The 46,216-nt window shown below is 70.9% G+C and carries 42 protein-coding genes; 29 read left to right on the top strand and 13 right to left on the bottom strand.

The window, feature by feature from the left end:
• Window positions 1-3: 3 nt before the first annotated feature.
• Window positions 4-837, bottom strand: coding sequence for a BPL-N domain-containing protein (locus tag N5D62_RS23710; RefSeq protein ID WP_279760418.1), 834 nt, complete (start codon window positions 835-837; stop codon window positions 4-6).
• Between the two features lie 145 nt (window positions 838-982).
• Between N5D62_RS23710 and N5D62_RS23705 the strand changes: the two genes are divergently transcribed.
• Complete coding sequence (locus N5D62_RS23705; RefSeq protein ID WP_279760417.1) at window positions 983-1,603, top strand: PEP-CTERM sorting domain-containing protein; 621 nt, start codon at window positions 983-985, stop codon at window positions 1,601-1,603.
• A gap of 136 nt (window positions 1,604-1,739) precedes the next feature.
• Here N5D62_RS23705 and N5D62_RS23700 read toward each other — a convergent pair whose 3' ends face one another.
• From N5D62_RS23700 to N5D62_RS23690, 3 genes are all read right to left on the bottom strand, one after another.
• On the bottom strand, window positions 1,740-2,663 hold the full coding sequence (locus N5D62_RS23700) for a peptidoglycan-binding protein (protein WP_279760416.1): 924 nt from the start codon (window positions 2,661-2,663) through the stop codon (window positions 1,740-1,742).
• A gap of 165 nt (window positions 2,664-2,828) precedes the next feature.
• On the bottom strand, window positions 2,829-4,067 hold the full coding sequence (locus tag N5D62_RS23695) for a protein kinase (RefSeq protein WP_279760415.1): 1,239 nt from the start codon (window positions 4,065-4,067) through the stop codon (window positions 2,829-2,831).
• Between the two features lie 160 nt (window positions 4,068-4,227).
• Window positions 4,228-5,865 (bottom strand): hypothetical protein, encoded by a 1,638-nt coding sequence (locus N5D62_RS23690; RefSeq protein ID WP_279760414.1) that lies wholly within the window; start codon window positions 5,863-5,865, stop codon window positions 4,228-4,230.
• A gap of 520 nt (window positions 5,866-6,385) precedes the next feature.
• On the opposite strand from N5D62_RS23690, the gene N5D62_RS23685 reads away from it, so the two are divergent.
• From N5D62_RS23685 to N5D62_RS23670, 4 genes are read left to right on the top strand one after another with little or no spacing between them, the layout of a single operon-like run.
• Entirely contained in the window at window positions 6,386-6,646 is a 261-nt protein-coding gene (locus N5D62_RS23685; RefSeq protein WP_279760413.1) for a hypothetical protein, read from the top strand.
• A 51-nt stretch (window positions 6,647-6,697) separates the two neighbouring features.
• Window positions 6,698-7,090 carry a hypothetical protein gene (locus N5D62_RS23680; RefSeq protein WP_279760412.1) on the top strand — a complete coding sequence of 131 codons (393 nt, stop codon included), beginning with the start codon at window positions 6,698-6,700 and terminating at the stop codon, window positions 7,088-7,090.
• On the top strand, window positions 7,087-7,761 hold the full coding sequence (locus N5D62_RS23675) for a hypothetical protein (RefSeq protein ID WP_279760411.1): 675 nt from the start codon (window positions 7,087-7,089) through the stop codon (window positions 7,759-7,761). The genes N5D62_RS23680 and N5D62_RS23675 overlap by 4 nt, the downstream gene beginning before the upstream one ends.
• A gap of 28 nt (window positions 7,762-7,789) precedes the next feature.
• Window positions 7,790-8,998: a hypothetical protein gene (locus N5D62_RS23670; RefSeq protein ID WP_279760410.1), complete on the top strand. Its 1,209-nt coding sequence runs from the start codon at window positions 7,790-7,792 to the stop codon at window positions 8,996-8,998.
• A 28-nt stretch (window positions 8,999-9,026) separates the two neighbouring features.
• On the opposite strand, the gene N5D62_RS23665 is transcribed toward N5D62_RS23670, so the two are convergent.
• The 4 genes from N5D62_RS23665 to N5D62_RS23650 form a co-directional block, all read right to left on the bottom strand.
• A complete protein-coding gene (locus tag N5D62_RS23665; RefSeq protein WP_279760409.1) occupies window positions 9,027-9,605 on the bottom strand; it encodes a DUF4337 domain-containing protein in 579 nt (192 codons plus the stop codon).
• 58 nt (window positions 9,606-9,663) lie between these two features.
• Window positions 9,664-10,170 carry a dihydrofolate reductase gene (locus tag N5D62_RS23660; protein ID WP_279760408.1) on the bottom strand — a complete coding sequence of 169 codons (507 nt, stop codon included), beginning with the start codon at window positions 10,168-10,170 and terminating at the stop codon, window positions 9,664-9,666.
• Window positions 10,171-10,209: 39 nt separating this feature from the next.
• Window positions 10,210-10,512 (bottom strand): antibiotic biosynthesis monooxygenase, encoded by a 303-nt coding sequence (locus N5D62_RS23655; RefSeq protein ID WP_279760407.1) that lies wholly within the window; start codon window positions 10,510-10,512, stop codon window positions 10,210-10,212.
• Window positions 10,513-10,595: 83 nt separating this feature from the next.
• Complete coding sequence (locus N5D62_RS23650) at window positions 10,596-12,302, bottom strand: FAD-dependent oxidoreductase (protein WP_279760406.1); 1,707 nt, start codon at window positions 12,300-12,302, stop codon at window positions 10,596-10,598.
• 201 nt (window positions 12,303-12,503) lie between these two features.
• On the opposite strand from N5D62_RS23650, the gene N5D62_RS23645 reads away from it, so the two are divergent.
• Window positions 12,504-13,220 carry a response regulator transcription factor gene (locus tag N5D62_RS23645; protein WP_279760405.1) on the top strand — a complete coding sequence of 239 codons (717 nt, stop codon included), beginning with the start codon at window positions 12,504-12,506 and terminating at the stop codon, window positions 13,218-13,220.
• On the opposite strand, the gene N5D62_RS23640 is transcribed toward N5D62_RS23645, so the two are convergent.
• Genes N5D62_RS23640 through N5D62_RS23630 form a run of 3 tightly spaced genes read right to left on the bottom strand, consistent with a single transcriptional unit; the run spans window position 13,163 to window position 16,404 of the window.
• Complete coding sequence (locus N5D62_RS23640) at window positions 13,163-13,792, bottom strand: Isoquinoline 1-oxidoreductase subunit (protein WP_279760404.1); 630 nt, start codon at window positions 13,790-13,792, stop codon at window positions 13,163-13,165. The genes N5D62_RS23645 and N5D62_RS23640 overlap by 58 nt on opposite strands.
• Window positions 13,789-15,930 (bottom strand): molybdopterin cofactor-binding domain-containing protein, encoded by a 2,142-nt coding sequence (locus N5D62_RS23635; RefSeq protein WP_279760403.1) that lies wholly within the window; start codon window positions 15,928-15,930, stop codon window positions 13,789-13,791. Before N5D62_RS23635 ends, N5D62_RS23640 begins: the two co-directional genes overlap by 4 nt.
• 3 nt (window positions 15,931-15,933) lie before the next feature.
• Complete coding sequence (locus N5D62_RS23630) at window positions 15,934-16,404, bottom strand: 2Fe-2S iron-sulfur cluster-binding protein (RefSeq protein ID WP_279760402.1); 471 nt, start codon at window positions 16,402-16,404, stop codon at window positions 15,934-15,936.
• Between the two features lie 255 nt (window positions 16,405-16,659).
• Between N5D62_RS23630 and N5D62_RS23625 the strand changes: the two genes are divergently transcribed.
• Complete coding sequence (locus tag N5D62_RS23625) at window positions 16,660-18,288, top strand: inorganic phosphate transporter (RefSeq protein WP_279760401.1); 1,629 nt, start codon at window positions 16,660-16,662, stop codon at window positions 18,286-18,288.
• A gap of 14 nt (window positions 18,289-18,302) precedes the next feature.
• Complete coding sequence (ppk2, locus tag N5D62_RS23620) at window positions 18,303-19,226, top strand: polyphosphate kinase 2 (RefSeq protein ID WP_279760400.1); 924 nt, start codon at window positions 18,303-18,305, stop codon at window positions 19,224-19,226.
• A gap of 66 nt (window positions 19,227-19,292) precedes the next feature.
• Here the strand turns inward: ppk2 and N5D62_RS23615 are convergent, their stop codons facing one another.
• Window positions 19,293-20,213, bottom strand: coding sequence for a LysR family transcriptional regulator (locus tag N5D62_RS23615; protein WP_279760399.1), 921 nt, complete (start codon window positions 20,211-20,213; stop codon window positions 19,293-19,295).
• Between the two features lie 116 nt (window positions 20,214-20,329).
• On the opposite strand from N5D62_RS23615, the gene N5D62_RS23610 reads away from it, so the two are divergent.
• A complete protein-coding gene (locus N5D62_RS23610; RefSeq protein WP_279760398.1) occupies window positions 20,330-21,490 on the top strand; it encodes an epoxide hydrolase in 1,161 nt (386 codons plus the stop codon).
• Between the two features lie 29 nt (window positions 21,491-21,519).
• On the opposite strand, the gene N5D62_RS23605 is transcribed toward N5D62_RS23610, so the two are convergent.
• Window positions 21,520-22,608: a sigma 54-interacting transcriptional regulator gene (locus N5D62_RS23605; RefSeq protein ID WP_279760397.1), complete on the bottom strand. Its 1,089-nt coding sequence runs from the start codon at window positions 22,606-22,608 to the stop codon at window positions 21,520-21,522.
• A gap of 314 nt (window positions 22,609-22,922) precedes the next feature.
• Here N5D62_RS23605 and N5D62_RS23600 point away from each other — a divergent pair, with 314 nt between their 5' ends.
• From N5D62_RS23600 to N5D62_RS23510, 20 genes are read left to right on the top strand one after another with little or no spacing between them, the layout of a single operon-like run.
• Window positions 22,923-23,168: a hypothetical protein gene (locus N5D62_RS23600; RefSeq protein ID WP_279760396.1), complete on the top strand. Its 246-nt coding sequence runs from the start codon at window positions 22,923-22,925 to the stop codon at window positions 23,166-23,168.
• A 16-nt stretch (window positions 23,169-23,184) separates the two neighbouring features.
• Window positions 23,185-25,359, top strand: coding sequence for an ATP-binding protein (locus N5D62_RS23595; protein ID WP_279760395.1), 2,175 nt, complete (start codon window positions 23,185-23,187; stop codon window positions 25,357-25,359).
• The gene (locus tag N5D62_RS23590) at window positions 25,349-26,179 is read left to right on the top strand and encodes a Pvc16 family protein (protein ID WP_279760394.1); all 831 of its coding nucleotides are present in this window, start codon (window positions 25,349-25,351) and stop codon (window positions 26,177-26,179) included. Before N5D62_RS23595 ends, N5D62_RS23590 begins: the two co-directional genes overlap by 11 nt.
• Window positions 26,180-26,195: 16 nt before the next feature.
• Window positions 26,196-27,377: a phage tail sheath C-terminal domain-containing protein gene (locus N5D62_RS23585; RefSeq protein ID WP_279760393.1), complete on the top strand. Its 1,182-nt coding sequence runs from the start codon at window positions 26,196-26,198 to the stop codon at window positions 27,375-27,377.
• An 11-nt stretch (window positions 27,378-27,388) separates the two neighbouring features.
• On the top strand, window positions 27,389-27,814 hold the full coding sequence (locus N5D62_RS23580) for a phage tail protein (protein WP_279760392.1): 426 nt from the start codon (window positions 27,389-27,391) through the stop codon (window positions 27,812-27,814).
• Window positions 27,815-27,827: 13 nt separating this feature from the next.
• Complete coding sequence (locus tag N5D62_RS23575; protein WP_091724608.1) at window positions 27,828-28,193, top strand: hypothetical protein; 366 nt, start codon at window positions 27,828-27,830, stop codon at window positions 28,191-28,193.
• On the top strand, window positions 28,145-28,354 hold the full coding sequence (locus N5D62_RS28300; protein ID WP_091724609.1) for a DUF6760 family protein: 210 nt from the start codon (window positions 28,145-28,147) through the stop codon (window positions 28,352-28,354). The genes N5D62_RS23575 and N5D62_RS28300 overlap by 49 nt, the downstream gene beginning before the upstream one ends.
• Window positions 28,355-28,370: 16 nt before the next feature.
• The gene (locus tag N5D62_RS23570; RefSeq protein WP_279760391.1) at window positions 28,371-29,159 is read left to right on the top strand and encodes a hypothetical protein; all 789 of its coding nucleotides are present in this window, start codon (window positions 28,371-28,373) and stop codon (window positions 29,157-29,159) included.
• A gap of 3 nt (window positions 29,160-29,162) precedes the next feature.
• On the top strand, window positions 29,163-29,816 hold the full coding sequence (locus N5D62_RS23565) for a LysM peptidoglycan-binding domain-containing protein (protein ID WP_279760390.1): 654 nt from the start codon (window positions 29,163-29,165) through the stop codon (window positions 29,814-29,816).
• A complete protein-coding gene (locus tag N5D62_RS23560) occupies window positions 29,813-31,009 on the top strand; it encodes a hypothetical protein (RefSeq protein ID WP_279760389.1) in 1,197 nt (398 codons plus the stop codon). Before N5D62_RS23565 ends, N5D62_RS23560 begins: the two co-directional genes overlap by 4 nt.
• A gap of 27 nt (window positions 31,010-31,036) precedes the next feature.
• Window positions 31,037-31,702 carry a phage baseplate assembly protein V gene (locus N5D62_RS23555; RefSeq protein WP_091724613.1) on the top strand — a complete coding sequence of 222 codons (666 nt, stop codon included), beginning with the start codon at window positions 31,037-31,039 and terminating at the stop codon, window positions 31,700-31,702.
• 15 nt (window positions 31,703-31,717) lie between these two features.
• Window positions 31,718-31,999 carry a PAAR domain-containing protein gene (locus tag N5D62_RS23550; protein WP_279760388.1) on the top strand — a complete coding sequence of 94 codons (282 nt, stop codon included), beginning with the start codon at window positions 31,718-31,720 and terminating at the stop codon, window positions 31,997-31,999.
• 4 nt (window positions 32,000-32,003) lie between these two features.
• Complete coding sequence (locus N5D62_RS23545; RefSeq protein WP_279760387.1) at window positions 32,004-32,417, top strand: GPW/gp25 family protein; 414 nt, start codon at window positions 32,004-32,006, stop codon at window positions 32,415-32,417.
• Window positions 32,414-35,944 (top strand): putative baseplate assembly protein, encoded by a 3,531-nt coding sequence (locus N5D62_RS23540; protein WP_279760386.1) that lies wholly within the window; start codon window positions 32,414-32,416, stop codon window positions 35,942-35,944. The genes N5D62_RS23545 and N5D62_RS23540 overlap by 4 nt, the downstream gene beginning before the upstream one ends.
• A gap of 4 nt (window positions 35,945-35,948) precedes the next feature.
• Window positions 35,949-38,180, top strand: a complete 2,232-nt coding sequence (locus N5D62_RS23535) for a baseplate J/gp47 family protein (RefSeq protein WP_279760385.1) — start codon at window positions 35,949-35,951, stop codon at window positions 38,178-38,180.
• A 1-nt stretch (window position 38,181) separates the two neighbouring features.
• Window positions 38,182-41,046 (top strand): hypothetical protein, encoded by a 2,865-nt coding sequence (locus tag N5D62_RS23530; RefSeq protein WP_279760384.1) that lies wholly within the window; start codon window positions 38,182-38,184, stop codon window positions 41,044-41,046.
• A gap of 24 nt (window positions 41,047-41,070) precedes the next feature.
• Complete coding sequence (locus N5D62_RS23525; RefSeq protein ID WP_279760383.1) at window positions 41,071-42,057, top strand: hypothetical protein; 987 nt, start codon at window positions 41,071-41,073, stop codon at window positions 42,055-42,057.
• A gap of 4 nt (window positions 42,058-42,061) precedes the next feature.
• The gene (locus N5D62_RS23520) at window positions 42,062-44,302 is read left to right on the top strand and encodes a phage tail protein (RefSeq protein WP_279760382.1); all 2,241 of its coding nucleotides are present in this window, start codon (window positions 42,062-42,064) and stop codon (window positions 44,300-44,302) included.
• A 20-nt stretch (window positions 44,303-44,322) separates the two neighbouring features.
• Entirely contained in the window at window positions 44,323-45,168 is an 846-nt protein-coding gene (locus N5D62_RS23515; protein ID WP_279760381.1) for a hypothetical protein, read from the top strand.
• 11 nt (window positions 45,169-45,179) lie between these two features.
• Window positions 45,180-46,067, top strand: a complete 888-nt coding sequence (locus tag N5D62_RS23510) for a hypothetical protein (protein ID WP_279760380.1) — start codon at window positions 45,180-45,182, stop codon at window positions 46,065-46,067.
• Window positions 46,068-46,216: the final 149 nt, after the last annotated feature.

Below are 46,216 nucleotides of genomic sequence, written 5' to 3'. Positions count from 1 at the left end.
CGTTCAACGACCGAGATGCTGGACCAGGTCCTTGAAGAGCGGCCGGCTGGGGCGCTGGGCCGGATCCGCGTCGATGTCCTCGAACCAGGCATCGCCGGCTTCCGGATGCGGGCCGCTCAGGACCATGAGGCCGGCGCCGTGGGAATAGCGCGCGACGGCGATGTCGCCGTTCTGGTAGCGGGCGATGACCTTGAATCGCTGGTCCCACTTGTTCTCGGGCAGGAAGGGGCCGTCCTGGAAGAAGACGTACTCGGGGACGCCCTGCCAGACGACGCGCACGACGGCGTCGTCGATCGTCTTCACCGGAAAGTTCGGGCGGCCCGCTTCGGCGTCGAGGACCTGCGGGATGAGCGCGATGCCCGACGCGTCGGCGAGATGCGCGCCCATGCACAGGCCCAGGTAACGGCCGCCGTTCACCACGTACTGCTTGATGGCGGCGACGCGTGACGCGCCCAGAGCCCGGAGCGCGCCCGGGATGTCTTGGCCGCCGCCGGGTTGAACATAGATGTCGTAGGTGCTCAACGATGCCGGCGTCACGTCCGACGCCTCATCCGGGCCGAGGTATGCCACCTCGTATCGCTTTCCCAGGCGCGCGAAAGCGGCCTTCACCGCCTCGGCGCAGTCCTCGCAAGCCGCCGCGCCGCGATAGACCGCGACTCTCACGCGCTCATCCGCGGCGAGGCAATCGCCGGCCCTCCACAACGAGGCGCCCAGGATCAAGAACAGGAGCGCGGCGCGGACACCGGTCGACAACAACGGAAGGGCGGTCATGCTTCTCAAGGAGCGCTTCGGAGCGCGCGGAATCTCAGGCGCGAAGGAGTTCACGGCAAGCAGCATGCCCGATGTGTCGGATTTGTTGACGTTCTTGTCCCTAACTTTAGGGATTCGGAAATAAATATCAATCGAATCAATGGGTTGCGCGTCTGGCACGGTCGTTGCGAAGGGTAGGGCATCCGCAACCTCCCTCCTGCAAGGCCTCCCAATGAAAACCAAGATCGCCGCTCTCCTCGCCACCCTGGCTGTCGCCGGTGCCGCCCAGGCCGCGCCGACCTACCTGCCGGTGGGCGCGCAAGCCAACGTCAACATCAACACCATCGTCAACGGCGGCTGGACGCAGTGCTACGTCGGCACGATGAACCTGTACGTCGGCGACAGCGGCGAGAACGTGCTGAACGCCTGCACCGGCGACTACCTGATGATGGCCGGCCGCGAAACCGGTTCCGACCTCTTCCTGTCGCTGGCCGCCGCGCTGCGCGCCGACACCATCGTCAACACCGGCGCCGGCACGAGCAACACGCACGAAGCCAACGGTGCCAACTGGTACTTCGCGCCGGACTGGTCGTGGGGCTTCACCGCCGCCGGCGACTCGGTCTCGCTGAGCCAGTGCGACGTGTCGGACAGCCCGCTGTCGATGTGCCTGCACACCGTCAACAACGCGGGTGGCTATCGCATCAACAACATCACCGGCCTGAACGGCAGCACCGCTTACGAGAAGGTGTTCTTCCAGGCTTCCGCCGCCGAAGTGCCGGAGCCGGCGACGCTGGCCCTGGCCGGCCTTGCGCTGGTCGGTGTGGCCGCGTCGCGTCGTCGCAAGTCGGCCTGATCGGCCTGATCGCCCACGAGGGCGATCGCACGGAGGGCCGAGGTCCTCCGTCCCCGACGGCCCTGATGAGACAAAGCCCCCGGCGCTAGCCGCGGGGCTTTTCTCTTTTGACCCGCGGTGGCTGGCGGCGAGCCCCTCAAGCCGCGGCGAACTCCCCGAGTCCCCAGTTCCCCAACTGGTACACGCGCCCGCGGAACGTGGCGCCGCCGTTCGCGATCGTCAGCTTGCGTCCGCGCACATCCTCCCGCCAGGCCGGCGACGACAGGTCGGCGACGCGATTGGCCAGGCGCCGACGCATGTCGGATTCCTGGATCGTCCCGGCCAGTGGCGCGAGCTCCGCCACGGCCTGCACGCGCGAGGCACCGTTCTGCACATGGCAGTCGAAGGCGAGGGCCACGCCCAGTTCGGACGCCAAGCGCAACTTGCGGGCCGTCGCCGCGGCGGGGACGAAGTACGCGTCATACGCGCGGTGCATCTGCAGCCGTTGGATCACCGGCTCCTGCCCGAGCCTGGCGAACGCCTGTTTCCATTCGGGCGGCACCGTCGCCTTGTTCGGGCCCGAGCTGATGCTGTCGGCCCACGCCACCTGCGCGGCGCGGGGCATCGCCATCCGGGCGCGCCAGGTGGACGCCAATGGCCCCAGGTTGCGGTCCAGCGTGCCGGGCGACGCGGCTTCAGCCTCGGCCAGCAGTTGCTGGATCTCCCCGTTGGACAGGGTGAAGCCGATCACGCCCCAGGTCAGGCCGGCACCGTCGAAGTTGCCTTGCAGCAGCCCGAACCCGTGGCCTTCGAAATCGGCGGTGATGCCCAGGCAACGTTCGAACAGCGTCGGCAGCGCGTCATGCGTGAGCTGCTGCCAGGTCGGCGTGTCCACCTGGCCGGTCACCGGCAGGAAGCGGGCGGCTTGCAGCCGGCTCAGCGCGGTCGCGGTGTCGTTGCCGAAGTCGCCGTCGACGAAGGTCGCGGCATCGCCCACGAAGAACTGTTGACGCAGCGCCTCGAGCTGGATGCGCCGCGCGATCTCGCCGCGCAGGCCCTTGGCGAACCAGATCCTGGACATGGCAGCCCCTCGGGAACGATGGAGCCGATCACGCTAGCAAGAATCCGTCGCGCGTGGCGGACGGCGGCGACGCCGCATCCTCAATCGGAATGAGGGGCGATGGCGACCGAGTGGGGAGTTGGCGATGCCTAGCGTTTTCGGGGCGTCGTGGGCCGCTGACCCGTTCTAGGAGGCGTCCAGCTCCGCATGGATCTGTTTGAGGAAAGTGGCTTCCACGGCGTGCGCGAATGCGATGTCGAACTGCGGAGCCTCCAGCGGCGTCCGATGCAGTTCCGTTCTTTCGCCGGCGTAGGTCGCGGCAACGACCAATTCATTCCCCACCGCCTCGATCCGGAACTGAATGTAGGGCTGAAGACTAGAAGGCGGAACGAAGGCGAAGCAGTGGTGGGTCACGGCCCAGCGCTCTCCCACGTTGATTCTCTGATCGGTCTGCATTGACCTCAGCGCTCCCAACTGGCCGGATGTAGCCATGGTGTGCACAACTGAGCCGATCTCGTTGATTGCGCCTTCAAAGCTGCTCGTCAACTTCGCCTTGGTCATGAGCGACTGCGATTGCACCAGCGTCTGCACGCTTTCCTGAAGTTCCTCCCGGGTGAGCGGCGTTTTGGTATCGCCTGACTGAATGCGGACAAGCTCGTCACGAAGGGCGCCCGCTGATTGCCATCTCCGGTCCAGCGCATGCTGAAACGCGGTGTCGAAGACTCTCTTCAATTGCCGCTCGCGCCAATCGTCATCCAGCCGCCTGAGCGCCTCTTTGGTTGAATCGACCTGATGCGGCAAGCGCTCCTGACCATCCGTCAGAACCGCCGGTACTCGCCCTGTAAGCGCGTAAAGCAGCACACCCGCGCAGAAGGTCACGTCGCTGCGAGGGTCCCGCTTGTCAGCTGAATTGGGGGCGAGCTCGGGCAGGCGGAGAAACCTGTTGCCGACCTCCTCATCAAGTCCCGTGGCATTCGGTGCGACATCGCTTCGGTTGAACGAGAGGCCGAAGTCCACGAGCACCGGGGTCCTCGGGGCGCTCAGGGCGCTCGCGCGCAGGATGATGTTGTCGGGCTTGATGTCTCGGTGGACGATGTCGGATTGATGGCAGCGATCCACGATGTCCAGGAGCGCAATCGTGAATTGGAGTGCGTCCTGAAGACTCAACGGGCCATGCGCTTCGACGTGGTCCCCGAAGGGCGTGCCGGCGACATGCTCGGTCACGAGGTAGAGCTTGAAGGCGAGGTCGTCGAACTTGTGGGCATTGGTCTCTATCAACTTCGGAATGTCCGGATGTTGAAGCGTCTGGTAGGCCGCCACCTCGCGATACATCCGTCTTCGCCGGCCAGCGTCGTTCTGGTGTTTGAGGATCTTCAGGAATCGCTGCTCCGGCGCGCTTCCATCCTTTCGGACCACGACTTTCACGTCGCCTTGCCCGCCTCCTTGACCATCAGAGACGCTTGTCCAGTTCTCATCCCACTTGCGTGCGTCTTGATGTGCGGCCGAAGCACTTGAAGGCATCTTTTCTCCTCGGCGATCGTTCTTATCTCGGGCTCTCATCCCCGGCGAGACAGCCTGTCGCGTCCTATCGCAGCCGCTCCATGAAGCTCTGCTGCTGCGGCCATTCCTGATGCTCGGTCACGCGGTTCTTCTCGAGCGAGGTGAAGGTCTTGAGCTTGTGCTCGTCGGTCTTGCGCATCGCGCGCGCGATCGAGTCCTTCACCGTGTCGATCAGCGTCGTGACGGTCTTGCTGTCCTGCACCGTCGTGGCGTCGTAGTTGCCGCTGTCGCGGTCCAGCGTGAAGCTGCGCGAGCGCTGGAAGCTCGCCGTCAGGTCCTCGGTCTGCGACTGCTGGATCGACAACCCGCCGGTCGCGCTGTTCGGACGCGTCGTCGTGGTCTGGCCGATCTTGTATTCGGCGTGGCCTTGCTCCTTGACGCTGCCGATGCGGCTGGTGCGCTGCGAATCGGCGCTGAAGCTCGCCTGGAAGTCCGCCAGGCCGCTCTGCATCGCCTGCGCCTGCGAGCGCAGGCCCTCGCTCATCGACGCCACGGCCGACGTCGCCGGATCGGTCGGGTCACCGTCCTGCGCCGGCGTCTTCAACGGCTGGACGACGAGGCTGGCGATCGCCTTCTTCTTCGCATCGCCGGCGGCGTCGGCGGCGTTGTCCTTCGTGTCGGACGGCGGTGCCTGCAGCGCCTTGAACGCGTCCTTGAAGGCCTTGGTCATGCCGGCATCCGCATGGCTACGCTCGGTGGCGTCGTCGATCTGTTTGAGCAACTGGTCGATCGCGGACCGGCGTTGCGCGCCGTTGGACGCGCCGAGCGGCGTCGCCGCGTCGACTTCCATCGACATCTCGCCGCTGGTGGTCTGCAGGGCCAACGACTTCTTGTCCGCGCCCAGGTGCATCGAGAAGGACTTCATGACGCCCGGCACGTTCGCCGGTGCGTTCGGGTTCTCGATCTTCAGGTCGAGCTGCGACAGCACGCCGCTCTTGTCGAAGGCGGCCAGCTTGGACAGGTCCAACGTCGGCAGGCCTTCGCCGAGGCCCTCGAGCGCCTCGTCCAGACCGTCGGCGAGTTCCGCCAGCGCCTGGCGCTCGGTGCCGCTCAAGGTGCCGGAACTCGAGACCTCGACCTGCAGCCCGCGGGTGCCGCCGTTGTCACCGTTGTTGACGTCGATCTTGAGCTCGACCGTCTGGCCGGACCGGGTCTGGATCTTCAGGTTGACGGTGGCGGCGTTCGTGGCGACGCCGCCGACCGCCTCGTCCTTCAGCGCCGCGGCCGCCGCCACCGGATCGGTGCTGGCCGTGGCGTCCACCGCCCCGGCCTCGCCGGGCGGCGGCACGTAGTCCGCGAGCGTCTGCTTGTAGCCGGCGCCGGTGTCGGCGAGTTGCTTGAGCAGCATGCCGCCCAGGCCGCGCCAGCGGTCCGACAGCGTGTGCGCGTCCTTGCCGCTGTTGCGCGCCATCAGCTCGCTCAGGCCGTCGTCGCCGGCCTTGGCCCAGACGCGCTGAGCGCCCAGGCCCGGCGTCTTGGGCAGCCCGTAGACGAGCCCGTCGTCCGCGCCGGCGTCCAGCGTGACGCGGGTGCGCGCGGCGTTCATCGTCGTGTGGTCCTGGCGCGCCTGCGTCGTCGAGAACGGCGCGCGGTAGGTCGTCGCCGTCCGGCTGGCGGCGATGCGGTCCAGCAGGCCGGAGCCCGTCGAGGAAATCGAAGTCATGCGAAACGCCTCCCTGGCGGCTGTCCCGCGTCGCTCTCATGGCGGTGGCGGTGATCCCTTCGCTATCGGCGGATGGGAGGGGAACTTGAGGTTGTTTCTTCAGGGGAGGGGCCGGACAGGTGTCCCGAATTGCATTCCGGCAACGAATCTACGCCGATTAACTTTCTCGCTTGACATTTGAAAGAGCCCGGGAATTTAAATTTCCTGGCGTCCCTGATGACACGCAATTGCATATCTGATGGCCTGAATTTATTGATGCCATGTCAGCCTCCATCTAGATGAGCATTGATGGCACATTGGTCGAATGCTTCCTTATGCATGAGGCAAGCTAAAGGCAGCAAAGTTCCATTAAAGAACTGCAGCCGAATTCCCTGTCAAAGCGTCAGTCAAATCTTGGTTTCGACATGCCGCTCGATAACCTTTTTCGCGGCACGTCACAGGAATGGGACGCATGCCACCGCGGCAGGCGCCGCGAGCGGGAGCTGACAGCCGTATCTCTGTCTTGAACCAGTCAAGCGATATGCAATTGATGACGGAAGAAGAAATCGATCTCGTGCAGGGCGGAACCAGCGAAGGTGCCCTTGCCGGAGGAGTCGTTGGCGGCGTGGCCGGCACAGTCGCCGGCCAACTCTACGGTGGCGCGGCTGGCGCGGCGATTGGAGCCATCTTCGGTCCGCCGGGGATCGTGGCGGGGTATGTGATCGGCAGGACCTTCGGTCAAAGTTTCGGTGGGACCCTCGGCGGTACGTTCGGGGCATATATCGGCGACCGGCTGACCTGATCGCAATCAAAGTGGCATCAACGCACCCGCCGAGGCGGGTGCTTCTCAAACATGACATTGCGACTTCTCTACAGGCGGGCTGCGCTGCTGAACGGAGTCTCAGTATCTGGAATCCTGCTTGTGATGCATTTTCATATTTCCAGATACGACGCGTTTCTTTGGACGATCGGCGGCATTATCGGCTTCACGGTCTATTTCGTTTATATGCAGTTCGTTTATCACCCACGACATTTCGACGAAGAATCCCGATACTGGAACTTGGAATTCGGCAGTGCGATGGGAATCTTCACGGCATTGATCCTGAAGCCCGTCGTTCTTGGGGTCTTCGCCATCGTCGTCGTGGCGACGTATCCCGAGCACAGCACGAAGGTCGGATGGGTGGTGGTGGTCTGTTCGATGCAGGTGGCTTATTACGGCTCAGGTCTGCTGGCGCACGGGAAATGAGCAAGAGTCCACCGCCGCCGCTTTGGGCCATCGAACAAATGGGCCGTGTCGCATGCCCTGAGGCCGACCTCCAGCCGTTGCGCATCGGAGCAGTTCTGCTGCATGAGCTGGATGCGACCTCGGATTCCCGGGATGCGACGACAAGGCTCGTGCAGCGTCTGGTCGCTGAACCTCAGCAATTGACGGTGCTGGTGGACGGATTTGGTCGCGTGGCCTGGCACGGATTCGGCAAGGCCCCCCGTCACATCATTGCCGCGACGATCCGGCGAGACGAGTACCGCGGTTCGAGGATCCCCTTCGATCGCCGATTCGCGACTCGTCGCTTCAGAACCGCGGAGCGATTGGGTCGCCTCTTCTTGAACTGCCAAGGGGTCTTCGAACGACGCCCCATCGTGCTTCGATGGGTCCGGCTGGCCATGCAACTGGCCCGCATCGAAGAATCGTCCGACGGTTTCGCCCTGTGGCTCAGCATCGACGAACAGCGACTGACGCGTCCTCTGACGGAGGGGCTTCCGGAACTCCCGTGGGACTGGAACTGCGGCGAAGACATCCGCGTTTTCCATTCCTATCGAGACGATCGCTTTTGCCTTGATCGGCATCCGTCGCTCAACGCGATACCCGGTGCGCGATCGTTTCAGCTGTTCTCGCTCGATGAAGTCGCCGCCTCGTGAAATGCCGTCGCCCATTCCTCGTGCCTTGATGTCCGCCGTACTGGGCCCCGACCACAACCTGCAGATGCCGTTGCGTCGCCTGCCAAATGCGAAGGTGCTTTGGGTGGCACCCGAGATGAGAGATCCGCGTCGCTGGCTCATCGGTCAGCCATCGAGCGGTCGCGAGTCGCTCGAAGAGGCGGTGCTTTCCACTTGCGCCTTCGCCATCAACGCCGGTTCAGGTGGAGTTTCCAGCAGCGGGCCCATGGGCATCGTCGATCGTTATGGCGGCGCGGGACTGGCCTACAACGGTGGGAGCGGTCGATCGGCGTTCGTGAACGGCTTCTACGTGAAGGGCGTCGGAAGAACCCCGCTCATCGGAGAGCAGACCGACCCGACACACAGCAGCGGTGGGGCCTACCTGGCTGAATGCCTGAAGGAGACGCTGTGGTCCTGCATCCTCAGGAAACACTTTCCTTATGGGGCCGTGCCTGTCCTCGCGATCCTGGACACCGGGGAGATTCAACGCTGGGCCGATCACGATGGCCCGGATCGAGAAACTCGCTGCCTGTTGATTCGTCCCGCGTTCCTGCGCCCGGCTCACTTTGAACGAGCTCCGCTCTTCACCGGCGTGTCGGTGGTCGACGGCGCTCGAGATGCGCGGCGGGTCGAGCATCACTTCCAGTCAGCGAGAAATGCGATGCCGCTCGTGTCGTGGTTGAACCAGCTGGAGCGATGGTCGGCGCGTCTGGCGACGCAGCTCGGTTTTGCATTCGCTCATCGAGTCCTCGTCGGCGGCATCACGACCAGCAACGTCGACATGCACGGCAGGTTCGCGGACTTTGGAGGATTCGCGACGGTGCCCAACTGGGGACAGTTCGAGCCATCAGTCGGCGATACCCCGTTCGGTTTGGAGATGAGCGACCTGTCGAATGCGCTGCGATCTCTCTTCATCCACCACGTCGCGAATGGATTCGAGCGAGAGCCAATGGAGGAAGCCTTCGAACGGATGGCTCTGGTCGCCGCACGAGCGTACGAGTCCGCGAAGGTCATCGAGCTCATCGGCCTTCGCGGCGTTGACCAGATGCGCGCGCGTGCCGCGCCCACGGAGTCATGGCGTCCGGGCCTGGCTCCAGGCGCCCTGAATAAACGCTTTCAGTTGGAGGTCGATGCGCCCTACATGGCTGGCGCGATGAGACCTCACGAGGTCGGACAGCGATTGGATGCCGAGATCGCGAGCGCCTGGAGCGGCTCGTAGAACGGGCGCCTTGGCGCCCTGCGCACGCTCAGACGTGCAACCAGGCCGCGATCCCCAGCCCGATGCCGACGACGCCGGCGCCCAGCGTCGCGTACTCCATCCAGCGGCGCTTGGTCAGCAGCGCGATCGCCGCCAGCGCGATGCCGACCTGCAACGCCGTCGTCGCCTGGGCCCAGCGGTGGTGCAGGTGCAACTGGTCGTCGCTCTTGCGGTCCCAGGCCGTGGACTCGGCCTCGAGCTTCTCGGCCTGCGCCTTGATCTCGTTCTTCTCGGACTCGTAGCGCGCGATCTTCTCGCGGTACTTGGCCTTCTGTTCCTCGCTGGGGGTCAGGTCGAGCGCGAACTCGGCCAGGTTCTGCTTGCTGCTCTTGGCCTGGAAGTAGTTCCAGCGGTTGGCCGCCTCGGTCTTGGTGATCGCGGCGTTGTTCTTGAACAGGCCCGCGTTGGCCTGCGTCGCGCCGCCCATGTACGAGAAGAACGCGCCCAGCGTGGCCAGCACCGCGGTGATCACCGCCAACTGGCCGGCCAGGCCCTTGGGCTCGTGCTGCGCGGCGTGTTCGAGTTCGTGGTCGTGCGGGCCGTGGACGTGGAAATGATTGCCGGACATGGGGCTGCGGGTCGCGAGGACCGTGGAGGACAAGGAAATCGGGACGAGGGCGGCCGGCTCAGCGCCGGCGCTCGTAGCGGACGAAGTCGTAGTGCCAGTCGTGGCCGCGATCGGCCGGGCTGTGGTGGCGCTGTCTCGACACCTCGGCGAAGACGCCCGGATCGACCGCGGGGAAATGGGCGTCGGCCTCGAAGGCGGCGTCGATCTCGGTCAGCTCCAGCGCGTCCGCCAGCGGCAGCGATTGCGCGTAGACCTGCGCGCCGCCGATGACGCAGACCGCTTCGTCGGCGCCGCAGGCCGCCAGCGCGGCGTCCAGCGACGGGAACACCTCGGCGCCGTCGAGCGACAGGCCGGGCTGGCGCGACAGCACCAGGTTGCGACGCTGCGGCAAGGGGCGGAACTTCGCGGGGATCGAGTCCCAGGTCTTGCGGCCCATGACGACGGTGTGACCCAGCGTCAGCGCCTTGAAGCGCGCCATGTCCTCGGGCAGGCGGACCAGCAGCTGGTTGTCGCGGCCGAGGCCGTTGGCCCGGTCCAGGGCGGCGATGAGGGTCAGGTGAGGCATGCGGGGGGCGGTGGGTCCGGGAGAGGCAGGCGCGGGAGTTTAGCCCTCGGCGCCCGCCACCGCCGTGTAATGCGAGACCACCGGGAACGGGTCGTAGAAGTCGTGCAGCAGCGTCTTCCATTCCTGGTAACGCGGCGACTTGCGGAAGCCCACCTCGTGGTCCTCCAACGTCTGCCAGCGCACCAGCAGCAGGTACTCGCCGGGGCGCTCGATGCAGCGCTGCAGTTCATGGCCGAGGTAACCCGGCATCGAGGTGAGGATGGTCTGCGCCGTCGCGAACGCGGCTTCGAACGCGGCTTCCTGGCCAGCGCGGATGGGCAGGGGGGCGACCTCGAGGATCATGGTCGAGCTCCAGGCGGGGGATCGGGTGGCGCGCATTTCAGCACGCCGGTCCGCCCACACCGGAAACCGTCCGTTCTCCGGGTTCACGACAGCGCTCCCACCCGGACCTCGTGCCGCATCTTCTCCAGGCACTGGTGGATCTGCGCCACCACCGCGGCGCCTTCGCCGATCGCGCCGCCGACGCGCTTCACCGATCCGGAACGCACGTCCCCGACCGCGAACACGCCTGGCACGCTCGACTCCAGCGCCGCCGGCTCGCGCTGCGGCATCGCCCGCGTCACGTCGGCGCCGGTCAGCACGAAGCCCTTGGCGTCGGACAGCACCGGGCAGCCCGCCAGCCAGTCCGTCTCCGGCTCGGCGCCGACGAACAGGAACACGTTGCGGGTCTCCAGCCGGTCCGCTCGGCCGGTGCGGCTGCAGCGCCAGCTGACCGCCTCCAGCCCGCGCATCGGCTCGCCGTGCAGCTCGGTGAGCTCGGTGTACGGTCGCAGCTCGATGTTGGACGTGGCCTCGATGCGGTCGATCAGGTAACGCGACATCGTCTCCGCCAGGCCCGGCCCGCGCACCAGCACGTGGATGCGCGACGCATGCGACGACAGGAACACCGCCGCCTGGCCGGCCGAGTTGCCGCCGCCCACCAGCACCACCTCGGCGTTGGCGCACAGCGGCGCCTCCAGCGCCGAGGCCCAGTACCAGATGCCGCGTCCCTCGAAGTCCGCCAGCCGCGGCACCGCCAGGCGCCGGTAATGCGCGCCGCTGGCGATCACCACGGTCCGGGCGCGCAGCCGCCGGCCGTCGGTGAGCGCGATGAGGAGCTCGCGCGCCGGGCCCTCGCGGGCGCAGTCCAGCGCGCGGACCTCGGTGGGGATCAGCAGTTCGGCGCCGAACTTCTCCGCCTGCACGCTGGCGCGGCCGGTCAGCGCGCCGCCGGAGATGCCGGTCGGGAAGCCGAGGTAGTTCTCGATCCGCGCGCTGTTGCCGGCCTGGCCGCCGTAGGCGCGCCGGTCCAGCACGACGACGCGCAGGCCCTCGGACGCGGCGTACACCGCCGTGGCCAACCCCGCGGGACCGGCGCCGACGATGGCGACATCGAACAGTTCCTCGCGCGGCGCCGCGTCGACCATGCCGATGCAGCGCGCCAGGGTCGCTTCCGGCGGATTGACCAGCACCGAGCCGTCCGGACAGACCGCCACCGCGTCGCCGGGCGCGACGCCGTACTGCTCGACCAGCGCCGCGGCGGCCGCGTCCTGCGTCACGTCGACGACGCGATACGGCTCGCCGTTGCTGTGCAGGAAGCTGCGCAGCCGCAGCAGCGCCGCCGAATCCGGCCGGCCGATCAGCACCGGGCCGCTCGCGGCCGATTCGATCAGCGCCACGCGGCGCAGGATCATCGCGCGCACCAGCCGCTCGCCGAGGTCGGCCTCCGCGATGATCAGCGCCCGCAGCTGGCCGGGCGCCAGCAGCAGCGTGTCCACCGCGTCGGTCGCGACCGCGTCCACCAGCGACGGCTTGCCCGACATCGCCGCCAGTTCACCCGAGAAATTGCCCCGCGTGTGCTCGACCAGCGGCGTCGTGCGCCCCATCCCGTCGCGCTGCGTCACCGCCACCGTGCCGCCCAGGATCAGGTAGAGCCCCGCGGCCGGCTCGCCCGCGACGATCAGCCGTTCCCCGGGGCCGAACGCGCGCGGCGCGCCGAAGCGCTGCATGCGGGCCATGTCGCAGCTGCTCAGGCGCGGGTACATCTGGTGGCGCCGCGTCTCCAGCGAGTGGGTCGAGACCTCTGCGTTCATGGCGTCCTCACGGGCCGTGGATCGCGCGAGCTTGCGGCCCCGCGACGGCTTTGTCACCAGGACCGCCCCAGCTTGCGGGGGGTGGCCGTGTCCCCTGCGTCGGGGCCGCCGCCGGTTGCGGCGCCGCGCGCGCCGGGACTACATTGGCGCGGGAGCCACCCGCCGGGGATCCCCCCGGCCCGCACGACGAGGTGCGACACCATGCCCCAGCCCGGACCGACCCACGTCCTGATCGTCCATGAGGAGGCGCTGACCTGCGCCGGCTGCATCGCGGTGCTCGGCCCGCGCCCGGACCTCCCCGCCGCGGCCTGCGGCCTGGGCGAGGCGGTCGCGCTGGTCGCCGGCGAACGGCCCGGACGCTGCGACGTGATCGTGGCCGACTACGCCAGCGCGCTGGCGCTGGCCCTGACCGCGCGGCAGGCGGCGCGCCGCCACGCCGCCCGATGTCCCCGGATCCTGGTACTGACCGCGATGGACCGCGAATGGGACGTGCGCGCCGCGATGGAGGCCGGCGTGCACGGCTACCTGCTGCAGCGCTGCCGGCCCGAGCAGTTGGTCGAGGCGATCGAGGCGGTGGCCCGGGACGTGCCGTTCGTGTCGGTCGAGCTCGCGCCCAAGCTCGCGCGCAGCCTGACGCAGGACCGGCTGACCCGGCGCGAGATGGACGTGCTGCTGGCGATGTCCACCGGCGCGTCCAACAAGGACATCTCGCTGCGGCTGGGCATCACCGACGCCACCGTCAAGACCCATGTCCGCGCGATCCTGAGCAAGGTCGGCGCCGGCGCCCGCACCGAGGCGGTGGCGATCGCCGCGCGCCGCGGCCTGACCGCCCGGCCACCGCTCGAGGCGATCCGCGCCGCTCACTTCGGGCAGAAGGCCCCGGTCTTGATCCAGGCGTCGACCAGCTCGCCGAACTGAGCCTGCGTGCCCGGCGCCGGCTCGCGCTGCGCGCCCGGCATCCACGCCCAGCCGACCAGCGTGTCGTGCGCCATGTGCTCGTGGATCTGCGCCAGCGTGCGGCCGCCATTGCGCTTGGGATCCTTGATCTGCTCGCAGATCTCGGGAAGCGTCATGTGCTGCCAGGCCATCTCGCGCGGCGCGATGTGCCACATCGCATGGCCCGGCACGCCCGAGGCGACGTTGTTCTTCGCCTGGTGGCAGCTGGCGCAGCGCAGCGCCGTCGCGCCCTTGCCATCGACGCCGCGGGTCACGTTGGGGATGTGCAGCCGGGTCTGCAGGCCCTGGCCCTGAAGCGGCCGGTCGCCGGCGGGGTGGCAGTTCACGCAGCGCGGGCTCTGGATGACGCGGCCGGCCTCGCTGAACAGCGCGCGCGAACGCTCCTGCGGATCGGCGATCGCGTCGAAGCTCTGCGCGCTGCGCAGCGGCTGGGCGGCCATGGGCGCCGACCGGTCCTGCGCGGAGGACGGCGCCGCCGACAGCGCGAGCAGGGCGGCCGCGGCCGCGCGGGCGAGAGGGGATGCGGTGCTCATGCCTTCAACTCCTCGGCGGCGACGGGATAGCTGCGGAAACGCTTGCCGGTGGCGGCGTACAGCGCGTTGATGTAGGCCGGCGCGGCGATCGCGGTGCCGATCTCGCCGACGCCGCCCGGCTCTTCCAGGCTGCGGGTCAGGTGGATGTCCATCCGCGGCGTCTGGTCGATGCGCATCAGCGGGAAGTCGTGGAAGTTGCTCTGCTGCACGCGGCCCTGGTCGATGGTCAGCTGGCCCAGCATCACCGCGGTCAGGCCGAACACATGGCCGCCCTCCATCTGCGCCATCACGCTGTCCGGATTGACGGCGATGCCGCAGTCGATCGCGGTCGTCACGCGGCGCACGTTCACCGCGCCGTCGTTGCCCACGCCGAGTTCGATCACCATCGCGATGTAGCTGCCCCAGGCGTTGAGCACCGCGACGCCGCGGCCCGCGCGCGGCGGCAGCGGACCGCCCCAGCCCGACTTCGCGGCCGCCGTCTCGAGCACCGCCTTGAGCCGCGGATTGCCGCCCAGGTGCGCGAGCCGGAACGCCACCGGGTCGGCCTTCGCGGTGACGGCGAGCTCGTCCATGAAGCCCTCGACCGCCCAGGCGTTGTGGTTGGGGCCGACGCCGCGCCAGAAGGCCGTCATGTAGCCCGCGGGCGGCTCGACCGCGACGTACTCGACGATGCGCGCCGGGATCGAGTACGGCGTCTCGGCGGCCTCGACCGCGTCCGGATCGGCGACGCCGGGCTGCAGCCATTGCGGCGCGTAACGCGCCACGATCGACGAGCCCGACAGCCGGTGCGAGAAGCCGGTGATCCTGCCGGCGGTGTCCAGCGTCGCGGCCATCTCGTCGCAGTACAGCGGGCGGAAGCTGCCGTGGCGGATGTCCTCCTCGCGGCTGTAGACGACCTTGAGCGGGAAGTTCACCTGTTTGGCGAGCTTGGCGGCCTGGCCGACGTATTCCGCGTCGAGCCGCCGGCCGAAGCCGCCGCCGATCAGGAAGTTGTGGACCTGGATCTTCTCGACCGCGACGCCGCTGGCGGCGGCGACCGCCTGCTGCACCTTCACCGGCGCCTGCGTGCCGAGCCAGACCTCGCAGCCGCCGTCATGGAAGTGCAGCGTGCAGTTCATCGGCTCCAGCGGCGCATGGACCATCGTCGGGGCGTCGTACTCGACCTCGACCAGCCGCGTGCCCGGCGCGGCCTTGGCCGCGGCGAAGTCGCCTTCCTGCTTGGACACGATGCCCTTGCGCTTGAGCGCGTCGCGCACCGAGGCCTTCCAGGCCTGCGTGGAGAAGCCGGCGTTCGGACCCTCGTCCCAGTCCACGACCAGCGCGGCCAGGCCCTTGCGCGCGGCGCCGTAGTGGTCCGCGACCACGCCGACGATGTCGTCCGCCACCAGCACCTGCCGCACGCCGCGCACGGCGCGCGCCCTGGCGTCGTCGACGCGGCGCACCTTGCCGCCGGCGACCGGGCAATGCGCGATGGCCGCGACCTTCATGCCGGGCAGCCGCGTGTCGATCCCGAACTTCGCGCTGCCGTCGCTCTTGGCCTTCATGTCCAGCCGCCGCGCCGGCGTGCCCACGAGCCGGTACTGCCTCGGATCCTTGGGCGGCACGTCCTTGGGCACCGGCAGCGCCGCCGCCTTGCCCGCGAGCTGGCCGTAGGACAGCTGCTTGCCGGTGGACTTCTGGACGACCTTGCCGGCCTGCGTCGCGCAGTCCTGCGCGCCGCATTGCCAGGTGTCCGCGGCGGCGGAGACCAGCATCGCGCGGCAGGTCGCGCCGGCGGTGCGCACCGCCTTCCAGGCCGCGATCATCGACGCCGAGCCGCCGGTGATCTGCATGCCGAAGACCGGATTGGCGTAGCGTCTCTCGTCGGCCGGCGCCTGCTCGACGACCACGCCGGCGAGCGGCACGTCCATCTCCTCGGCCAGCATCATCGGGATCGCGGTGAACGAGCCCTGGCCCATCTCGACGAACGGGATCACGTAGGTGACCTGGCCGGACGGCGCGATGCGGATGTAGACGCTGGGCTCGAAGGCGGCCGGGGCGGCCGGCGCCGCCTTGACGGCGCGCAACGGCAACGCGAACGACGCGACGAAGGCGCCGCCGGTGCCGGCGCCGATCTTGAGGAATTGACGGCGTTCCATGGCTCACCCCTTGGCCGGCGCGTTGGCGGCGGCCATCAGGATGGCCGCCTTGATGCGCGGATAGGTGCCGCAGCGGCACAGGTTGCCGGACATGGCGGCATCGACGTCGGCCTCGGTCGGGCGCGGGTTCTGCTGGAGCAGCGCGCAGGCGGACATGATCTGGCCGGACTGGCAGTAGCCGCACTGCGGCACGTCGCGCGCGACCCAGACGGCCTGGATGCGCTGGCCCGCCGGGGTCCGGCCGATCGCCTCGATCGTCGTCACGGCCTGCTTGCCCACGGCCTCGACCGGGAAGGAGCAGGACCGCACCGGGTTGCCGTCGATGTGCACGGTGCAGGCGCCGCACATCGCCATGCCGCACCCGAACTTGGTGCCGGTCAGGCCGACGACGTCGCGCAGCACCCACAGCAGCGGGGTGTCGCCGTCGACGTCGACGGCGTGCGTCCGGCCGTTGATCTTGAGCTGGTAAGCCATGAGCGGGGTCCTCCAGTGAAGGGACCACTGTCCCGCCGCCGGGAAGCCGTGTCGTCAGCCCGCCGGACGCGGCGCGGGTCGTTCCGGGCGATGAGGCGGGCCTCCTCCTTTCGGAGGAGGCCCCGATGCCGGATCCGGGGAAGACCACGGGGCCGCAACGCGTGGTTTCCCCAGGGACGCGGCCAGGCGCGGTCACGAAGCCGTCATCGCCCCGGCCGATGCTCCGCCGTTGGTCCAACGGCACGAGGTCTTCCCATGGATACCGGTCTGAATCCCGCCGCCGCCGCGCATGCGGCCGGCGACACGAGGCCCCAGCTCGACGGCGGCAGTTCGCCGCTGGTGAAGGTGCTCTTCGGCGCGCTGCTCGCGCTGGGCCTGGCCTTCGGCGCGCACAGCCTGTACGCCGACGTCGCCGAGGCCGGCCCGATCTCGTCGCACTGGCTGCCGCTGCTGCTGCTGGGCGTGGCGCTGCTGATCGCGCTGGGCTTCGAGTTCGTCAACGGCTTCCACGACACGGCCAACGCGGTCGCGACCGTCATCTACACCCACTCGCTGCCGCCGCACTTCGCGGTCGTGTGGTCGGGGCTGTTCAACTTCCTCGGCGTGGTCGTGTCCAGCGGCGCGGTGGCCTTCGGGATCATCTCGCTGCTGCCGGTGGAGCTGATCCTGCAGGTCGGCTCCAGCGCCGGCTTCGCGATGGTCTTCGCGCTGCTGATCGCCGCCATCGTCTGGAACCTGGGCACCTGGTGGCTGGGCCTGCCGGCGTCGTCGTCGCACACGCTGATCGGCTCGATCATCGGCGTGGGCGTGGCCAACGCGCTGATGCACGGCCGCGACGGCACCAGCGGCGTGGACTGGAGCCAGGCCGCCAAGGTCGGCTACTCGCTGCTGCTGTCGCCGCTGATCGGCTTCGGGCTGGCGGCGATCCTGCTGCTGGTGCTCAAGGCCGCGGTCAAGAACCGCGAGCTCTACGACGAACCCAAGGGCAACAAGCCGCCGCCGTGGTGGATCCGCGGCCTGCTGGTGCTGACCTGCACCGGCGTGTCCTTCGCCCACGGCTCCAACGACGGCCAGAAGGGCATGGGCCTGATCATGCTGATCCTGGTCGGCACGGTGCCGGTGTCCTATGCGCTGAACCGGGCGATGCCGGTGGACCAGATGACCCAGTTCGTCGCGGTGGCGCAGGTCACGCAGGCCTCGCTGACCAAGGTCGCGCCGCCCGTGCTGACGCCGATCGCGCCGGCCCAGGCGCGCCAGGTGCTGTCGGACTACGTCCGCACCAAGGCCGTCACGCCGCCGCTGCTGCCCGCGCTGGCCGCGGTGACCGCCAGCATCGGCGAGCAGGTCAAGTCCCACGGCACGCTGGACAAGGTGCCCACCGCGCTGGTGGCCAACGTGCGCAACGACATGTACCTGACCTCCGAGGCGATCCGCCTGGTCGAGAAGGACCCGGCCTTCGCCTTCGACGCCGACACCAAGGCCAACCTGTCGGCCTTCAAGCGCCAGGTCGATGCCGCCACCAAGTTCATCCCGCTGTGGGTCAAGGTGGTGGTGGCGATCGCGCTGGGCCTGGGCACGATGGTGGGCTGGAAGCGCATCGTCGTGACGGTGGGCGAGAAGATCGGCAAGTCGCACCTGACCTACGCGCAGGGCGCGTCGGCCGAGCTGGTGGCGATGACCACGATCGGCGCGGCCGACGCCTTCGGGCTGCCGGTGTCGACGACGCACGTGTTGTCATCGGGCATCGCCGGCACGATGGCGGCGAACCGCTCCGGGCTGCAATGGGGCACGATCCGCAACCTGCTGATGGCCTGGGTGCTGACGCTGCCGGCGGCCATCCTGCTGTCGGGCTCGCTGTACTGGCTCTTCGTTCAACTCTTCTGACTGCTCAATCCCCCATGACCGCTGCATCCGAACGCGACGAACTGGTCGAACGCATCCGCCGCGACCTCCAGGACGGCTACGACGAGGAACTGGAACTCGAGATCGAGGACCGCCATGTCGACGAGGCGCTGCGCGCGCTCGACGAGGAGGGCACCGACAGCGCGCACGACGAGCGCCATGCCTACTTCAAGAACCTGTTCCGGCTGCAGCGCGAGCTGGTCAAGCTGCAGGACTGGGTGCAGCACACGCGGCAGAAGGTGGTGATCCTCTTCGAGGGCCGCGACGCGGCGGGCAAGGGCGGCGCGATCAAGCGCATCACCCAGCGCCTGAACCCGCGCGTGTGCCGCGTCGTGGCGCTGCCCGCGCCCAACGACCGCGAGCGCACGCAGTGGTACTTCCAGCGCTACGTGCCGCACCTGCCGGCCGCCGGCGAGATCGTGCTGTTCGACCGCAGCTGGTACAACCGCGCCGGCGTCGAGCGGGTGATGGGCTTCTGCGGCGAGGACGACGTCGAGGAGTTCTTCCGCTCGGTGCCCGAGTTCGAGCGCATGCTGGTGCGCTCCGGCATCACGCTGATCAAGTACTGGTTCTCGATCAGCGACGAGGAACAGCACCTGCGCTTCCTGGGCCGCATCCACGACCCGCTCAAGCAGTGGAAGCTGTCGCCGATGGACCTGGAGTCGCGCCGCCGCTGGGAGGACTACACCCGGGCCAAGGAAGTGATGCTGGACCGCACGCACATCCCGGAAGCGCCGTGGTGGGTCGTCGCCGCCGACGACAAGAAGCGCGCGCGGCTGAACTGCATCCAGCATCTGCTGGACCAGTTCCCGTACCACGAGGTCGAGCGCACCGAGATCCGGCTGCCCGACCGCGAGCGCCACGACGACTACGTCCGGCATCCGGTGCCGGACACGATGTTCGTGCCCGAGAAGTACTGACGCGGCGCGCGAGGGGGCCGGCACCCGTTTCGGTGCCCGTGCCCGCGCTCTTGCCGATGCCGGCGTTCAGGGCCGCAGGGCCTCGGGCAGGGCGAGCGGGTCGGCCAGCTTGCCGACGACCAGGTCGATGAAGGCGGTGACGGCACGCGGCAGCTGCTCGCGGCTGGCGTACAGCACGCTCAGCGTGTGCCCCTCGCGCCGGAAGCGCGGCAGCACCGGCACGAGTCGACCGGCGACGAGGTCGGCACGGGTGAGCACCGTCGACAGCAGCGCGATGCCGAGCCCGGCCAGGGCCGCCTCGCGCAGGGCCTGGGCCGTGTTGGCCATGAGCCGGCCCGTCACCGGGACCTCCCGCTCGACGCCGTCGGGGCCGGCCAGGCGCCAGGTGAAACGTTCGCCGGCATGCGCCGGCACCAGGCAGTCGTGTCGCGTCAGATCCTCGAGTTCGCGCGGCACGCCCCGCGCGTCGAGGTAGGCCGGGCTGGCCACCAGGCCGCTGTCGCGCGGGCCGATGAGCTGGCGCGCGACGTGGCTCGAATCCGCCAGTGGACCGCTACGGAAGGCGACGTCGATCCGGTCGGCGATCAGGTCCGTTCTCGCGTCGCTCAGCACGAGGTCCAGGCGCACGCGCGGATGCGCGTCGAGGAACTCCGCGATCCATGCCATCGGGAACAGGCCGAAGAAGTTCGTGGGGGCGGCGACGCGGATCAGGCCCGACGGTTCCGCGGCGTCCTGGCGGAGCGCGCCGGCGGCGTCGTCCAGGCAATCGACCGCGCCCGCGCAGCGGTCCAGGAACGCCTGGCCCGCGGTGGTGAGCGTGAGCTGGCGGGTCGAGCGATGGAGCAGCCGCGTGCCCAGCGCCGCCTCGAGCGCCTGCACGCGGCGGCTCACCGTGTTGGCCGGGAGGCCGCGTTGCCGTCCGGCTTCGGCGAAGCTGCCGCCCCGCACGACGAGCACGAACAGCGCGATGTCATTGAGGTCGGGCATGCCGCTCGATTCCGATTCCTTCGTCCGGTGGACGGATGAAATCCGATTCTATGGACTGGTGGCGGGATGTCCCGGTGCCTACGATCGCCGGCAACGCTTTCCAAGGAGCTTGAGGCATGAAGGACCTGCGCGAATTCAAGATCGCGATTCCCGACGAACGACTGGAGGACCTGGCGCGGCGCCTGCGGCACACCCGCTGGCCCGACGCCGACGACGAGGACGGCTGGGACGATGGCACCAGCCTGCGCTTCGCGCGGCGGCTGGCCGACCACTGGCTGCATCGCTTCGACTGGCGTGCCCAGGAGTCCCGGCTGAACCAGCTGCCGCAGTACCTGGCCCAGGTCGGCGGCATCGACATCCACTTCGTGCACGTCCGCGGGCGCGGCCCGGCGCCGATGCCGTTGATCCTGACGCATGGCTGGCCGGGCTCCTTCGCGGAGATGGCGCGCCTGGTCCCGATGCTGACGGACCCGGCCGCGCACGGCGGCGACGCGGCCGACGCGTTCGACGTCGTGGTGCCGTCGCTGCCGGGCTACGGCTTCTCGCGGCCGGCACCGACGGGGAGCGGCTCCGCGCGGCACGTGGCCACGCTGTGGCGCGAGCTGATGGCCGGCCTGGGGTATCCGCGTTTCGGCGCGCAGGGCGGCGACATCGGCGCGGGCGTGTCGACCTGGCTCGCGCGGCTGCATCCCGAGTCGCTGGCGGGCGTGCACCTGAACTTCATCCCCGGTGGGTTCCGGCCGAGCCTGGAAGGTGGCGCGCCGCCGCTGTCGACGGAGGAAAGCGCGTTCCTGGACAGGATCGCGGCCTGGCGGGCGGTGGAGGGCGGTTATCTCGGCGTGCACGCGACCAAGCCGCAATCGCTGGCCTACGGCCTGGCCGATTCGCCGATGGGACTCGCGGCCTGGATCGTCGAGAAGTTCCGCGCCTGGAGCGATTGCGGCGGCGACGTGGAAAGCGCCTTCACGCTCGACGAGCTGCTCACGGACATCTGCCTGCACTGGTTCGGCGACGTCCGGGCCAGCCTGCGCATGTACAAGGACAACTTCGCCTCGCCGCTGGTGTTCGCGCCGGGCGAGCGCCTGACGACGCCGTTCGCCATGGCGCATTTCCCGCGCGAGATGCCGACGCCGCCGCGGTCGTGGCCGGAAAGGGCGCTCGATATCCGGCGCTGGACGGAGATGCCCCGAGGCGGACATTTCGCGGCGATGGAACAGCCCGAGTTGCTGGCGCAGGACCTGCGCGAGTTCTTCAGGCCGTTGCGGCCGGTGACTTGACTCGCGGATCCGCGCCCGATCCGCGCCGGTCACTTCGAGGCTGGAATGGTCGGCAAGGTGGTCGTCAGGTAAAGCGACCGGCCGGTGTCCGCCGGCTTGGCCGCGACGCGGTCCCGGCAGGCCAGCGCGTCGCCGTGTTTCTTCACGAGCTTGCTCAGCGTCGCCCGCTGCATGTTGCAGATGCGCGCGGCCTCGCTGATGTTGCCGTTGCCCACGGCCATCGCCTCCATCACGAACTGGCGCTCGACGTTGACCACCGCCGCGCGCTTGGCCTCGCGCAAGGACGCGCAGCCGCGTTCGCAACTGCGTTGCGCCGCCGCTTCCCGCAGCCCCGGCGAGCTGCTGAGCAGCGTGTCGACGTCGATGCAGCCCGCCGTCGTGCTCAGGCAGGCCCGCACCAGCGTGTGCTCGAGCTCGCGCACGTTGCCCGGCCAGCTCAGCGAGCGCAGCAGCGCCAGCGCCTCGTCGCTGATCGCCTTGGGCGGCCCCGTGGTGGCTTGCGCCACGCCGCGCAGCAGGTGCGGCACCAGCAGGTCGAGGTCCTCCGGCCGCTCGCGCAGCGGCGGCAGGTCCACCCGCAGCACGTCCAGCCGGAAGAACAGGTCCGAGCGGAAGCCGCCTTGCTGCGACAGCGAGAAGAGGTCGACGTTGCAGGCCGCGACGATGCGCACGTCGGCCTTGTGCGTCTGGTCGTCGCCGACCGCGCGGAACGACGCGTCCTGCAGGAAGCGCAGCAGCACCACCTGGCCGCGCGGCGACAGCGCCTCGATCTCGTCGAGGAACAGCGTGCCGCCTTCGGCCTCGCGCACCAGGCCGCGGCGCGTGCGCGCCGCGTCGGTGAAGGCGCCGCGCGCGTGGCCGAACAGCTCGCTCTCGATCAGCGTGTCCGGCAGCGCGCCGCAGTTGACGGGAATGAAGGCGCCATCGCGCCGCGGACCCAGGTAGTGGATGGCGCGGGCCACCAGGTCCTTGCCGGTGCCGGTCTCGCCGACCACCAGCACCGGCGCCGCGCAATCGGCATAACGCGCCACCAGGTCCAGCGCCTTGCGCAAGCCCGCGGACGTGCCCACGAGCATTGCCTCCAGCGTCCCCGGGTGAGCCTTGATTGGTGTGCTCATCGTGTCGCCTCCCTGGCCTGACATCGGTCGGCAGGCAGTGTACGGAAGGCCGTTTGCCGAGCACCTCCCTAATGTTGACGACCGTTACAACACAGGCGCGATCGGGCCATCCGTGCCATCGCGGCACGGCCGTGTCGGGATCGACACAGGGCGTCGCGAGGCCCGCCACGACGGCATCGCCGCGTCTTTCGCGGTCGCGCGGGCCCGTGTCGGCGATGACTCGGGCGATGTGACACAGATCACGATCGCCTCAATCAAATCAACGACTTGAGGCAAGCCGGCCACCTGGCACGGTTTACGCATGGTCAGCCGACATGACCACCCCTCCGTCCAGCGCCGACGTGGCCGCGATGATCCTGCGCTACGTCATCGCGCATCCCGGCGCCTGCGATTCCATCGATGGCATCTGCGATTGGTGGCTGGTGCGGCAGCAGCGCGACGACCTGCGCAGCGCCGCCGAGGCGGCGCTCGTGCTGCTGGTGGCCGATGGCCGCATCGAGGTCATCACCCACGTCGACGGCAGCACCGTCTATCGCGCCTTGCCGCCCGCGCGGCATTGAACGGACGCGCACCGCCATGCCCGCCATCGCCTCGAACCGCCCGCCGGACTTCCAGATGGAAGGCCTGTGGGCCGCGCTCGGCCGGCTGGACCGGATGCTGGAGCGCGCCGCCAACGCGGCCGACGCCGCGGCGGTGCCGGCGGCCGCGGGCGCGCAGCCCGAGCCGTATCGCGGCCTCTACGTCACGACGCAGGACGTGCAGCGGCTCGTGCGCCAGGGACCCGGCGAACCGTGGCTGGCCGGCCATGGGCCGGGCGCCGGCGCCGTGGAGCCGGCCGCGCCGCCGCCGATGCCCGAGAGCTCGCGTTTCCCATGGCTGCAGCAGGCCTTCGGGCTCGACACCATCGACCTGGACATCGTGCTGGTCGCGCTCGCGCCCGAGGTCGACCTGCGCTACGAGCGCCTCTATGCCTACCTGCAGGACGACGTGACACGGCGTCGGCCCACCGTCGACCTCGTGCTCAACCTGCTGTGCGCGTCGCGCGACGCCAAGATCCTCGCGCGCGCCCGCTTCGGTCCCGAGGCGCCGCTGGTGCGGCACCGGCTGGTGCAGCTGGCCGGCGATGCCGGCGCCATCGGCACGCCGCTGCTGTCGCATGCGATCAAGCTCGAGGAACCGGTGGTGCGCCTGCTGCTCGGCCAGCCCTGGCTGGACGCGCGGCTGCGCGGCGTGGCGCGGTTCACCGCCGCGCCCGAGGCCGGCGAGGGCGCGGCGGCCGACACGCTGGCGCTGAGCCTGTCCAAGGCGCTGGCCGACGGCAGCGGCCCGCAGTTCTACCTGGAAGGCGAACCCAATGCCGGCCAGGAGACCGCCGCGGCGAAGCTCGCGGCGCGGCTGGGGCAATCGCTGATCGTCGTCGACCTCGTCCGCGCCGCCGATCCGCCCGACCAGTTCGCGACCACGCTCGAGCTGTTGCTGCGCGAGGCGCACCTGCTGTCGGCGGTCGTCCACCTGCAAGGCCATGACGCGCTGACGAACGCGGAGCGCGGCACGCTGGCGCAGACGCTCGCGGCGCAGACGCCGGCGGCGGGGCTGGTGATCGTGATGTCGGGCGCGCGGCCCTGCGATCCGCGCTTTCGCGGCATGGCGTCGGTGCCGGTGGCCGCGGCCGGCTTCCGCGACCGCCGCGCCGCCTGGGCCGCCGGCCTGCGCGGCCAGCGCATCGAGCTCGATCCCCGCGCCCTCGACGACCTCGCCGCGCGGTATCCGCTCGACGAGGCGCAGATCGCCGCCGCCACGGCGCATGCGGCGCGCCAGTCCGCCCTGGAGCAGACCCCGCCCGACCCGGCCGCGCTGGCCCGGGCCGCGCGCCAGCAGCTTTCGCGCGACCCCGGCACGCTGGCGCGCAAGCTCGCCCCGCTGCATGTCTGGAACGACCTCGTGCTGCCGCCGGACGCGATCGCCCAGCTGAAGGAGATCTGCCGCCAGGCGCGCTTCCGCCACGTCGTGTTCGGCGACTGGGGCTTCGACCGCAAGCTCTCCGTCGGCAAGGGCCTGAGCGCGCTCTTCAGCGGACCGCCCGGCACCGGCAAGACGATGGCGGTGGAGGTCATCGCCAATGACCTCGGCCTGGACCTGTTCAAGATCGACCTGTCGCAGGTCGTCAGCAAGTACATCGGCGAGACCGAGAAGAGCATCGACCGGCTGTTCCTCGAGGCGCGCGCCGGCAACGCGATCCTGTTCTTCGACGAGTGCGACGCGCTCTTCGGCAAGCGCACCACGGTGCAGGACGCGCACGACCGCTACGCCAACATCGAAGTCGCCTACCTGCTGCAGAAGCTCGATGAACACGAGGGCCTGAGCATCCTGGCCACCAACCTGCGGCAGAACCTGGACGTGGCCTTCACGCGCCGGCTCGGCTTCATCGTCGACTTCCCGTTCCCCGACGAGGACAGCCGGCGCCGGCTGTGGGAATCGATCTGGCCGCCCAAGGTGCCGCGCAGCCAGGACCTGGACCTGGGTTTCCTGGCGGCCAACTTCAAGGTGCCCGGCGGCGCGGTGAAGAACATCGCGGTGGCCGCGGCCTTCCTGGCGGCGGAGCAGGGCGGCGAGCTCAAGACCGAGCACCTGCTCTGGGCCGCGCGGCGCGAGATCGAGAAGTCCGGCCGACGCGTCGCCGGCAGCGAGTTCGGCCCCTACGCCGCGCGCGTGGAGGCGTTGGCCCGGGCGGGAGATCGTCATGCTGCATGAGGTCACCGACAGCCTGGAGGCCTTCTTCAAGCAACCGGGGCTGGCGCCGCCGCTGCGCGACGCGGCGATCCGTTTCGACCGGCCGACCGATCCGTACGCGCTCGACCAGACCACGGTCAACCTGTTCCTGTTCGAGGTGCGCGAGCACCTGGAGCTGCGCAACAACGAGCCGGTGACGCGCCGCGTCGGCGGCCAGTCGCTGGTGGTGCCGCCGGCGTGGCGCGCCAACTGCCTGTACCTCGTGACCGCCTGGCCGGTCGGCGGCACCGACCTGCCCAAGCAGGAGCACCAGCTGCTGGGGCAGGTGCTGCAGCTGATCGCCGGGTCGCCGGTGATCCCTCCGGCCTTCCTGACGCCGGCGCTGCAGGCGCAGGAGCCGCCGCTGCCGATGCTGATGGTGCAGCCCGACGGCGTGCGCAACCCGGCCGAGTTCTGGGCCGCGATCGGCAACCGCATCAAGGCCTCGCTGCTGCTGTCGGTGACGGTGTCGCTGGAGGTCTTCGAGACTGAGACCTATCCCAGCGTCATCACCAGCGAGATCCGCCTGGAATCGCTGCCCGACGGCGCGGCGCTGGACGCGCCGTTCTTCCGCATCGGCGGCGTGGTGCGCGACAACGCGTCGGTGCCGGTGGCCAATGCCGGCGTCCAGCTGCTGGGGCGCGGCCGCAGCACGCTGACCGACGCCGAAGGCAAGTTCTCGCTGTCGGCCGTCGCGGCGGGCAGCTACACCCTGCGCGTGACGGCGGGCGCCGTCACGCGGGACCGGGCCATCGTCGTCCCGGCCCCCGCGGTCGCGGGCTACGACGTGCAGTTGATCTGACCGAGAGAGGGCATCGATGGCTAACTATTTCGCACCCGGCGTCTACGTCGAAGAAGTCCCGCCCGTCGCCCGGCCGATCGCCGGCGTGGGCACCAGCACGGCCGCCTTCATCGGCGTGGCCGACCGGCTCGATCCGGCCGATGTCGGCAAACCGAGGAAGTTCACCAACTGGGGCGAGTTCGCCACCTTCATCGTCGGCGCCGGCGCCACGCCGACGACGCCCATCCACACCACCGCCAACCGCATGCTGGCGCTGGCGGTGTTCGGCTTCTTCGCCAACGGCGGCACCACCTGCTACGTGGTGCCGGTCGCCGCCGGCGGCCTGGCCAACCTGCAGGCGCCGCTGGAGACGCTCAAGGCCTTCGACGACATCGCCATCGTCGCCGCGCCCGGCGCGCAGGGCACCGCCGCCAAGGTCCAGCTGATGGACCACTGCTTCGAGATGCAGGACCGGGTGGCCGTGCTCGACGGCGAGCACGCGCCCGCCTCAGACAGCACGCCGGCCGACATCTACGGCGGCCCGATGCCCGGCGGCGGTCCGTCCACGCCGGACAAGTTCAGCTACGGCGCGATCTACTTCCCGTGGGTCAAGGTCTTCAATCCGCTGTTCACCGGCTCGGGGCCGGAGACCGAGCTGATCGACCAGCCGCCCAGCGGCCACGTGGCCGGCATCTGGGCCCGCGTGGACGCCACGCGCGGCGTGCACAAGGCACCGGCCAACGAGGGCGTGATCGGCATCGTCGACCTGGAGCGCCCGATGGGCAAGGACAAGCAGGTCAGCCTGAACCCGCCCGGCATCAACGTGATCCGGCCCTTCGGCGGCTCGCCGATGGTCTACGGCGCGCGCACGCTCGGCGGCGACCGCAACGGGGAGTACCGCTACCTCAACGTGCGGCGCTTCATGAACTTCCTGAAGGAATCGATCGACGAGGGCACGCAGTTCGTCGTCTTCGAGCCCAACTCGCCGGCGCTGTGGCAGCGGATCATCCGCTCGGTCAGCGACTTCCTCTACAACCAGTGGCGCGACGGCGCGCTGTTCGGCGCGACGCCGAAGGAAGCCTTCTTCGTCAAGTGCGACCTCGAGACCAATCCGGCCAGCGAGCGCGAGGCCGGGCGCGTCATCACCGAGATCGGCGTGGCGGTCGTCAAGCCCGCGGAGTTCGTCATCTTCCGCATCCAGCAGAACACCGGCGCCTGAGGAGAGCAGACATGGCCAGAAAAGATCCCTATCGCAACTTCCGCTTCCTGGTGGAGATCGACGGCATCGTGCAGGCCGGCTTCGCGGAGTGCAGCGGCTTCGGCTCCAACATCGAGGTGGTCGAGTACCGCGAGGGCGGCGAGGCCGCCACCGTGCGCAAGCTGCCCGGCAAGGTGTCCTATCCCGACATCACGCTGAAGTGGGGCGTGACCGACTCGCGCGAGCTCTACGACTGGCACCTCGCCGCGGTCAACGGGACCATCGACCGGCGCAACGGCTCGATCATCCTGCAGGACGACGCGGGGCAGGAGAAGGTGCGCTGGAACTTCTTCAGCGCCTGGCCCAGCAAGTACGACGGGCCGGACTTCAACGCCAAGGGCAACGACGTGTCGCTGGACGCGCTGACGGTGAGCTGCGAACGCGTCGAGCGCGCCTGAACCGGGGAGCACCATGTTCCAGACCGAGTTCGAGTTCACGCTGCCGCTGGGCTACGTCGACGCCGACGGCGACCTGCACCGCGAGGGCGTGATGCGCCTGGCCACCGCGGCCGACGAGATCCTGCCGCTGCGCGACCCGCGGGTGCAGGGCAACGAGGCCTACCTGACCATCATCCTGCTGTCGCGCGTGCTGTCGCGGCTGGGCTCGGTGGGGCAGGTCACGCCCAAGGTCGTCGAGGGGCTCTACGCGGCCGACCTGGCCTACCTGCAGGAGTTCTACAACCGCATCAACCGCAGCGGCCGCGCCACGATCGAGGCCGCCTGCCCGAAGTGCGCGCACGAGTTCGCGATGGAGATGAACAGCCCGGGGGGATCGTAGGCTACCCCCTGTCCGCGCTGTACAGGGAGGTAGCCTTCGTCGCCTACCACTTCCACTGGTCGCACGAGGACGTGCTCCTGCTCGAGCACAAGGAGCGCCAGCGCTGGGTGGAAGAGATCTCCGCGATCAACGACAGAGCCAACAGCGAAGCCGTTCAGTGACACCACAGGAGTCGACGTGAACCGATGGCAAGCATGGGCAGGGCGTCTGCGCGCGCGGCATGGCCGCGTCGACGCATGGCGCGCGGCCGGCGAGATGGCGCTGCGGCGCGGCGCCGGCGCCGCCGGCACCGTCGTGCAGGCGCACGCGGGACCGGTCGTCCACCAGCACCTGCGGCTGGCGGTCACGGCGCGTTTCCCGCTGAGCCTGCGCGCCCAGCCGTCGGCGCCGATGGTGCTGCGCCAGCCGATGGCCATGGGTGCCCTGCAGGCGCCCGCCGAGACCCCTCGCATGACCGTCGCGAGCGCGGGACCCGATGGCCGCCCGGGACGGCCCGGTCCCGCGGGACCGGATGGTGCGCCCGGACATCCAGGCGCGATGGCGAGCGTGCCGATGACGCATCGCGCGACCGCGCCGCTGTTCGTGCCGGCCAGGGAGGCGACCGCGCGGCCGATGCTGGCGGCGTCGCCGTCCGCGCCGGTGCTGCGTGCCGCGGTCCAGCTGATCGCGCCGGTCGCGGCCGCGCATGCGGCGGAGATCGCGACGCGCCTGCGCCGCGGCGCCACGCGCGAGGAACTGCCGCCGGCCCCGTCCGCGGCGGTGCTGGCCGCGCCGGGACGCGCGGCGGCGCGCGCCGCCGAGGCCGAGGCGCAAGCCGCCGTGCAGGCCGCCGCCCGCCAGCAGCCACCCACGCCGCGCCAGGCGAGCGCCGCGCCCGCGGTGGATGTCGACGCGCTGACCGGCCTGGTGATCCAGCAGATCGACCGCCGCCTGGTCGCCTGGCGCGAACGGATGGGGAGGGTCTGAGCGATGGCACTCGCCAAGGCCCGCATCACCGTCGAGCACACCGGGGCGCAGTTCGACGTCATGTTCAATCCCGAGGAGTACAGCCTCAACAAGGACAACAACTTCGCCTCGCAGGCGATCCCGGGGCTGGGCTCGCCGATCCTGCAGTTCGTGCACGGCAACCTGCGCACGCTGGAGATGGAGCTGTTCTTCGACACCACCGACACCCGCGCCGATGTGCGCGGCCAGACGCAGAAGGTGGTGGACCTGCTCAAGATCGATTCCGAGCTGCATGCGCCGCCGGTGCTGCGCGTGGCCTGGGGCTCGCTGCAGCTGCGCTGCGTGCTGACGCGGGCGAACCAGAAGTTCATCAAGTTCCTCGAGGACGGCCGGCCGACGCGGGCCCGCATCACCGTCAGCTTCAGCGAGTTCATCGACCCCGAGCGCGAGGCCAAGGAGGTCAACCGCCAGACGGCCGACTTCAGCAAGGGCTGGACGGTGCAGCGCGGCGACACGCTCCAGTCGATCGCGTGGCGCTTCTACGAGGACCCGGCGCTGTGGCGTCCGATCGCGATCGTCAACGGCATCGACGATCCGCGCGGCCTCGTGCCTGGCCAGGCGCTGCGCGTGCCGGCGCTGCCCTTCACCGATCCGGCGACGGGGGAGGTGACCTCATGAGCCGCCTCGCCCCGGAATGCACGATCCGCATCAACGGCGACACGATCCCCGCGGCGCTGCGCGCCTCGATCGTCAGCCTGAGCCACACCGACGGCATGGAGGGCGCGGACCGGGTCGAGCTGAGCATCGCCAACACCTCGCTGCAGTGGCTGGACCATCCGCTGCTGCAGGTCAACAACGAGTTCCGGCTGTCGCTCGGGTATGCGCCGGGGCCGCTGGAGGAAGTCTTCGTCGGCGAGATCACCGGCGTGGAGCCCTCGTTCCCGTCCAGCGGCATCCCGATGATCCGGCTGACCGCGCAGGACTACCTGCAGCGGCTCACCGTCGGCACCAAGGACCGCGCCTTCGCGATCAAGATCCCCACGGTGGGCAACTTCCCGCTGCCGGACTCGGCGGTGGCGGCGCTGGTGGCCGGCACCAACGCGCTGATCCCGGCGCTGGACCCGGTCGGCGGCACGCTGTCGACGCTGGTGGGCCTGGCCACCTACCTGACCTTCCCGCAGTTCGCGCAGATGGGCGTGCGGCGCCAGAGCGGCGTCAACGACTTCCAGTTCCTGAGCGAGGTGGCCAAGGAGAACGGCTGGCAGATGTACATCGACCACACGGCCGAGCCGCATGGCCGGGTGCTCAAGTTCCAGTTCCTGATCCAGGACTACGCGCCCAGCCTGACGCTGAAGTGGGGCGCCTCGCTGACCGACTTCACGCCGCGCATCACCACCGTGGGCGAGATCGAGGGCGTGGCCGCCAAGGTCTGGGTCGACAGCATCAAGATGGACTTCACCATCGCGCTGAACTGGGACTACGACCGCGCGATGTTCAAGCTCTCGATCACGCCGGGCGGTCAGCTCGGCGAGCTGCTCGCGCCGGGCAAGGTCACCACGATCAAGCCCACCAGCTACGCCACCGCGCCGTCCAAGATCCTCACCGAGCTGCTGCCCAAGCTCAACAACCGGCTGACCGGTTCCGGCAGCACCGTCGGCGATCCCCGCATCAAGGCCAGCCGCGTCGTCAACCTCGAGGGGCTGGGCGACCAGTTCGGCGGCCTGTACCGCATCACCTCGGCCACGCACACGCTGGACGGCAGCGGCTATCGCACCACGTTCCAGGCTCGCAAGGAAGTGTGGTTCGGCGCGGTGCCGCTGCCCAAGGGGCGCGGCGGGCTGGTGCGGCTGCAAGGGCAGTTCACCGTGTGAGCGGCGACAGGAGCAGGGACACCCACCATGGATGAACAACTCTTCGAGCGGCTGGACCACCTCGGCGTCGAATCGCTGAAGGAGGGCTTCGCGATCTCGCCCGGCGTCGTGACCAGCAACTTCGACGCGATGTCGGAAGGGCGGGTGCAGGTGCGCATCCCGTCGATCCCCGGCATGGAGCCCTGGTGCCGGCTGCCGTCGATGGGCGGCGGCTCGGGCCGAGGCTTCATCTGGGTGCCGCAGGTGGATGACGAGGTGCTGGTGGCCTTCGCGCAGAACGACGCGGCCGCCGCCTACGTGCTGGGCGGGCTGTGGAGCACCCGGGACCGTCCGCCGCTGACGCTGCAGAGCGACTTCCTGGTCAAGCGCCTGATCAAGACCGGCCTGGCCGGCGGCGTCGGCCACGAGGTGGAGTTCGACGACGCGCTGCAGTCGATCACGATCACGACGAGCACCCGCCAGAAGGTCACGATCGATCCGCTGCAGATCAAGCTGGAGAACACCGCCGGCACGCTGTCGATCGCGATGGACAACAAGACGCAGACGATCACCGTGCAGTCGGCGCTGAAGATCGAGCTCAAGGCGCTGCAGATCGCGCTGGAGGGCACGCAGGTCGACATCAAGGGCAGCGTCGTCAACATCCAGTCCGCCGGTCCCTGCAGCGTGCAGGGCCTGCCGATCAAGCTCAACTGACGGAGGGACGACACCATGCCTCCCGCAGCCCGCGTCGGCGACCCCACCGGCCATCCCGGCGTCATCACCGGCCCCGGCGTGGCGATGGTGCTCATCGGCGGCATGCCCGCCGCGGTGGTCGGCGACCTGCACGCCTGCTCGATGCCGCCGACCGCCGGCCCGCATCCGCCCACGCCGATCGCCAAGGGCAGCGCCACGGTGCTGATCGGCGGCCGGCCGGCCGCGCGCGTCGGCGACATGAGCGGCTGCGGCGCGCCCATCGTGATGGGCTGCCCGCTGGTCGAGATCGGAGGCTGACGCCATGGCCACCCCGCGGACCCCGTCCACCTTCCTCGGCCAGGGCTGGGCGTTCCCGGTCGGCATCGAGGCCGGCCAGACCGCCACCGCCGCCTATGACGAGGACGTGCGCCAGGCCATCCTGATCATCGTCGGCACCAACCCCGGCGAGCGCGTGATGCGGCCCGACTTCGGCGCCGGCCTGAACGCGTTCGTCTTCGAGCCGCTGAACCCGTCGACGCTGGAGGCGATCCGCCAGCGCGTGCTGGAGGCGCTGGTCGACTGGGAACCGCGCATCGACGTGACGGCGGTGACCGCCGTCGCCGATGTCGCCGACACCGGCAAGGTGCGCATCGAGATGAGCTACCGCGTGCGGGCGACCAACTCGCACGCGAACCTCGTCTACCCGTTCTACCTCGAGGAAGGATCGGCGCAGTGAACACCCCGCCCCGCGTCGAACTCGACGGCCGCGATGCGCCGGCGCTGCTGGCGCAGCTGCTCGCGCGCCGCGCCGGCTACACGCCGGAATGGCTGGCGGCGGACCGCGGCGCCGGCACCGGCCTGGCCGCGATCGCGGCCCGCTACCTGGAGGCGCTGACGCAACGCCTGGGCCAGGTGCCGGACAAGCTCAAGCTGGGTTTCCTGGACGTCGCCGGGCTCAGCCTGGTGCCGGCGCAGGAGGCGCGCGCGCCGGTCGTGTTCCGGCTCTCCGACCAGGCGGCGGGCGGCTCGGCGCCGGCCCGCACGCCGGTCGGTGCGCCGCCGCCGGCCGGCAGCAGCGAGCAGGTGCTGTTCGAGACCGAGCGCGCCGTCGGCGTCACCGCCGGCCGCCTGGTGGAGCTGGTGAGCCTGTGGCCCGGCCGCGACCAGTACATCGACCACGGCGCGGCCTACCTCGCCGGCCAGCCGGTGGAGGCCTTCGCCGCGCGGCTGCTGCGGCCGACGCCGCATGAGCTCTACCTGTCCCACCCGGTGCTGCTGGCGCTGTCGGGCCGGGTCAAGCTGTCGGTCGAGTTCGAGCTTCAGCACGACGCCACCACGCCGCTGGACATCGTCTGGGAGTACTGGGACGGCGCGACCTGGCGCGGGTTCGTCGACACCAGCACCGAATGCCGCGGCTCGGCGGCGACCGACGTCGCCGATGACGAGGAGGACGACGAGGACCTCGACGACCAGGGCGTCGACACCGTCGTCACCGATGTCGACAGCACCAACGGCCTGACGCAGAGCGGCAGCTTCCAGCTGGTGACCGACTGTGCCTCCGCCGGCAAGACGACGGTGAACGGCATCGAGGGCTACTGGCTGCGCGCGCGGCTGGACGAGTCGCTGCCGCCCGATCCGGGCCAGTCGCTGCCCGAGGTCGACACGATCCGCCTGTCCAGCACCGTCAACGGCGCGCTGCGCGGCCGCATCGCCGTCGGCCAGCCGGCGGCGCCGCAGACCCAGACGGGGCAGGGCACGCCGGGCATCCTCACGATCGCGGCGGAGTCGCCGGTGCCGTCCGCGCCCAACAGCTTGAGCGGCATCGTCCGCAACGACGCGGGCCAGCCGGTCGAGGGCGCGGTGGTGCGGCTGACCGATCCGTCGGACCCGACGCGCGCGGCCTACACCTCGCAGCCGACCGGCAAGACCGGCGCCTACCTGATCGCCAACGTCAACTTCACGCGCGACTACCTGTTCAGCGTCGCCTTCGCCGGCATCGTCTTCACCGCGCCCGAGGCCGCGCGGCACGCGCATCCCGCGCCGTCGGCCACGCGGAGCGTCGTGGACCTGACGCTGTCGGTCACCGGCCTGGCGCCGGACAAGGCCTTCGCCGATGGCGCGGCGCTCGACGTCAGCAAGCCCTTCTATCCGCTGGGCCAGCAGCCGCAGCCGGGTTCGGCCTTCTACTTCACCAGCGAGGAGGCCTTCGGCAAGCCGCTGGCGAAGGTGCGGCTGTTCGTCGGTCGCAGCCTGTCGCCGCAGGACCAGGGCGCGATCGCCGGCTCCGCCGCGCTGGCGCACCAGCTCGACTGGGAGTACTGGAACGGCCGGCTGTGGGCGCCGCTGCCGGTGAGCTCGAGCCTGGCCGGCTCGCAGCGCGACCTCGACCGCACCGAGGTCATCGACTTCACCGTGCCCATCGACATGGCGCCGGTCAGCGTCAACCAGCAGGAGGCGCGCTGGGTGCGCGTGCGCCTGCAAAGCGGCTCCTACGGCTTCAGCCGCACCGTCGGCTTCAACGCCGACGCGGCGGGCGGCGCGGTCAACACCTTCACCTACGTCGTCGCGCAGCCGCCGGTGCTGGGCGCGTTCTCGATCGGCTACACCTGGCAGTACGGGCCCTTCCACGCGGAACGCGTGCTGGCCCGCAACGACTTCCGCTTCGTCGACCGCACCGCCGAGGCGATGTGGCCCGGCACGACCTTCGCGCCGTTCGAGCGGGTCGGCGACCTGACGCCGGCGCTCTACCTGGGCTTCGACAAGGCGCCGCCGGTCGACCAGCTCGGGCTGTTCGTCGACGTCGTCGAGGCGCCGGACACGCCGGTCGGCCCCGCGCTGGTCTGGGAGTACTGGAACGGCGACGCCTGGACGCGCACGCCGGCCGACGACGAGACCGGCGCGCTGCGCCGGCCGGGCATCGTCAACGTGCTGGCGCAGGCGGACGACGCCGAGCTGGCGCGTTTCGGCACGCCGCGCCACTGGCTGCGCGCGCGGCTGAAGGAGGACGGCCCGCCGGGCGAGCCGGTCTTCGCCGGCCTGCATGTCAACGCGGTGTGGGCGAGCGAGCGCCACACGCTCCACGACCTGCCGCTGGGCACCAGCAACGGCACGCCGGACCAGGTGTTCCTGCTGACGCAGACGCCGGTGCTGGCCGGCGAGCGCCTCGAGGTACGCGAGCTCGGCGGCGCGCGCGCCAATGTCGAGTGGCGGATCCTGGCGATGGAGCTCTGGCAGGGCGACAGCGCCGTGCTGGGCCGGCTGGAGCGGCTGCTGGCGGTCGAGTCGACGGAGCCCGGCGTGTCGCTCGGCCCGCTGCGGCTGACCCGCAACCGGCACAAGCAGGTGACCGAGGCCTGGGTGCTCTGGGAGCGGCGCGAGCAGCTGTTCTTCTCCTCGCCGACGGACCGGCATTACGCGCTGGACGGCGCCAGCGGGCGGGTGCGCTTCGGCGACGGCGTGTCGGGCCGCGTGCCGCCGGCTGGCGCGGTGATCCTGGCGCGGCAGATGAGCGTCGGCGGCGGGTCGCGCGGCAACGTGCCGGCGCGCGCGATCGCGCAATTGCTGGGCGTCGTGCCCGGCATCGAGGCGGTCTTCAACCCGCGCGCGGCCGAGGGCGGCGCGGACGGGGAAGCGCCGTCGGCGGTGCTGGACCGCGGACCGCGCACGGTGCGCCATCGCGGCCGCGCGCTGACGCCGTCGGACTACGAGACGCTGGCGGTCGAGGCCTCGCCGGCGGTCAAGATGGTGCGCGCCATCGCCGGCCGCAGCCCCGGCGGACAGACGCTGCCGGGCTGGGTGACGGTGCTGATCGTGCCGGGCAGCCTGGACGCGCGGCCGCAACCGTCCTTCGGCCTGCGCGAACAGGTGCGCCGCCACATCGAGGCGCGCGCGCCCGCCGATCTCGCCGCGCTGCATCGCATCCACGTCACCGGCCCGACCTACCTGCCGGTCGGCGTGTCGGCCCGCATCGTGCCGCTCGATCCAAGCCAGGCCGGCGTGGTCGAGCGCGCGGTGCGCGAGACGCTCGAGCGCTTCCTGCATCCGGTGGTCGGCGGCCCAGGCGGCACCGGCTGGGCGCTGGGGCGCGACGTGTACGTCTCGGATGTGGCCGCCGAGCTCGAACGCACGCCGGGCGTCGACTACATCGAGGCGCTCGACCTCGTCCTGGACGGCGTGCCGCAGGGCGAGTCGGTGCGCGTGCCCGACGACGCGGTGGTGGCGGCCGGGACCCTGGTCCTGCGCCTGGACGAATCGGAAGCGTGACGCCATGAGCATCCCCCTGCCTCAACTCGACGATCGCCGCTGGTCGGACTTGGTCGAACAGGGCCGGGCGCTGATCCCGCTGGTCGCGCCGGAGTGGACCGACCACAACGCGTCGGACCCCGGCATCACGCTGATGGAGCTGCTGGCGTCGGTGGCCGAGACGGACCTCTACCGCCTCAACCGCTTCACCGACGCGCAGAAGCGGCGCCTGCTGGCGCTGATGGACATCCGGTGCGCGCCGCCGCGGCCGGCGACGCTGGTGAGCGAGCTGCGCATCGCCGCGGGCCCGTCGCCGGTGGCCTCGCCGGTCGTGCTGCCCGCCGGCACCGAGTTCGACGGGATGCGGCTGGACGCCACGGCGGCGCCGTTGCGCACGATCGCGCCGGTCGAGGTCGTCGACGCGGTGCTGCGCGCCGTGCAGCGCCAGGACGCGGCCGGCTTCCAGAACCTGACGGCGGCCTGGTCGCGGCAGGAGCCGTTCGCCGCCTTCGGCGACGACCCGGCGGTCGGCGCGGAATGCCAGATCGGCTTCGACCGCGCGTTGCCGGCGGGGCGCTGGTCCCAGGTGTTCGTCTGCATCGAGGGCGATCAGGCGCGGTTGAGCGAGCGGGCTCGGCTCGTCGCGGAGATGTCGTCTGCGACAGATCCGTCTGCGGGAGATCCGTCTGCGGCAGATGCGGCCGCGGCGGATGCGGCTATGACCGCGGTGCTGCCGAGCGCCGTGCCGCTCAGGCATCACGGCGCGCGCCTGGCGTGGGAGTACTTCGCCGACGACGGCGCCGCCGGCCGCTGGCTGCCGCTGGAGGTCGATGACGACACGCGCGCGTTCAGCCTCAGCGGCGCGCTGCGGCTGCGGCCGGGCGCGGCGATGAAGGCGTCCGTGCTGGGCCGCGTCGCGCAGCCGCAGTGCTGGGTGCGGGCCCGGCTGGTCGACGGCGCCTTCGATGCCGCGCCGCGCCTGCAGCGGCTGCTGCTCAATGGCGTCCAGCTGGTGCAATCGACGCCGGTCTGGACCTCCTGGCCGATCGCGCCCGGCACCGTCGCGACCGGCGGTCCGATCACGGCCGGGCAGGGCTCCGCGCTGCGCCTGACGCTGCAGCAGGGGCGGGTCGTCGTGTTGTCGGTGGACGCCTCGGGCGAGGCGCCGGTCTTCACCGTGCTCGCCTACACCGCGGCGACCGCGACCGACCCCGGCCTGCTGGCCGTCGACGGCACGCTCGCCGGCACGGGCAGCGGCGAACCGTCCCAGCGCCTGACGCTCGCGCAGCGGCCGGTGGTCGAGGCGTCGCTGCGGCTCTTCACCATCGAGGACGGTCATCCGCGCGCCTGGACCCGGATGGACGACTTCAGCGCCTCCTCACGCTCGGACGCCCACTTCACGCTCGATCCGACCAGCGGCGAGGTCGTCGGCGGCGACGGCGAGCGGGGTCGCGTCCTGCCGCGCGGCTGCCAGGTCTTCGCGTTCCATGCGTGGACGCGGCCTGCGCCGGCGGTCGCGCGCATCGACGGACTGGCCGACAGCCCGCGCAACCGCGCCTTCCTGCCGGATGTCGGCGCGATCGGACAGATCGCCGCCGGCGTGCCGGTCGTGCTGGAGGACGCCGCGCCGGCCGAGACGCTGGCGCATGCGCTGGGCCGCGCGATCGAGCAACGCGAGGCCCGCCTCCGCGCGGTGACCCGCGAGGACTTCGAGGCGCTCGCGCTCGCCACGCCCGGCCTGCGCGTGGCCCGCGCCATCGCGCTGCCCAACTTCTGTCCCGGCCTGGCCTGCGTGAACGCCCCCGGCATGGTCACCGTGATCGTGCTGCCGTTCCTGCCGCGCGGCCGGCCGTTCCCGAGCCGCGGTTTCCTCGACCGGGTCGCCGCGCGGCTGGAGACGCGCCGCGTCCTCGGCACGCGGGTGGCGGTGGCCGGACCGGGCTACCTGGAGGTGGCGGTCCGCGCCCGCGTCCAGGCGCTGGACGGCATCGACCGCCAGCGGCTGGCCGCCGAGGTGTCGGCGGCGCTGGACGCCTTCTTCGACCCGGTGAGCGGCGGCCCCGACGCCGCCGGCTGGCCGCTGGGCCGCGACGTCTACCGCGCCGAGGTGATGCAGGTGATCGACCAGACGCCGGGCGTGGACCACGTGATCGCGCTCGAGCTCGTCGCCGAGGGCTGCGCGCCGAACTGCGGCAATGTGTGCCTGCGTCCGGACTGGCTGGTCGCCGCCGGCCGCCACAACATCGAGGTGGCCTGACATGTCGACGCCGTACCGCCGGGATCTCGAACGGCTGCAGTACTGGCAGGGCCAGACGCTGCGCAGCCGCGACGCGCGCGACCAGCAGCGCTTCGAGGCGCTGCGCCGCCAGCTGCACAACCGCGCGCTGCATGAGACGGGCGGGATCGCCTTTGGCCTCATCGCGCGAACGGTGACCGACCTGGGCACCGATCTGGGCACCGCTCCGGTGACCGGTGGAGCGGCCGCCGACGGGACCGGCCAGCCGACCGGCATCGAGGTCGCCTGCGGGCTGGCCTACGACCGCCGCGGCCGCGAGCTGATCCTGCAGCGCGGGCGCCGCGTGCCGCTGCCCACCGAGGCCGCCTGGCTGGTGCTGCGCCTGCGCGCCACGCGCCGCGGCGGCGGGAACGGAAGCGGGACGTGCTGCGTGCCCGACGAGCCCGGCTGCGTCCTGGACGACGCGCGCCTGCTCGAGAGCGACGTGGAACTGGTCTGGGTGCCGATCGCGGCGAACGAGGCGCCGGACGGTGCGGTGCTGGCCCGCTACGACGGCGGTCTGAAGGCCGACTTCCGCCCGCCCCGGGTCCGGCCGCTGGCCCGGCCGCGGCTGGCGCGCGGCGAGACGGTCGAGGGCGGCACGCCCTGGGAACCGTGGATCGTCGAGTCCCCCGACGGCCGCGGCGGCATCGTCAGCAAGGTGGTCGGCGTGCAGACGCGGGTCGACACCTCCGCCAGCGGCTTCACCGAGGTGCCGCGCTACGTGGCCAACGTGCAGGCGCGCAGCTGGAACCTGGCCAAGGCCGAGTTCGCGCCGGCCTTTTTCCCCGAGGTGGCCGATCCGGCCGTCGACGGCTTCACCTTCCGGCTGCTGATGGCCGAGATCGGGCGCCGCCGCGTGGCCGCCTGGTACGGCCAGGCGCGGGTCTCGGCGATCCGGCGGGGCGCCGGTGACCAGCTCTCGATCGACCTCGACGACGCCGCCGTCTTCAAGCCGAACGACGTCATCGCGCTGCTGCGGCCCCGGGCCCGCACGGCCGTGTCGCTGACCGCGTCCGAGGGATCGACGGTGACGCTCGCCGCGCCGCTGGACGGCGTGCGCGTCGACGACAGCGTGCTGGCGCTGGGCAACCTGCCGCGCCTGGCCGACGTGGTGACGGTGCCCGACGACAGCGCGGCGATGCTGGCCGACTACACCGCCGCGCCGGCGATCAAGAAGGGCGACGTGCTGCACCGGGACTCGGACGGCGCGGTCGCGCTGATCGACGGCGTGAGCGCCGGCCGGATGACCGTGGAGCAGCCGCCGCCGGTCTGGAAGGAAAGCGACGAGCTGCACGTGGCGCGGATGAGCGACGCCATCGACATCAAGCGCGCGACGCTGTCGGCCGACGGCAAGTCGCTGCAGCTGGAGCTGAAGTCGGCGCCGCAGGGCTTGGACAAGGGCGCGCGGGCGGTGCTGCTCGACGCGGACCGGCAGCCGCTGGCCACGGCGCCCGAGGTGACGGTGAGCGACGGCGCGAAGCTCGAGCTGCAACCGCCGCCGACGGCGGCCGAGGTGGCCACGCTGACGCGCGCGGTGCCGCTGTCCGGCGGCCTGACGATCCAGCGCCTGGTCCCGAAGGCCAGCAGCGAGGTGGGCGTCAGCGACATCGCGCCGTTCGCCGTCGGCGACGTCGTGGCGCCGATGCGGGACCTGTCCCTGGTCGCCGTCGTCGACAAGATCGTGAAGAAGCGCAAGGCGCTGGTGCTCAGCGCCGGGCTGGGACTGTCGGTGGGCGATCGGCTGGTGGCGGCGGACTGGTGCTGCGCCACGACGATCGACGCCTTCGAGCCCAAGCGCCCGAACGAGGTCCGCGTCGGACGCGCGAGCGCCGCGCGGGTGAAGGACGTGCTGCGGCTGCGCGTGGCCGACGGCGCCGAGTCGCCGCCGCCGGCATCGGTGGCCGCGGTGACGGGCACGCTGCTGGGCCTGGGGTCGCCGCTGGCGGAGACGGCCCGCCGGCTGGACCTGCTGGCCGTCGGCCGCTTCGGCCGCGTCGCGACGGTGGTGGCGCAACAGACCGACGAGACGCGGATCACGCTGGCCGAGTCCGCCGCCTTCGCCGTCGGCGACTGCGTGATGGCGTGGCCGCTCACCGGCGGCGTGGCGCTGGAGACCGCGGTGGTGCAGGTGGCGGCGATCGTCGGGGTCGACCTGGTGCTGTCCGGGTCGCCGGGGGCGCTGCGCACCGGGGACCGCCTCGCGACGGTGCACTGGCGCGACAGCGCGCGCATCACCCGCGTCGACGCCGATCCCCGGGAGCTCGATGTCGAAGGCGACCTCGTCTTCGGCCCGAACGACGTCGCGGGCCTGCTGGTCCACCACGCCGATGTCTCCAACGGTGCCCAGGTGCAGCAGATCGTGGGCAACACCGTCACGGTGCGGCCCACGCTGGCGCAGGGCGACGGCATCGTGGACCAGGGCTGGATCGACGGCGGGCTGGTCGGGCCGGCGGCGCTGACCTGGGACCCGGCGCGGCCCATGGATTTCCCGGCCACCTGGCAACCGCTGGTGCGGATGGACTCGGCCGGCGGACTGGACGGCCGCGCGATCGCGACCCTCTACGGGCTGGACCTGAATACCGGCGTCTACCAGTCGCGCGCGGCCTGGCAGTATCCGATCGACGCCGAGCTGCACCTGTACGCGGTCACGCCGCCGACGACGCCGGCCTACCGCTTCCGGCCGGAGACGCTGTCGCTGATCACCAGCTTCAACAGCGACTTCCCGGCGGCCTTCGTGACCTTCGCGCAGAAGAAGCGGCTGGTGGTGCGCTGGTTCGGCTGCCAGCAGGAATTCCGGCCGGTGGCCGACTGCCCCGGGCAGACCCCCGGCGATCCCTGCGCCTGACCCCTGAGGAAGGAACCGGACATCATGGCCCTCATCGGTGACACCCGTTTCGCGGAGCGCAGCAGCTTCTTCAACGGCCAGCGCCTGTTCGCGTCGGACCTGCAGGAGCTGGACGACTTCAACCGCCAGATGCGCTGGCTGCACAACCAGAGCCTGCACCAGCCCGGCATCGGCGCCGGGTTCGCGACCACCGGCGCCAAGGGCGCGCGCGAGGTCTCGATCCAGCCCGGCTACGCGATCGACGCCCGTGGCCGCGAGATCGTGCTGGCCGACGCGGTGGTGCAGCCGGTGCCGCCGGTGGCCGGCGACGACTTCGGCGCGCCGGTGTTCTTCGACCTGACGGTGTCCTATCCCACCGAGGCGCTGGAGGTGGCCGAGACGCGCGACGGCGTGTGCGGCGCCACCGGCGGCGCCATCCGGCTGCGGGAGACGCCGGTGTTCTGCTGGGTGCGGCTCGGCCCGGCGCCGGACTACCTGCCCACCGACGCGAAGCTGCGCGACGCGGTCGTCAACGGCACGCAGCTGCGGCTGGCGCGGGCGCAGGTGCTCAACTGCCGGTTGGAGCAGCCGCTGTCGCTGGCGCAGCGGCGCAACGCGCGGCCGGCCGCGCAGCCCTACGTGGCCAGCGGCCTGGTCGCCAAGCCGGCCTGGACGATGCCGGCGGCCGGCGCGGGCGCCTCGGGCTTCGGGTTGCAGCTGGAGGCGGTGGTCGACACCACCTCGGCCGGTTTCCGGACCATGCCCTGCTACTCGGCGCAGGTGCTGGGCCGGCGCGATTTCAGCTTCGACGTCGGCGATCGCGACGTGGTGCGCCTGGTCGACGGTTTCGTGATGCTGCTGGCGGCGGACAAGGCCAGCTTCAAGTTCTCGATGCTGGTGCCGGACTCGCTGCTGGCCAGCTTGCCGCCCGGCGCGGACGATCCCGATCCGCAGAGCGAGGACTTCCGCAAGCAGCTGCTCAAGCAGGTGCGCGACGAATGGCGCATCGAGTGGATCGGGGTGGAGGGCTGAAGCCATGGGCGCACCGGACCTCCGACCCTTCCGCCACCTCAACGAGGACGGCCTCTGGCCGCGCTTCCATTGGCACGGCCTCGCGCGGGGCGACGATGGCGCGCTGCGGCTGGCGGCGCTGCCGGCGTTCGAGGGCGAGCTGCCCGCGGCGCTGGAGACGCTCGCCGCCGCGCAACCGCAGGGCGGCCTGGCCGTCGATGCCGGCGGGACCGTGTTCTTCACCGATCCCGCGCAGGGCGTGGTGTCGTGGATCGAGGGCTGCTTCGGCGCCGTCGGGCCGGTGCCGTGCCTGGGCGGACCGGCCGGCGATGCGACGGGCTTCGACGCGCCCGCGGGGCTGGCGATCGCGCCGGCGCGCGGCGCGCTGTACGTCGCCGACGCCGGCAACCACCGGGTGCAGGTCTTCGACCTCGCCAGCATGGCGCTGGTGGAGGTGCTGGAAGGCTTCCAGCAGCCGGTGTCGCTGGCGCTGGACGAGGCCGGGCAGCTCTACGTCGCGGACCTGGCTGCCGGGCGGGTGGAGTGCATCACGACCTGGGGCGACCCGTCGCCAGCTTTCGGCGACGCGGTGCGGGCCAGCGGGCAGGCGGACCATCCGTGCGCGCTGGCGTGGTCGGACGGGCGGCTGTGGGTGCTGGACGCTCAGTCGCATCAGGTCACCGCGTTCACGCCGCAGGGCGCGCCGATCGAGAGCGTCGCCACCGGCATCGAAAGCGCCATCGCGCTGGCCGTGTCCGGCGATTCGCTGTTCATCGGCGATCCGGGCCGGCGGCGGATCGCGGTCTGGTCGCGAGCCCAGGACGGATCCTTCTTCCACGCCGGCGATGCCGCGGGGTATGAAGGGCCGGTCGCCGCGCTCGCGATCGACGGTCGCGGCAGTGGCAGTGGCAGTGGCAGTGGCAGTGGCAGTGGCAGCGGAAGCGGTGGCGGCAGCAGCAGCAGCAGCAGCGGAAGCGGTGGCGGCGGAAGCGGTGGCGGCGGCGGCGCGTTGTGGGTCTCGCCCGGTGGCGGCCTCGCGCCGCTTCAGCTTGCGCCGCAAGGCAGTCATGTGCCCGAAGGCTGGCTGTGGAGCGACGCGATCACCGTCGACACGCTCGATCACGTCTGGAACCGCCTGCACGCCAGCATCGACCTGCCCGCGGGCAGCCATGTGACCTTCCACGTCGCGACGGGACCGCTGGCCACCCCGGTGCCGCCGCCGACGGCGGACGGGACCTTCGCCGCGCCGTGGCGCGCGGTCGGCGCCGACGTGACGGACTTCTTCATCGACCTGGACGACACCGGGCCGCAGCGGGCGCTGTGGATCGGCGCGCGCTTCGCCAACGACCTGCACGGCACGCCGGTGCTGCGCCAGGCGCGCGTGGACTTCGACCAGGCCAGCTACCTGCCGGACCTGCCGGCGATCTACCGCGAGCGTCCGCCGTCGCTGTACGCGGACCGGCCGCAGGACAACTTCCTGCTGCGTTACCTCAGCCTGTTCGAGAGCTTCTTCCGCGAGATCGAGGCGACGACCGGCGAGTTGCCGGCGCTGCTGGATCCGGCCGGCGCGCCGGACGAGGCGCTGGACTGGCTGGCCGGGTTCCTGGCCGTGCCGCTGTCGCAGACCCAGGACGAGGCCACGCGCCGCGCGTCGATCGCCGGCGCCTGGGCGCGCCATGCGCGGCGCGGTACCGCGGCCGGGCTGGGCGAGGCGCTGCGCGACGAGGCCGGCGTGCGTGCGGTGATCGAGGAACCGCTGCAGGCGCTGGGCTGGTGGGCGCTGCCGGCGCCGTCGAGCTCGTGCAAGCCGGGGCAGGCTGGGACCTGGGCCGACGGCGGGGACTCGGTGCTCGGTTTCAACACGGTGCTGCCGGCGTCGGAACCGCAAGGCGCGGTGCTGGGCAGCACCGCGACGCTGGACCGGTCGCGGCTGATCGCGTCCGACGCCTTCGGCACGCCGCTGTTCGAGGAAGCGGCCTACCGCTTCCTGGTGCGGCTCTATCCGCGCGACCTGCACTGCGCGGACACGCTGGCGCGGGTGCGGGAGATCGTCGAGCGCGAGAAGCCGGCGCACACGCTGTGGCAGCTGTGCGCGATCGCGCCGGGGCTGCGGGTGGGATACCAGGCGAGCCTGGGCGTGGACACGCTGCTGGGCGGCGGTCCGCCCGAGCCGGGACCGCTGGGCGAGGGCGCGCTGGTGCTGGGCGGGGAGCCGCGCGCGCGCCTGGGCGTGGACAGCCGCGTGGGTGCGCGGGCGCAACTTTGATGGCCATCAGGAGAAGGCACATGCGAGACGAATCGGTCGAATGCGAGGCGCTGCGAAGCTTTTCGCGTCCGCGCTACTTCCACGGTCAATTGCTCGACGTTCGTCATTTCGAATCCGAGCAGGCCTATTTCAAGCGCAAGCAGTGGATGCTCAACCGCCTGGTCGCCGGCTTCGGCGTGGTGTGCGGGCTGGACGTGCAGCTGGGCGAGGACGACCACAGCGTGGTCGTGATGGCCGGGCTGGCGCTGGACAAGCAGGGGCGCGAGATCGTCGTGCCGTCGCGGTCCAAGCCGCTGGCGGTGCCGTCGCGCGCCGCGCCGCCGGCCGAGTCCGAGTCGGACCACGTGCCGGCCGGCGCCGCGGCCAACGCCGCCGCGGCCGCGCGGGGCCCGCGCAACGGCGGCCGTAACGGCGGCCGTGATGGCGAGGGCCACTGCGACGACGACTGGATGCACCTGGTGGTCTGCTACGAGGAGTGCCGGACGGATCCCGAGCCGGTGATGGCCGGCGGCTGCGACACCGCCACGCGCTGCGCGCCGGGGGCGATCCGGGAGGGCTACTCGCTGGCCTTGCGGCCCGGCAAAGCGCCGCACATCCCGGTGGACGCCGACATCCCGGGCCTGATCAAGGGCAACAGCGTGAACTACCAGGCGCTGGCGGAATGGGTCAGCCGGCCCTGCGATTGCGACACCGGCGCGGGCTGCATCACGCTGGCCAACCTGCATCTGCCCGCGGCGGGGCAGACGCTGGAGCTGTCGGACATCGACATCGCGGTCCGGCCGATCGTCTACGGCGCCGACGTGCTGTGGGAACTGGTGCTGGCGCTCAGCCATGAGTCGCAGGCCCGGCGCGGCGGCAAGTACTGAAAGGAACGACCATGGCTTCAATGACGACAGGCTCGGGCGACTGCGGCTGCGGCGGGGGTTGCGGAGGCGGCTGCGGCGGCACGGCGGCCAGCGGATCAGGCACCGGCGCGCGCGGCGGGATCGAGCGGCCGCGTTTCTTCCCGCGGCAGCTCATCACGCCCGACGACCTCACGCTGGGGCAGGACTACTTCCGCGACCGGCTGCGGCGCATGAACCGCTACCTGCACGGCTGGGGCGTGGTGTGCGGCGCCCGCGTCGAGGCCAGCACGCAGGCCTGGCGCGTGGTGGTGCATCCGGGCTACCTGCTCGGGCCGCAGGGCGACGAGATCGTGATCGAGCGCGACGTGTGCTTCGACCTCCGCACCCGTTGCGTGTCGGCCGTCAGCGGCGATGCCTGCGACGACATCGCGATCGATCCGCTTTGCCCCGACCGCACCGTGTCCACGCGCGATCCCGGCGCGGCGCTGTTCGTCGCGGTGCGTTACCGGCAGGTGGCCGCGCGGCCGGTGCGGGTGCAGCCGGTGGGTTGCGGCTGCGACGACACGGGCTGCGAGTTCTCGCGTTGGCAGGACGGGTACGAGTTGTGCGTGCTCGATGCCTGCCCGGAGTCGCACGCGTCGCCGCCGTCGATGGCGCAGTTCATGGAGCCGGGCGCGATCCCGGATTGCCCGCCGTGCCCGACCGATCCGTGGGTCGTGCTGGCCAAGGTCACGGTGGACGAGCAGGGCAAGGTGAGCGCGCCGGACAACTGCGCCTGCCGGCGGCAGCTGCGGACGACCGGGCCGTATTGGTGGAACTGCAACGAGGGCACGCGGTCTGACACCAAGCCCGGGTCGACGGCCGAACCGGCGCCAGGCCGGGCCGACCCCGCGCCGGTCAAGCCAGCGCCAGTCAAGTAGCCGTCGCGGCGCGCCGGAGGAGCGATGGGTCGCACGAACCACAGGGCCTCCCCGGACGCCGCCGCGCGACGCGGCGCGACCGCGGCGGGATCGGCGCGCGATCGGTCCGCCGGCGCGGTCCTGCCGGTCGGGCCGTCCGGCGATGCGAT

It is taken from the genome of Mitsuaria sp. GD03876 (assembly GCF_029840635.1).
Lineage (GTDB): Bacteria > Pseudomonadota > Gammaproteobacteria > Burkholderiales > Burkholderiaceae_C > Roseateles.
This window is presented reverse-complemented; position numbering and strand designations above follow the sequence as displayed.

Coding starts and splice junctions, on each gene's coding strand:
- N5D62_RS23710 (WP_279760418.1), bottom strand. CDS start 837: ATGCTGCTTGCCGTGAACTCCTTCGCGCCTGAGATTCCGCGCGCTCCG.
- N5D62_RS23705 (WP_279760417.1), top strand. CDS start 983: ATGAAAACCAAGATCGCCGCTCTCCTCGCCACCCTGGCTGTCGCCGGT.
- N5D62_RS23700 (WP_279760416.1), bottom strand. CDS start 2,663: ATGTCCAGGATCTGGTTCGCCAAGGGCCTGCGCGGCGAGATCGCGCGG.
- N5D62_RS23690 (WP_279760414.1), bottom strand. CDS start 5,865: ATGACTTCGATTTCCTCGACGGGCTCCGGCCTGCTGGACCGCATCGCC.
- N5D62_RS23685 (WP_279760413.1), top strand. CDS start 6,386: ATGCAATTGATGACGGAAGAAGAAATCGATCTCGTGCAGGGCGGAACC.
- N5D62_RS23680 (WP_279760412.1), top strand. CDS start 6,698: ATGACATTGCGACTTCTCTACAGGCGGGCTGCGCTGCTGAACGGAGTC.
- N5D62_RS23675 (WP_279760411.1), top strand. CDS start 7,087: ATGAGCAAGAGTCCACCGCCGCCGCTTTGGGCCATCGAACAAATGGGC.
- N5D62_RS23670 (WP_279760410.1), top strand. CDS start 7,790: ATGTCCGCCGTACTGGGCCCCGACCACAACCTGCAGATGCCGTTGCGT.
- N5D62_RS23665 (WP_279760409.1), bottom strand. CDS start 9,605: ATGTCCGGCAATCATTTCCACGTCCACGGCCCGCACGACCACGAACTC.
- N5D62_RS23660 (WP_279760408.1), bottom strand. CDS start 10,170: ATGCCTCACCTGACCCTCATCGCCGCCCTGGACCGGGCCAACGGCCTC.
- N5D62_RS23655 (WP_279760407.1), bottom strand. CDS start 10,512: ATGATCCTCGAGGTCGCCCCCCTGCCCATCCGCGCTGGCCAGGAAGCC.
- N5D62_RS23650 (WP_279760406.1), bottom strand. CDS start 12,302: ATGAACGCAGAGGTCTCGACCCACTCGCTGGAGACGCGGCGCCACCAG.
- N5D62_RS23645 (WP_279760405.1), top strand. CDS start 12,504: ATGCCCCAGCCCGGACCGACCCACGTCCTGATCGTCCATGAGGAGGCG.
- N5D62_RS23640 (WP_279760404.1), bottom strand. CDS start 13,792: ATGAGCACCGCATCCCCTCTCGCCCGCGCGGCCGCGGCCGCCCTGCTC.
- N5D62_RS23635 (WP_279760403.1), bottom strand. CDS start 15,930: ATGGAACGCCGTCAATTCCTCAAGATCGGCGCCGGCACCGGCGGCGCC.
- N5D62_RS23630 (WP_279760402.1), bottom strand. CDS start 16,404: ATGGCTTACCAGCTCAAGATCAACGGCCGGACGCACGCCGTCGACGTC.
- N5D62_RS23625 (WP_279760401.1), top strand. CDS start 16,660: ATGGATACCGGTCTGAATCCCGCCGCCGCCGCGCATGCGGCCGGCGAC.
- ppk2 (WP_279760400.1), top strand. CDS start 18,303: ATGACCGCTGCATCCGAACGCGACGAACTGGTCGAACGCATCCGCCGC.
- N5D62_RS23615 (WP_279760399.1), bottom strand. CDS start 20,213: ATGCCCGACCTCAATGACATCGCGCTGTTCGTGCTCGTCGTGCGGGGC.
- N5D62_RS23610 (WP_279760398.1), top strand. CDS start 20,330: ATGAAGGACCTGCGCGAATTCAAGATCGCGATTCCCGACGAACGACTG.
- N5D62_RS23605 (WP_279760397.1), bottom strand. CDS start 22,608: ATGAGCACACCAATCAAGGCTCACCCGGGGACGCTGGAGGCAATGCTC.
- N5D62_RS23600 (WP_279760396.1), top strand. CDS start 22,923: ATGACCACCCCTCCGTCCAGCGCCGACGTGGCCGCGATGATCCTGCGC.
- N5D62_RS23595 (WP_279760395.1), top strand. CDS start 23,185: ATGCCCGCCATCGCCTCGAACCGCCCGCCGGACTTCCAGATGGAAGGC.
- N5D62_RS23590 (WP_279760394.1), top strand. CDS start 25,349: ATGCTGCATGAGGTCACCGACAGCCTGGAGGCCTTCTTCAAGCAACCG.
- N5D62_RS23585 (WP_279760393.1), top strand. CDS start 26,196: ATGGCTAACTATTTCGCACCCGGCGTCTACGTCGAAGAAGTCCCGCCC.
- N5D62_RS23580 (WP_279760392.1), top strand. CDS start 27,389: ATGGCCAGAAAAGATCCCTATCGCAACTTCCGCTTCCTGGTGGAGATC.
- N5D62_RS23575 (WP_091724608.1), top strand. CDS start 27,828: ATGTTCCAGACCGAGTTCGAGTTCACGCTGCCGCTGGGCTACGTCGAC.
- N5D62_RS23565 (WP_279760390.1), top strand. CDS start 29,163: ATGGCACTCGCCAAGGCCCGCATCACCGTCGAGCACACCGGGGCGCAG.
- N5D62_RS23560 (WP_279760389.1), top strand. CDS start 29,813: ATGAGCCGCCTCGCCCCGGAATGCACGATCCGCATCAACGGCGACACG.
- N5D62_RS23555 (WP_091724613.1), top strand. CDS start 31,037: ATGGATGAACAACTCTTCGAGCGGCTGGACCACCTCGGCGTCGAATCG.
- N5D62_RS23550 (WP_279760388.1), top strand. CDS start 31,718: ATGCCTCCCGCAGCCCGCGTCGGCGACCCCACCGGCCATCCCGGCGTC.
- N5D62_RS23545 (WP_279760387.1), top strand. CDS start 32,004: ATGGCCACCCCGCGGACCCCGTCCACCTTCCTCGGCCAGGGCTGGGCG.
- N5D62_RS23535 (WP_279760385.1), top strand. CDS start 35,949: ATGAGCATCCCCCTGCCTCAACTCGACGATCGCCGCTGGTCGGACTTG.
- N5D62_RS23530 (WP_279760384.1), top strand. CDS start 38,182: ATGTCGACGCCGTACCGCCGGGATCTCGAACGGCTGCAGTACTGGCAG.
- N5D62_RS23525 (WP_279760383.1), top strand. CDS start 41,071: ATGGCCCTCATCGGTGACACCCGTTTCGCGGAGCGCAGCAGCTTCTTC.
- N5D62_RS23520 (WP_279760382.1), top strand. CDS start 42,062: ATGGGCGCACCGGACCTCCGACCCTTCCGCCACCTCAACGAGGACGGC.
- N5D62_RS23515 (WP_279760381.1), top strand. CDS start 44,323: ATGCGAGACGAATCGGTCGAATGCGAGGCGCTGCGAAGCTTTTCGCGT.
- N5D62_RS23510 (WP_279760380.1), top strand. CDS start 45,180: ATGGCTTCAATGACGACAGGCTCGGGCGACTGCGGCTGCGGCGGGGGT.